This is a genomic window from bacterium, from assembly GCA_035505375.1.
GTDB lineage: Bacteria > Hydrothermota > Tepidihabitantia > Tepidihabitantales > Tepidihabitantaceae > UBA2258.
In genome coordinates this window covers 1-43,811 of record DATJQV010000046.1, presented here as the reverse complement: position 1 = coordinate 43,811, position 43,811 = coordinate 1, and the positions used below count along the sequence as shown (strand labels likewise).

Below are 43,811 nucleotides of genomic sequence, written 5' to 3'. Positions count from 1 at the left end.
GCCCGCAACGTGACAGATCCTGAGTACACGCGCCGTGAACGAATTCGTCCGTGATCTCCTCGACTGCTGCATCCCATGAAAGCGCCTGTGATATGGCGGCGCACTTCATCCTCAGCGCCCTAACTGAGAGCACAACCGTGAGTCTCATCGCAAATCTCCCGAGCAGCAGTTGCCATAGAGGCCCGAGAGGGAGCGAGGATGTCTTCACGACTATGTGTGCGGGATTACCACCTTTCTGCAGGGCAAGAGGCCAGCGGTTCTGCTCTGCGCCGAAGCCCAGTCCTAGGTCATCGATGACAAGCAGGTAGGGGTCGCGCCTGTCGCGTGGTATGGGTTCCGGTCTGGCTTCCCCTTTGGGTCGTTCGCACCCCAGGAAGTGCTTGATGCGCCAAGTGTCGTTGTCTGATGTGCCGCCGTCTCGGGGGAACCGGGCGCAGACCTGGTAAGCCGTGCACACTAGCTTCTCTTCGTGGTTGACGTCGTCGGCCCCCAGCGGGGCCGTCAGTTTCCAGTCGCTGCCGGGCGGGACGTCCTCGCATATCTTGCCAATCAAGTGTGATAGATACCAGGCGCCCCCCGGGGTGTTGGCCGCAATCGTGTTCGTAGGTTCCTCGTGGTGCGCGCTGGGAGGGACACCGCTCTGGATGAGGTATATGTCCCTCAAGAGGTCGCCGCATACGATGATTGTCCTGGGGTCGGATGTGTATCCTGAGTCGACTCCACTTGGCGTCATGGCTCCCTCCGAGCAATGCTGTATCCCAGTGCGATGATGGCCTTCAGGGTCTCCATCGCCGTGCTGCGGTCAAATTCCTTTTCCGATTCCGGCAGGTTGGCGTATGGCATAAGGTCAGGGTGGGTCTTGGTCTTGTCGTCGCGTTCCTCGCCCCAGGTCCAGCCTTGCGCGATGCGCTGAAGCGCCCAGACGTCGTGGGCGTTCTCGGCCAGCCGTTCGGTAAGCTCGACCAGGTCGGCGGACAGAGTTACATTCTCGGTGTCGATCGGTCGCGGGGTGTATTTCACGATGGTCCTTTCAATTGGGGTCAGGCTACGTTCTCGTCGAGCCAGAGTTCCGGCTTGCAGGTGTGGTCGAGCAGGCCGAAGACCTTCACGCAGTCCTGCGGGCACTCCGGGTCGTCAATGTGACGAAGCAGGACGGCAAGCCCACCATATTGTCTCGTCCGAAGCACGATGGCGATCCGACGGTTGTACATCCGGAGTTGACGTTCAATTCTGAGCGCCGCGCTGAGGGCCAGCGAGTCACTGTCGAGGCAGACGTATGCTCTCTGGATGTCGATGTCCTGCCGCGTGCCAGAGAGGAATCTTCCTGTCTGAAATTCCGGTGAGTCAACTTCAAGCTGGACCGGGCACAGTTCCCATGCGTCAGCGAGCTGCGGGTATTCCGACATCAGGAAGTCACGCTTGGCTTCGGCGTGACGGTCGACAAGGGTGATTCGCATTCGGCGTGCGTCCTCGCGGCGCACGACCTGCCATCTTCCTGCCAGTTCCACTGCCAGGCTCTCGCCCATGCGACCGACCCCGACAATGAGCGCGTGCGGCACGGGGCCGGAGGTCAGGTCCGGGAAGCGCGGGTCGTTCTTCAGCAGTTCGGTCGCGCCCTCGGCGTAAACATTGCGGAATTCCAACGAGAAGTTGCCTTTCACGGCCTCGGCCTGGTGTTCCTTCAGCAGCGTCCAGAGACGCGAATCGAAGATGTGGCAGACGCAGTGCAGGCTATTGCCGGACAGCTCCGCGAGTTCTCGGGTCCGGATCGCGATTTCGGCGTTGAGCCCGTCGTCACGGCAGACCGCCACGACGTGTCGGGCGCGACTGATGCCGGCCCGGCGGAGCATGTAGGGTTCGGTGGCGTCGCCCAGCAGCACACTGGAACCGGCGTCGCGGGCCGAGCGGATGAGGTCGTTCTCCGCGTCGTTCTCTATGACCACGACGGGTTCGCCACGTGCACGCAGCCCCCGCGCCAGCAGCAGGCCTTTCTGTCCGAGGCCGCAGATAATGGTGTGATTGCGAACGAAGAGTCGCACGCGCAGGGTCTGGAGTTGCTCGAAGTATAGTGCGGCGAGACCTTTGACCGCCGCGTACCCGGCAATCGCCGGCAGCAGGAGTCGGGCTACCTGCAGGGTCCAGTGCAGCGGGCGGTCGTATCCGCCGAACTGCACCGAAAGAAGCTGGGTGGTGGCATAGAGGATTTCCCATGGGTGACGCTGCCAGGCCGGCGCGTCAGCGTAGAAACGCAACAGGCCCAGATAGCCGAGTGCAAGTCCGATCAAGGCAAGCACTCCGACTGCCGGCCATTCCCAACTGCGCCACCAGCCGCGAACCACTCCGCGCACGTCGCGGCGATGGCGGGTACGGGGCTCGTTTGGTATGTTCACGACATGTGCCCTTCCTCGGTGCTGGATGTCGGAAGGCTAGCGAAACCGCGTTCACTGTCAATCCTTCGCGAACCCCTGCATCAGCCACGCGGAGCCTTCACCGGTTGTCCCAAATGACACAGAGACTCAAACATGCTTGGCGACACTACCTCCTCGGGCCATCGGCACAATCGCTTGAGCATGTTCAACTTGGATGTGAGAAACAGAAAGCCACCGGAATCCGGCAAGTTTCCGAACTCCGCGCGACGGAAACCTCCGACGGCAGTTCTCTCTTACCTGACCGCAAGCACGGCGCTATCGGATCGGACTTCGCAAACCACGAGAGATCGTCCTCAAAGCACGGACTAGTGACTCGAGCGATTGCCCCAGCCAGCGTCCGGCCCGTCTCTCGAACAGCTGGCTGAATGGAAACAGAACCAGAGGTTTCACCAGCAAACCGGCACAATGCCACATGCGAAAGCTCGGCGACCCTGAGTGCACCTGTGCCAAGCTTGTGCCAACGGAACTGGTTGAACGCCTAGCGGTGCCGTTGACACGGCGAATCCCGTCACCGGAGAAGGACAACCTACATTTCGAGAGACACAGCTCACTGTGAGTGGACTTCTGAGGACCAGAGGGCGGCCACGAAAGAGCTCCGAAAGGTGTTACGACAAAACCCTACCTAAGTAACTTAGCAGCGCGCCTGGAGGGATTCGAACCCCCGGCCATCGGATTAGAAATCCGATGCTCTATCCATCTGAGCTACAGGCGCAGCCGAAGAAGAGGGGTCGAGGAATCAAGGATTCGAGGACTCCAGTGACGGACGCAAGCTTGCCGTGTCCGGCCCTGTCCCCTGACCCCTAGTCCCTGACCCCTCTCCTAAATCGGGGAGACTGGATTTGAACCAGCGGCCCCCACGTCCCAAGCGTGGTGCGCTAACCGGGCTGCGCTACTCCCCGGAAAGAACCTGTGTTCGTCACTCTTCGTTAATATAGACGGGATTCGGACAGAAGTCAATTCGCTCTTGGGCAAAGCGGGGACAGTCCCTGGGAGTCGCACAGGGCCCTGCGAAGGTACAGTCCCCGTTTTGCCCAGTGACCAGTTTGCAGTTCGCAGTGAGGAACCCGGAGATTCTGGGGTCCAGGCTCGAAGGGAATCTGCGCCATCTGCATAACCTGCGGTTACTCAGGTCTCCGGCTCTCCTCCGTCTCGCGCAGAAACGCAATCACCTGCTGTAGAGCGCGGGCGCGGTGGCTGATTGTGCTCTTGACGCTCAGGCCGAGTTCGGCAAACGTCTGCTCGTACCCTTCAGGGATGAATATCGGGTCGTATCCGAACCCGGACGAGCCACGTGAGCAATGGGCAATCCGACCCTCGCAGCGACCCTCGAAGCATCTCTCATCACCGCATGGTTCGACGACGCACATCACACAGCGGAACCGGGCCATGCGTTGTTCGTCACGGACCGATACGAGCTGGGCCAGAACCTTCCGGATGCGGTCGGCATCGCTCGCGCCTTCGCCCGCGTAGCGGGCCGACCTTACTCCCGGCTCTCCCCCGAGCGCATCTATCTCCAGGCCGGAGTCCTCAGCCAGCGTCCACAGGTTGGCGAACCGGGCCGCGCTGCGCGCCTTCTTGAGCGCATTCTCTTCGAACGTGGCTCCGTCCTCTTCCACTTCCGGCGCACCTGGGACATCCGATAGCAGCATCACCTGCCATCCGGTGCCTTCAAGCGCACGCTGCATCTCGACGACTTTGTTGCGGTTGCGGGTGGCGAGGAGGAGTTTCATCAGGAAGGGGAGAATTCAGAAACCAGAATGCAGAATCCAGAGTCCAGAGTTGGCGCCAGAGGTGTCCGAATGCCCAGCCTCGCCCCTAGTCCCCAACCCCGAGCCCCTGATGGAAGGTCACAGGAAGCGGCGGCCATCTTGAAGGGCGGCGATGTCGGCGATGAGCTGCTTGATCTGCCCTAGTCGCTTCTTGTCCGCAACCAGCACCGCATCTCCGGCGCGCACGATGACAAGGTCCTTGACGCCCAGGGCTGCTACGATGCCAAAGTCCGAGTCAACTATGCAGCGGGATGAGTCCTTGGCGACGAGCCGGCCGTTGGCCACATTACCCGAATCGTCGGGCTTCGCGTGACGGGCCAGAGCCAGCCAGGACCCGACGTCGTCCCAATCGAACGAGCCGCGCACGCAGGCGACGTTGTCCGCCTTTTCCATCACCGCGTAGTCGATCGAAATGGACGGCGAATGTCGGTACAGACGTGCAAGCGCCGCTTTCTCTCGACGCGTGCCGATGGACTTGCCGAACTCCTCCAATTCGTCATGGAAGTCGGGCATGAACGTCCGGAATGCGGACAAGATTGCGTCCACGCGCCAGATGAACATGCCGCTGTTCCATACATACTCACCGGCCGCGAGATATGCGCGTGCTCTGGCCGGGCTGGGCTTCTCCTTGAAGGCCTGCACCTGGTGGGCAGTCAGTTGCCCTTCTCCCGCAATCCGGTTACCGAGTTGTATGTAGCCGTACCCTGTATCCGGCCGCTCCGGGCGGACTCCGAATGTAACGAGCAATCCCCGCTGCGCCAGTTTTGCCCCCGCCCGCACTGCCTTCAGGAAAGCGTTTCGGTCCTCGATCAAGTGGTCGGCCGGCAGGACCAGCATCGTTGCGTCCGGGGCCTTTACCGCGAGGTACTCGGCGGCAAGGCCGATGGCAGGCGCTGTATTACGCCCCATCGGCTCAAACACAAGGTTCGCGTCATGCCCAAGCTGGCGACGCAGCACCGGTTCGAACTCGGCCGGCGCCACAAAGAGCTGACTACCGTACGGACAGAGCGGCAGGACGCGCGCGCTGGTCTCCTGAGTCAGCGATTGCCGGCCGAACAACGTTATGAACTGCTTAGGCAGTCCACGGCGGCTCTTAGGCCAGAACCGTTCTCCCCTGCCGCCGCACAGGATAACCGCGTGCAGATTCAAGGCTCCTCCTCATTTGATATTGAGCGAAGCGACGCACTCACCACCAGACCTCCCACCCTCGTGCGAATGGAAACTGGTATGCGCTCTTCATCGTCCGTCAGGTACACCGTGCCCAGCGGACCACCCGCGTTCGGGACAACCGCTATGCAGTCAAAGACCCCGGCGGGCGTGGATACGGTCTTGGCCGCGCGGGCGACCGCAACCAGATGGTAGTTGTGCCGGTCTACATGAAGCGCTGTCCTCACCGTGTCACCGGGCACGAGCGGTAGTGTCCGGAAATAGTACCAGGTCGACAGCAGGTCGCGGGCTCCCGGCTCGATTGAGATGGTCTGGCCGCTCGAATAGGTGACGACCGAATCGCCGGGGCCATAGTCGGCAGTCCACTCAGCGCGGTAATGAGGCTCCCGGCTCCGTTTGTACGACCGTAGCGTCACCATGTCGGCCGCCCGGCACCACGTCTCCAGCCGGTAGCTGGCCCAGAACAACCAGGAGAACGACCGCGTTAATTCCAGGTCGGCCCGGAAGTGCCAGCAATTGTCGGTGCCGACCGTTTCCGGCTCAAGCGTCTCAAGGACGAGCGTACCGATGTTGACCGGACCGTAGCGCAGGCCGTAGTCGAACCGCTCACCCGGGACGGCCACGATGGCCAGCGCGGCAAGGACGGAGAGCATCGGGCAATCATAGAAACAGGCAAAGAATAGTCAACACGCGGCGCGACTGCGCCGCGAGTTGCCAGTGACCAGTTTGCAGTTCGCAGTGTCGGAACTCACTCCTCCGCCTTCGTCCGTGCGCTGCTCACTCGATCGCCTTGTCCCTCTGTCCCTTTCCCTGGACTGTTTCCGTTTCCGTTGACAGGCTTGAGCGTTCTGATAGAATCCCGTGATGGCTATCACACCCATGGACATCAGAAAGAAGACCTTCACGGCCGAGAAGCGCGGTCTGGCCAAGGCCGAGGTCGAGGAGTTCATCGGGGAACTCGCCGACGAGATTGAGAACCTGCGCAAAGAACGGGCCCAGCTCACTGAGAAGATAGCGGAACTCACGAGACACGTGGAGGCCTACGAGAAGACCGAGCAGTTGCTGAAGGACACATTGGTGACTGCACAGAAGGCGACCAACCAGCTTCACGAGGAAGCGAAGAAGGAAGCAGAGCTGGTCATCCAGAAGGCGAAACTCGAGGCCGAGCGTATCAAGCATGATGCGCAGGAGCAGATACGAAACGTCGGGGACGAACTGCGGGCGCTCAAGGCGAAGCGCGCGACCCTGAGCGACGAGGTTGCCGGCATTGCGCGGACCTACCTTGCGATGGCGGAACGAATGCGGGACAGGACACCCAATGCTGAAGCAGCAGATAGCACAAAGCGTCCAGGCGATAAGAACTAAGACCGGTTTTCGGCCCGAACTCGGCATCATCCTCGGCACCGGAATCGGCAAACTGGCTCAGGAAGTGAAGTCCGAGGCTGTGGTTCCGTATGAAGACATCCCATTCTTCCCTGTCCCTACGGTCGAGAGCCACCGCGGCCGTCTCATATTCGGCAGCCTGAACGGTCGGGCTGTAGTAGTCATGCAGGGCCGATTCCACTACTACGAAGGCTACGATGCACAGCAGATTACCCACCCGGTGCGGGTGATGAAGGAGCTGGGCATCAACACGCTGATCGTCTCCAACGCCTCCGGCGGGGTCAACCCGCAGTTACGAGCCGGCGAGGTCGCGGTCATCACCGACCACATCAACCTGACCGGGGTGAATCCGCTGCGCGGGCCGAATGACGACTCGCTCGGGCCCAGGTTCCCGCACATGACCGACTGCTACGATCCGACGCTCGTCAACCTGGCCGTGGATGTCGCGCTGACGCTCGGTATCCGGCTTCACCCCGCGGTCTATGCGTGGGTCACCGGCCCGAACCTCGAAACCGCGGCCGAGTACCGCTATATCCGTGCCGTCGGCGCCGACGTCGTCGGCATGTCCACCGTGCCTGAAGTCATCGTGGCCCGGCACGCCGGTCTGCGCGTGCTCGGGTTCTCGGTGATAACCGACATGGGACTACCCGACGCGATGCGGCCGGTTGAACTATCCCACGTGCTTGCCATGGCAGCCAAGGCCGAGCCCAACCTGACCGCGATTGTCAGGGAAGTTGTGAGGCTGGCATGATGCGGCTTCGGCGACTCATGTTCCTTTTGCTTGCGCTTGCCGCTACCGGTTGCCCCAAGCGCGCGCAACTACCCCCCATTCCCCAGGACGCCCAGCAAGCCATTGACCAGGCGGTCGGTGACATGGAGGCGAAGCGGTACAGCAAGGCCGAAGACCAGTTCACCTTCATCATCTTCAACTTCGCCGGCTCGCGCCAGGCGTCGGACGCGCAGTACTACCTTGCCGAAAGCTACTTTCGAAGCAAGGACTACGTCGACGCCCAGAACGAGTTTGACTTCTACCTGAAGAGCTTCCCCAACAGCCGCTTCCAGGAGGATGCCACCTACAAGCTGGCGGTATCCTATCTGCGTTCGGCACCCGGGCCGATCCGCGACCAGACTCGGACGCTGAAGGCCCGCGAGACCATAGACCAGTTCCTGGAGACCTTCCCCGACTCGCCTCTTCGGGGTCAGGTTGAACAGCTGCGCGGCGAGATCGGCGAGCGGCTTGCACTCCGCGAATTCGACGCCGCGCGCATCTACTACACCTCGGGTGAGTACAAATCGGCGCTGGTCTACTACAACCACGTCAACGATAGCTTCCCCGCACAGCGTTGGCCCGGCGTTGAGAAGTACCGTTTCGCGAACTGCCTGCTCGAAACCGGAGACACCACCAAGGCCCGTGCCATGCTGAGCGAGCTCGTCACGGGCGAATGTGAACCTGCGGTCAAGAAGCTCGCCCGCGCCATCCTCGGTCGCACGAGCTGAAGTCCCCAAAACCGGAATTGGACCAACCACGGGGTTCACTGTGAGCACGGAGTGGCTGAAGCCGGAGTCCGGCTCCCGCTCTCCGGATCTCTGTACGCTCTGTGGTTCGAGATCGGAATCGGCCTGAAGTGCGGCCCCGGCTCGGCGTGTTCGGTGGGTCTTTCAATCCGATTCACTTCGGACATCTGCTGGCGGTCGACGAAGTCGGTCGGCAACTGCGGCTGGACCGGGTGCTGTTCGTGCCGGCCGCCCGTCCGCCGCACAAGCGCGAACCACTTGCTGCCTATCGCCACCGGCTGGAAATGACGCGGCTTGCCGTCGAGGGCGAACGCGGGTTCGAGCTGTGCCGGATTGAAGAGCATCGGCCCGGCCCCTCCTACACTGCTGACACGCTGATCGAGCTCCGGTCGCTTCACCCTGACGCCGCGCTGTTCCTGATCGTCGGCTCCGACCAGTATCGGGAAGTGTCAACCTGGCACCGGCCCGACCTGCTCACCCGCCTCGCCCGGATCGTGGTAATGAGCCGGCCGGGCGTGGAACGCCCCCCCTTGTGTCCCGGGCACGACCCGAGACGGGTGCTGTTCCGCGCAATCATCCCGGTCGGAATCTCGGCCGCGGCAATCCGGGCAAGGCTTGCCAAAGGCCATTCTGTCCGGTATATGTTACCTGTGAGAGTGAACGCTTATGTGAAGCGGCACCGGCTGTACCGACGCCCGTCACGTGGTTGAGCCCGTGCCCGACCCGATTGAAGAAGAACCGCACAAGGGCAATTGCCCAAAGGAGAACTGATGTTCGGAATCGCCTTCGCCCAGACCCCGGCCCCGGCTGCGGCCGCACCTGCTGCCGGCGGCGGCATGAACTCGATGCTCGGCTTCCTGCCGATAATCCTGATATTCGCGGTGCTCTACTTCCTGATGATACTGCCTCAGCAGCGTCGCCAGAAGAAGCACTCGCAGATGCTGGAGCAGATCAAGCGCGGGGACCGCGTGGTGCTGGGAGCCGGCATCCACGGCATCGTGTCCAACGTGAAGGAACAGACCTTCCTGGTCAAGGTCGCTGAGAACACCGAGCTCGAAATCGACAAGAGCGCGGTAAGCTACAAGTTCGGAGCTGAGAAATAGCCAGATGGCCAGGCCGGCTGGGGTGAATCGCCGAGTCGTACTCTACGGCAACCCCGTACTGCGAACGAAGTCGCGTCTGATCGAAAAGCTGACGCCGGAGCTCATCCAGTTCCTTGAGGACCTGAAGGTCAGCATGTTCACGCAGGACGGCCTCGGCCTTGCCGCCAACCAGCTTGCGGAGCCGGTTGCGGTCTTCACCATCAACCCGCTTGCCGCCGACGTCGACCATGAAGCCTACTGTCTCATCAACCCCCGGGTCGTGGCGACCGAAGGACTGGTCGAGGCTGAAGAGGGCTGTCTCTCCCTGCCGGGTTTGTACGATTTCCTGCCCCGGCCCGAGTTCGTCCGGATGGCAGGACTGGACGAAGAACTGCGGCCGATTACCGTCGAAGGCACGAGGCTCCTCGCCCGCGCAATGCTGCACGAGCTCGAGCACCTCGACGGCGTCCTGTTCATCGACCACCTGAGCGATGCCCGACGCAAGCTCATCAGCACCAAGCTCAAGGAGCTGGAAAACCGAGAGAGAGAGCAATGCGGGTAGCCTTCTTCGGCACCTGCGATTTCGCGGTTCCGGCCCTTCAGGCGCTGGTCAAGTCTCGGCATGATGTCGCCCGGGTCGTTGCCGCCCCTCCCAAACCCAGCGGCCGCGGCCGGAAGCTGACGCCGAGCCCGGTTGAGCAGGAGGCCCGCGCGCTGGACCTGCAGGTGTCGACGCCGGCGAACCCGAACGACCCGGCCTTCGTCACCGAACTCGCGTCGCTGCGGCCCGACATCGCGGTCCTCGCCGCCTACGGCTACATCCTCAAGCCGCCCCTGCTGGCTGCGCCCAGGCTCGGATTTCTCAACATCCACCCGTCGCTGCTGCCTCGTTTCCGGGGCGCTGCGCCGATTCAGCGCGCGCTCATGTCCGGCGAACCGGAAACCGGCGTGACGGTCATCGCTCTGTCCGAGCAGATTGACGCCGGTGACATTCTTGAACAGGTCGTCGTTCCGGTCGACCCGGACGAGACCGCGGGAGAACTCTCTCGACGGCTGTCAACTCTCGGCGCCCGGCTGATACTGGATGCCATGGCTCGACTGCAGGAAGGCAGAGCAAACCGCACTCCCCAGGCCCCCGGGCTGGCAACCCGCGCCTCGAAAATCGCCAAGTCCGAGCGCCCTGTCGACTGGCGCGAACCGGCTTCGCATGTCCACAACCACATCCGCGCGCTGTCTCCCGAGCCCGGCGCAGTAACCGGGTTCCGCGGCCGGCGGGTCGTCCTGCTCCGCTCGCGTCTCCATGCAGCCACTGACGGCGGCGAGCCCGGCCGGCTGCTGGTGTTGCACGCCGGCCTGGTTGTCGCGACCGGCTCCGGCGCAGTCGAGATAACCGAACTGAAACCCGAAGGCAGCCGGGCTCAGACCGGCACGTCTTTCCGTAACGGCCATCGCCTGGTTGAAGGCGACAGATTCGCCGCAGCATGAAGCAGCCTCGCAAGCACCGAAGCCACAAGCTGCGCGGATTGCTCATCTTCGTGCTCGTTCTTGCCGCGCTGGTGGCGGCCCTGAACTGGTTCCTGATGCCGCTCTTCGTCCGCCGCGGCCGGGAGACAACCGTGCCCAGCGTCATCGGCATGGACCGGTTCGCGGCAACCGAATCTCTGCTCAAGGCAGGCCTGGTCATCGGCGAGGTGCGCAGCGTATCCAACGCAACCGTGCCCCCGGACCGCATCGTGGCCCAACACCCCGAGCCCGGACAGCGGGTCAAAACGGGACGGCAGGTACAGCTCGACATCAGCCACGGCGGGGCCAGAATGAAGGTCCCGCACGTCGAAGGTCTGACCCTGGCGCGGGCCAGCGCCCTGCTCACCGAATCCGGCCTCGTGCTGGCCGGCGTCGAGTCGCTCCGTTCTCCCACCCTGCCGCAAGGACAGGTCGTGTCGACACGGCCCGCGGCAGGTGAAGATGTGGAAGAAGGCGACCGCGTTTCGGTCCAGGTCGCCTCTCGGACCGGCAGCTTCCCCATGCCGACCCTTGTCGGCATGAGCCTGGCAAGCGCACAGGGCGTCATCACGTCGCAGGGCCTGTCTCTCGGCGAGGTCAAGCGCGCCCCGAGTGACGAACCGGCCGGCAACGTGCTGGTTCAGTACCCTGAGGAAGGCATGACGGTCCGCGACCTTGACACGGTGAACCTGATCGTGGCCGCGCCCGCCGGACGAAGGTAATGGTGAACCACGGATCAACACGGATGAACGCAGATGATTGAGATACTCACCACTCGACTCCTCCTTGTGCCTTTGTGTCTTGGTGGTGATACTCCGGAACCGGTCTCGTCATTCGGGCTTTGCCCGGACTTCAATCGTCATTCGGACTTTGTCATTCGGACTTGCCCTCCATGAAGGTCTCCGCCTCGATCCTCGACTGCGACTTCCTCCACCTTGCCGACGAGCTGGCGGCCGTGGTAGCGGCCGGAGCCGACGCCATACACCTTGACGTGATGGACGGGCACTTTGTCCCGAACCTCAGCTTCGGCGTGCCCCTGGCCCGGGCCGTGCGCAAGGCAGTCACGGTGCCGGTTCACGCCCATCTGATGGTCAACGAACCGGAATGGCTGATTGAGAAGTTCCTGCCATTCTCCGACCTGGTTACCTTCCACATCGAGCCCGCGGAGAACCCCGGCTTGTGTCTCGAGATAATCCACTCTGCCGGCAAGGCTGCAGGAGTATCGCTCAACCCCAACACTCCGGTCGAATCCCTGCGCCCGCTCATTGCCGATGTGCAGGACGTGCTCGTCATGAGTGTCTACCCGGGATTCGGAGGCCAGGAGTTCTCTCCCGAGGCCCCCGGCCGCATCCGTGAGGTCGCCCGCCTCATCGGTACAACGGGCTCAAAGGCGACGATATCGGTGGACGGCGGCATCAACCCGAACAACTGCGCGGCAGTAGCCGAAGCCGGCGCCCACTGGGTCATTTCCGGCAGCGCCATCTTCCACAGCGGCAACTACGCAGCAACCATCAAGGCCATAAGAGGAACCGAATAATGCAGAAATCAGATACAAGAAACCAGAATTCAGAATGTCCGGCAGTTCTGCACTCTGGTATCTGCATTCTGAATTCTGACTTGTCCCAGTCGGGCCAGCGTGTTTGACGCCCTGACCGACCGCTTCGGCCAGCTTCGCCGCAAGCTGCTCGGCTTCGGCCGGCTGACCAACACCGAGATTTCGCAGGCCCTGCGCGAAGTCCGGACCGTGCTGCTCGAGGCCGATGTCAACTACAAGGTCGTCGGCCACTTTATCCGGTCGGTCGAGGCCCGGCTCAAAGAGAAAGACGTCGCGGCCAGCCTCAAACCCGGTGAACTCATCAACGCCACTCTCTACCAGGAACTGGTGCAACTGCTGGGCGGGACTACCCCCAAACTGGACCTGAGCGCCAACCCCTCGGTCATCAGCCTGGTCGGGCTCCAGGGCACGGGCAAGACCACGTTCGCCGGGAAGCTCGCGTACAAACTCCGCAACCGCCGGCCTCTGCTTGTCGCCTGCGACCCCAAGCGCCCGGCCGCGTCCGAACAGCTCCGTTCGGTCGCCGAGCGCGCCAAGTGCGACTTCTACCCGGTAGCGGACGACGTGGTGGCAACCTGCCTGAGCGCACTCAAACAGGCCAGTGACCGGGGCAACGGCATTGTGGTATTCGATACCGCCGGCCGGCTCCACATCGAGGACGAACTGATGGACGTGCTGGCCTCGATTCAAGACCGGGCGAAGCCCACTGCCAGCCTGCTCGTGCTCGACGGCATGGTCGGACAGGACGCGGTCAGCCAGGCCGAACAATTCAACGCCCGGCTCAAACTGACCGGTTGCTGCTTCACCAAACTCGACGGCGACGCCCGCGGCGGCGCCGTGATGTCGGTCCGGCAAGTGACCGGGCTGCCGGTCCTGTTCGTCGGCACCGGCGAACACCTCGAAGACCTGGAAGAGTTCCACCCGGACCGGATTGCCTCCCGCATCCTCGGCATGGGCGACTTGAAGAGCCTTGCCGACAAAGTCCAGGCCGCGACCGAAGGACAGGACCAGCGTGCCATTGCCGAGAAGTTCCTCAAAGGCAAGTTCGACCTCGACGACTTCCTGAGCCAGCTCAAGAGCGTCAAGAAAATGGGGAACGTCTCCAAACTCCTGGCCATGATACCCGGAGCCGGCAACGTCGAGATTGACGACCATGAATTCGTGCAGGTCGAGGCCATAATCCAATCCATGACCTGGTCCGAACGCCACAACCCCGACATTGTTGACGGCTCAAGGCGGCGCCGCATTGCCGCGGGCAGCGGCACCACGGTCACCGACGTCAACCGCCTGCTGAAGGAATTCGACCAGGCCCGGGTGCTGGCCAAGCAGATGTCCGGTGGTCGCGGTCAACGCCTGCGCTTGCGCTAGCTCGCAGCCCGCAGAACTCGACCCGGCTGCAGTTGTCGTGCTTCCCTGAGCCCGGACTAGGATTTCACCACAAAGACACCAAGACACAAAGAGGATTCAAGGTATCAACCGCAGATTACGCAGATTCGACAGATTGAGTTCCGGGCGCGGAACCGGAAAAGGTGAACCGCCGATGAACGCAGATGGACCTAGCGCGGCCTCGGGGGCCGCAACCAAACCCGGAGTAACCGCAGATGTCGCAGATGGCTCGGGGAGGACATCCACAGATGGTTCGGGCTCAGACAATGCAGAAGTCAGCGACCAGAAACAAGAAGGCAGAACTGCGGATCCGGAGTGGTCATCCACAGATTACGCAGATTGCGCAGATTGAGTCCCGAAAGAGACCCGATTCGTGGCCGCCGAAGGTGGCACTTGACGGCGGTCTTCAATACCTCGATGGACTCCGGACAGAGGCGGTAGCGAGCAACATCTTAGCGAAAACAACGATCCTGCAGGTTTGTAGTACAGACTTGGTTCCGAACCAAGAACGGCCATTGGCGTTGGTCGGCGTGCATCGGCGGTTGCTTCGCTCTGACCCGTTCTGTCCTCTTGGCGTTCTTGGCGTTCTTGGCGTTCTTGGCGATTCAATATCGGACTCGGGCTTTTGTCTGGCTGCCCGGGCGCGCTCCGTTCGGCGGTTTTGACTCTTGGCTTCTGCCTTTTGACTTGCGCGTCCGACGCGCTGTGTGCTCTGTGGTTGAACGGCGGGTTCGGGACTCTAGATCGGCACGGTCAACTTCATGTAGCCGACGACCTTCTGCTCCTTGAACGACGCAACCAGCTCGCCCCCCTTGAAGAACCGTAAGTAACCATCCAGTTCCTCAACCCGGTCTGCGTCAACGATAACCTGCGGCCGCTTTTCCGACTCGATGAAAACATCGTAAGGCAAAGCATCTCCTTTCAGGGACCAGTCCCGGCTTGAGCCGAACCCGAGCTGCTCGCGCCGGCGTTGGTGTAAGGGATTATCCCGCACAGAAACCGGCTGTCAAGGTAAGTCAATTCGGATTCAGGGCGTGTCCCCGAGACTAGTCTGGACGTCCTGAGAACCAGTGCGGGCGGGGACCCGGCGGCGGAACCGCGCCCGCTCTGCAGACCGAGCCACTACGGCGTAATCGGTGCTGAGACGTTGAAGACGTCGCTGCGGATGGCCTGTAGCACGGCCTCGGTCAGGCCGCGTTGAGCCTGCGCTCACGCAGCCGCTTGCCGGGTTCATCATCGCAGTTGTGCCGGTCCTTAGGTCTCTTCAAGTACCGACGCCACCATGCGCATGATAAGGGTTCTTATCACGCGCGATGTCTCACCTGTTCATGTAAGTTCAGCGCCCAGCGCTCATTATTCATAACTGGGCCGCAATGACACCCTCCCTGGGGGGATAGCCGCTCCTGTCACAGCACCCGTCACGAGTCCCGTTGCGACTCCCGTCATGACTCCTGCTCTGACGCCAGTTTCGGCTCCTGTGATGACATCCGCAACGACGCTCTCTGCGACTCCTGTTACGACCACTGACATGACAGCCGTTACGGCATCCGCTACAACTCCTGCAACGACGTCTGTCATTGCTTCCGGCGCGACGCCCGTTGCGACACTCGTAACAACACTCGTCATGACACCCGCCAAGACGCCTGTTACGACTCCTGTCACAGCCGCCGCAACGACTCCTGTCATGACACCCGTCACGGCTTCCGCAACGAGACCGGCCACGACACCAACAACCGCTCAGGTTCCGGCTCCGGTCACGATGCAGGCCACGACACTGGTCACGACAGAAGCAACGACATCCGCTACGGCTGCTGCTACGACATCAGCCATGGCTCCGGCCACGGCTCCCGCCCAAACGCCCATGACAGCAACCGTTTTCTCACCCGCCCGGACTTCTCAAGCGACCATCGGCTGGACAGAAGGAGAGACCTATCCCGCCCAGGACTGAAAGCCCTCCCACGCAAGGCCAGCGTGTCGCGGTTCAGACCTTTCCGGATAGACTTCACAGCCATACAAAGCTCCTTTCTTGCTGTCCTCATGCGTACATATGCCGAAGTCGCCAAAACGGACATATTCCGAGTGATTTCCACCCCGGGGGGTCGTCCGGGGGTGGGTATGTGAGTTCGTATTTCGAGAGGTTCGTCGGCAGGTTTGTCGCCGAGTAAACCATTGAGTTTGTTGGCAGGTATGTCGGCAAGTTTGTCGAAAAGTAGGTCGCTAGGTCTGTTCTCAGGTTTGTCATTGAGCACGTCGCTACGTAGGTCGCTGAGTTTGTTCCTGAGTAGGTCGACGGGTGTGTCGGCGAGTACGTCGCTGAGTACGTCAGCACGTAGGTCGATAGGTCTGTCACTGAGTTTGCCGTTGAGTTCCTCGACAGGTTCGTCGTTGAGTTCGTCGATAGGTAAGTCGCGCCGCAGTTTGATATCTGGCACTAGCCGTGACCGCCGCCTTGACATCCCGAGTCGCCGTTCTAGAATCGGGCGATGTCCCAGAATAACCGCAGGCATCCAGTCATGCTGCCTGATGACCACATCCGCAAGATGAAGCAGGACCTGGCCGAAGCAGAGGCCATGGTCGAGTCCAAGACGCGCCGCGAAACCGTCATGGACGACCGAACGCCCTTTGTCTACGACCAAACCCCGCCCGACGACGACCAGTCGGCTTGACTTGCAGCCCCGCGGGCGTAATATTCGACTCGTTGTGGAACCCAAATCCCGCCCGTCCTTGACGGAAGTGGAAATAGGGAAGTGTCCCCCCCAGCTCCCCCCCTTTCCTCGTCAGAGCGCGCGGAGTTCGCCTTGGGCTGAAAGGACATAAATGGCAGTAATTCCGCTCTCGTTCATAGACAGCGTAGTTGCAATAGGCTCGCATCCGTCGGGTGGCAATGCGACGTGGGGTGCTTCCGGATTTCTGTATGCGACCCTAAGGGGCACGACCGCCGGCCGCAATGAGTACGGGACGTATCTTGTCACTAACCGGCACGTCCTAGACGGACTCACAGATCCCAGTGCTTGCGTGCGAATAAACCCCAAAGGCTCGGGTCCGGCAAGGGAATTCCCGATTTCACTGAAGCGGGCAAACGGCCTTCCTTGGCATTTCGGACATCCAGACCCAAACGTCGATGTGGCGGTCATGCCGGTGAATATGCAGGTTGCAAGCCAAGCAGGCGTCTCTGCCGAGCTGATCAAAAGCGACAGTGATGTGTCGACCGTCTCTGCGCTGGCTAGTGATGGAGTGGCGGAGGGGAGCCTGGTCTACGTCTTGGGATTTCCAATGAGTCTTGTCGGGGTCGCGCGGAACACAGTGATCGTGAGAGCGGGGTGCATCGCGTCCATGCAGGAAACGCTTACTAACCCCCGCGTACCTATGCTCGTCGATGCGCCGATATTCCCTGGGAACAGCGGGGGCCCGGTAGTACTGAGGGGCGAACTACTCGCGATCAAGGGTACCAAGCCACAGATGCGGGCGTCCGTGATAGGAGTAGCGGCAAGCTACCTCACATACGAAGACGTGGCCTGTAGCCTTCAGACTGGGAAGCCACGAGTGAGCTTCACGGAGAATTCCGGTCTATCTCTTGTGTTTCCTATGGACTGCGTGATAGAGGCCATCAGCCTAGCGGAATCGGTGGTCCACAAGGGGGCGACTCAACCCGTTCTAGGTACTGCGCCAACTACACCGACACAGAATCCTGCGCCGTAGACCGGCCGGCAAAAGCGGGACGCTTCCGCATTTTCCCGCCCACGTCAGGAGTAGTAATCTCCGGGGGGAATCAGGGGAAGGTACCCCATCTCGGTAAGCTTCGGGACATCGCGCTGCCGGAGGCAGCGAGCAATACCATTTTAGATTGTGGATTTCGGATTTTGGATTAGCCGAGTCTGACCGATCTTAGATTGTTGATTGTCGATTGGCGGTTGGACGCGGCTTCGCCGCGAGGCTGAGGTCAAGGTTGAGGTCGAGATTAGGGCAGAGTCCGGGAACCGGCTAGTCGCGGCCGTAGACGTTGTCGCGGATGAAGCGCTCGTCTTTACGCCAGGCCTCGGCGACTTTGACCCGGATTTCGAGGTAGACCGGACGGCCGGTAAGGGCCTCAATCTCGCGCCGCGCCTGTGACCCGACCCGCTTCAAGGCCCTGCCGCCGCTGCCGATCATGATTGCCTTCTGCGATTTCCGTTCGACATAGATAGTGGCAAGGATGTAGTCTTTGCGGTCGGGCCGCTCTTTGAACTCTTCCACGACGACCGCGGTCGAGTACGGTATCTCTTCGCCGTAGAGGTTGAACACCGCCTCGCGGATGAATTCTGCCGCGAAGAATTTCTCCGGCCGGTCGGCAACCGCGTCCGGCGGGTAGAAGGGCTGCCCTTCAGGCAGCTTCGCCGCTATCGCCGTTTTGAGGTCATCGACCCCGCCGCCTTTGAGCGCCGATACCATGAAGACGTCCGGGAACCCGGCCTTGACCAGCCGCTCCACCGCCGGGAGCAGGTCTTTCTTGTCCCTGACGAGGTCCACCTTGTTCAGTACGGCCAGCACCTTCCGGCCGGTCAGCCGTCGCACGAGGGAATCGGTTTCCTCGCCGGTCCGGGTCGCGTCGACCACAAGCATCACGACGTCGGCGTCTCTAAGGGCAAGGTCAATCTCGCGTTTCATCTGCTGCTGGAGCGCGTACTTCGGGTCGAGCAGGCCGGGGGTGTCCAGGAACACCGCCTGGTGTCCGTGCCCGTTCAGAATCCCCAGAATCCGATGCCGGGTAGTCTGTGGCCGGGGCGCGACCGCCGCGAGGTGCGCGCCGGTCAGCCGGTTCAGCAGCGTGGACTTGCCGGCGTTGGGCAGGCCGATGATGGCGACGTAGCCGGAGCGGAATGGGACGCCGTTGTCCTCAGTAGTGCTCATGTGTGAGTGCTGCGAGCAGGAGAAGTACAAAGGACAAAGTGCAGAGGACAAAGCAAGTAGTAAGTAGTAGGCGCAAAGTGCACGTCGGGCTCGGCCTCAGTACTTTGTCCTTTCATCGTTGTTTTGTCCTTTGTCCTTACGACTTTGTCCTTCTGCAAGTGTCTGTGCGTTTGGTGGTGAAGCCCCGTCCGCGACGCGAGCGGAGCCAGTTCAAGCCGGCTCTGAAGCGTAGGCGCCGATGGCGTCGAACCGGGCCACACGCTCCGCAACCAGCTCCGACCCGGTCTGACCCGCGAGCGCCTGATAGTTAGTCATGACCGCTTCTTTCAATAGACGCGCAGCCTCGTCCCAGTCATGATGCGCGCCTCCAAGCGGCTCCGCCACGACGTCGTCGATTATGCCGAAGTCCTTGAGTTCGCGGGCGGTCATGCGCATGGCCTTGGCCGCTTCCTCACCGCGAGACCCATCATGCCACAGAATGGAAGCACAACCTTCCGGAGTGATTACCGAATAGACCGAGTTCTCCTGCATCAGCACCCGGTTGCCGACGGCGACGGCGAGCGCACCTCCCGAGCCACCCTCGCCCGTTACCACGACCACCGTCGGCACTTCCAACATGGCCATCTCCCGGAGGTTGCGCGCAATGGCCTCGCCCTGCCCGCGTTCCTCCGCGCCAACGCCCGGATAGGCCCCGGGTGTGTCGACCAGCGACAGTACCGGCAGGCCGAACCGCGCGGCAATTTCCATCACCCGCAGAGCTTTCCGATATCCTTCGGGATGCGGCATCCCGAAATTGCGGCGCAGCTTCTCCCTGGTGTCGCGCCCCTTCTGATGCCCGACCACCGCGAACCCGATGCCGTCGATCCGGCCAATGCCGGCGACGACGGCAGGGTCATCGGCAAATGCCCGGTCGCCGTGCAGCTCGGTGAAGTCGGTCATGATCCGTTCGATGTAGTCCAGGGGATATGGACGTCGCGGATGGCGCGCGAGCAGGACCCGCTGCCATGGTGTCAGGTCGGAGTAGAGGTTCGCCTTCTGCTTCTCGATCTGCTCCTGCAGTCGCTTGACCTCGTCCTTTGCGCCGATTGCCGTAAGCTCCTCCAGCCGCGTGACCAGGTCGGCCAGCGGTTGCTCGAAGTCGAGCCAGCCTTCAGCCATCAGGCGCTCCGGCGCAACCCATGGGGGTGGTCAGTGACCACTTGGTGGTCAGCTGCCGAATCCGATTGAGACACGGTGGGCGCCGCCGAGGTCGAACTGCATCGGCGCAAAGGCGTAGTCGAAGCGAAACCTGCCGGCGCGGAGCCCGAGACCGAAGTCCAGGTGATTCGCCTGGGAGAGGAAGTCGTATCCGGCGCGAAGCGCCACCTGGTCGTGCCAGGCAAACTCGAGACCGGCGGCAGCTCCCTTCTCACCGCTGTAGAAGAAGTAGGAACCATCCGCCGACAGTGTCAGGCGGGTGCGCGCGAACGGGAGGAAGTCGTAGCTGACTCCCAGCCGGCCGCGAGTCGGCAACCAGAATTCCTCGCTGACATAATAGAGTGTCTGGCCGAAATCGACCACCGACGCGCCGACGGTCAGGCGCTGAATCGGCGTCACCCTGACGCCTCCGTCCACACCGAACCCGGCAGCGTCGTAGTCATAGATGCGCGTGTAGAAGTAGCGGCCGGTGAGGCCGACCTGTACCTTGCTGCCGATGGAACGGGCGAGGTTTACGTAGCCGGTGAAATCGGTCGGTGTGAACGTCCCGATCGGTGAATCGGTCGGTTCGGTCCGGTACTCAACCTGGCCGTCCGAATGACTCACCAGACCCAGGCTGATGCTCAGCGCCGGGAAACCGCGGGCAACGAACACTGACTGGTGGTGCATGTCGAGCAACCACTTCGAGTAGGAAGCGACCCCGTCGAACCCGGAAATACCGGCCCCCGCAGCCGGATTGATGGCAATCGCCTGCGGTCCGAAAGCCGAGGCGACGCCGGTCCCGCCCATTCCGGCTTCGCGCACACCATTCACAATCTTGAGGGAGGAAAACCCGGCCCCGGTCGGCTCGGCCCAAGCCATCGCAACCGCCAGGGCCGCGGCCAGTATGACACGCAAACGCTAGCTCTCGATTATCTCGACGTTGGCACGAGGCATCAGGACTCGTTTGCCGTCTTCCAGTTCCACTTCGAGCACGCGTGCCTTCGCCTCGGTCTCAATCGTCTGAAGTTCGACCGGCAGGCTCGTCACCTTGCCGATCTTGCCGAAGTTCGGTTGCCTGATAATCCGCACCGGCATCCCCAGTGCCAGCCCGCCCTCGGCCGAGCTCTGCGGGAGTTCACCGAGCTTGGTATCGGCCGGCACAATCACCTCGGGCCGGATTACGCCCGCCCGTATCTGGGTCGCGCCGTTGACCGACGCCATCTTGCCCACGAGCGACTTCAAGAGCTCGAACGTCCGCTGCGCCATCCGCATCTCGCCGAACCCCTCGGTCGCCACCACGGTCAGACCCTTCTTCTCTGAGCCCGTTATCGCCACGCCGATGTCGTACCCGAGGAACGAACGCAGGGTCGCGTCCTCGATGCCGCCGACAACGATCGCCTTGGCTCCGAGCTTCACCGCCTTCTCAATCGCATCGTACTTGACCAGGGAACCGCCGATCAGCACCTGGCCTTTGCAGTCGTCCGGAATCAGGGCTGCGGTCACCACCACGTCGGGTTTGTCGACAATCATCCGGATGACGCCCCGCACCTCGCCGCCCACCCCGAAGATGCCCTGCACGAAGCTCGCCTCGGTCTCGACCACGACACCCTCACGTGGAATCACGTCGCTTACAGTACCCTCGATGTACGCGTCAACCTGGACCGGCTCCGGCGGCTCGCGCAGAATGACCTGCCCGGTGATGGAGGAAACGTTCTCGACCGTACCGGAAACCGGCGCCTTCACCTCGGACTTGAACAGGCCAAAGAAGCCCTTGGACAAGGCCATCACCTCATCCTTGGTCACGGCGTCGCCTGACTTCCTTGTCATCAAGCTCGGCACGTCCTCGGGCGGGACCCCGAGCAGTCCGGCCACATTCACCGTTTGGACGTTTCCGGGCAATGCGGTACGGGCAACAACGTCGTCGCCCTTCACTTTGTGGCCTTTGTCGACCAGGGTCTCGCCGGGCAACGGCAGCCGCCGCTGCTTCTTGACCAGCGTCCGTGCCGTCACTTTCAAACCAGGTGTATATGCATGTGCCATAGGCTAAGCAAGGATATTGAAACCTCAGGCGAAGTCAAGCCGACGGGACGGGGGCTGACAGCTCACAGCCTACGGCCTCCGACCAGCGGAGGCCAGGTCGCGGGCCAGCGCGCAGATACGCGCCATCGCGCCTTGGGGTCCCAGCTCCGCTGCGACCCTGGCAAGTCCGGCAACCTGCTCTCTCCGCTCCTCCGAATCGCGCAGCAGTGGCGTAAGCAGCAGCGCCAGCGACTCCGGCTCAGGCTCCAGCGTCTCAGGCACGAGCAACGTCCCGGCCAGGATGTTCGGCAAGGCGAAGTAAGGCAGACGCACGAGAGCCTGCGCCAATACCCGAGACAACCACGGTAGATGGTAGCAGACGACCATCGGCACGCCGAGGAGCGCCAACTCTGCGGTCACCGTACCGGAAACCGCGCAGGCGCAGTCAGCATGGCGCATCACATCGTACCGGTCGTGGCTCACGGAAGGCAGCGCGCCAACCGCCTCCTGCCCCCGCATCCTGTATCTTCCACCTTGCATCTTGCAGCTTGAATCTTCTGCTGTCACCATGGCTCCCTTGATGTCGGGCACGAGCTTCCGCAGCCTCTTGTACACGGACTCGAACAGCGGAACATGGTAGGCACGCTCTGCCGGTCTCGACCCCGGCAGGAACACCACGTACCGGTCATTCGCCCAGAATCCAAGCATCTTGAGAGTTTCCGCCCGGCTGAGAGTGGAGACTACTCCATCCGACAGCGGGTATCCGCAGTAGACGGCGTTTACCCCTGCCCGGCGCAGCATCTCCTCCTCGAACCGAAACAGACACACAACCGCGTCAGCCGCCTGCCTGAGCCGCCGCTTCCGCCACCCGCCCCATGCCCAGACTTGCGGCGGGCCGAGATACAGCACCGGCACGCCCCGCCTCCGCAACCGTCTGCCTAAGGGCAGGTGGAGGCCCGAAAAAGAAACAAGAACGGCCAGATCCGGTGCTAGCCTTGCGGCCGAGGCCTCTGCCCGTTCAAGCACGCCGCGCAGCCTCTGCCCGGCCCGCATGCCCTCCGTGAACCCGAAAACCCCATCAAGCGCCGCCGCGACGCCCATGTCGATGACCTCGCAAGCAGGGTCCAGTCTTGCCATCTCCGACCTGAAGCGATCAAGCATCACCCGGCCCGACGCTTCCCCGGCCGATACTACTATTCTCACCGACGCAAGCCTACTCGCCTCGCCACACCAGTCAAACCTCTCGACGGATTCTGCCTCACTTCGCCGGCTTGACTTCGAGGCCGGGGCTGGTAAGCTGGCTTGAGCGCATGGCGTTCTACTACGCAACGGCGGGCGCTTCTGACGCTAATGTCGTGATCGTCGGAATGCCGCTTGACCGAACGAGCTCTTTTGTCCCCGGCGCGCGGTTCGGCCCGGACGCAATCCGCGTGGCGGCGGACAACATCGAGTCATTCAGCCCCTACCAGAGGCGTGACATCACCGGCATCGCTGTCCACGACTCCGGTAATCTGGGATTCACGTTTCCGACCGCGGCCGCACCGCTGGAACTCATCGCCGACACTACCAGCCGGCATCTCTCGCAGAACAAACGCCAGCTTGCCATCGGCGGCGAGCACACCGTCAGCCCGCCGATCGTCGCGGCGCTGGCAAGGCGGCATCCGGACCTGTGCGTGGTGCAGTACGACGCCCACTCCGACCTGCGCCAGGACTTCCTCGGCGAGCGGACCTGCCACGCGACGGCCATGGCCCGTGTTCTCGACTCTATTTCCCGCCAGCGTCTGTTCCAGCTCGGCATCCGTTCCTTCTCACAGGCCTCGGAGATGTCAGAGTCGAACGTCTTCCCATTCGAGGTGCTCGCTCCTGTCGCACGCGTGCGCGAAGCAATCGGGACCCGTCCGGTCTACGTAACACTGGACATTGACGTTCTCGACCCGGGCGTAATGCCGGACGTGCAGACGCCGGAGCCGGGCGGATGTTCCTACCGGGACCTCGCGCTCTCGCTCGCCGGGCTCAGCGGCCTCAAGGTCGTCGGCTGCGACCTCGTTGAATTCTGCCCGAGGACGATGCAGCCGTCGGCCGGCGCTGCCGCCGCGGCGGAACTGGTGCGCGAGCTCGGCCTGCTGCTGACCAGCGCCGCATAAACCAACTCAGAATGTATCAGGAGCGCCCGCGTCGGAACTCCGTGAGACGCGTCCGCTCATTCTCCGCACAGCAATCCGCAAAGGAGGTAACCGACCATGTGTTGTCGTGCTTGCTCTGGCTACGAGCTTTGCCGGGCCAAGAGCAAACTGTCCGAAGACTGCTGCTCCCAGTGCCGCTATTTCGACTCGTGCATGGAGGAACCTGCACAGGAGAAAACCAAGCATAAGGCCGCGACCTATCACCGGGCAGCCCGGCCATAGCCCAGTCAATAACGAAAAGTGCCAATGACCAAGTGCCAATATCCAATCAAACGCGAATGCCGAACCCCATTCGATCTCGAGGCTCGGTCATTTTCCGTTTGAGTGGTTACTGGTGCCTGGGACTTGGTCATTCCCCGCTAGGGGCTGACCAAAGCGACGCGATCGACGCGCGCGCCACGTGGGGTAGTCACGACCAGAAGGTAGAGCCCGCTCGCCAGATTGTGCGGACGCCAAACTGCGGCGTGACGAGACTGCTCCACCTGCAGGTCAGCAACCAGCCTGCCCGCGAGCGTCCGCACTCCGACGTTGGTCGCATCATACGGCAGACCATCAATCACTACGCCGCTGTTCACGCCGAGAATGCAGGGATTAGGATACACCCGCACATGCTCAGCCGTGCTCTCCGGCTTGACAGAGTAGTTGTAGATCGAAAGTCCACGCCGTGTCCCGATCAGCCCCAGCCCCAGTGAGTCGCTCAGCGCCAGTGACGAATAGAAGCCGACGATCCCCTCCGTGTTGGCAATCAGGCCGCTGTTCTGAGGTGTGAAGTTGGTCCAGGTTCGGGCAACCTGGTCGTAGATGGACAGCCCGACGTCACTCAGCAGCCAAACCCGGTCGGACGCGTCCACCCGCACCCGGTAGATGTTGTTGGCTCCGCTGCTGCCTGAAGGATTGGTGACGACCTGAAAAGACGAGCCATTCCACATCGCCGCGCCCTGCGCCGTTGCGACCCACACATGGTCCTCACCGTCTACCGCTACCGACCTGACTTCGGCCGACGGCAGCCCTCCGACCAGGACTGTATCCTTGTCATCGAACTGGTCGTGCAGGGTCCCGCCATAGTCAATCATGACCAGCCCTTCGTTAAGGCCCAGCCAAACGCGGCCGCGCGAGTCGAACGCGAACTCGTACAACCCGCCCGGTGGCGGTGACAGACCCGGGACCTGAAACACCGTCTGCTGAAGCGTGGAGTCAATCGCGATGACCGTGGCTCCGCCATTGAAGACCCACTTCGTGTCGAACCGGTCGAGTCCGAAGGCGTCAATGATATTCCAGCTGGATGAAGCGCCCCATTGGACTTTCTGCCATGTTCCGGTAGAGGGGTCGAGTTCGGCCAGTCCGCCGTTCCCGGAGAAGTGCGCGACCCAGATTCGACCCTTCGAGTCAACCCTGACCTGAATCGCAACCGGCAGCGGACTCCAGACATAGGAAACGCCGCCGGTCGAGTCAATCGCGGTTATCGGCCCGCCCTGATGGCAGAGATAGATGTCACCCACCGATCCCATCGCACAGTCGGAGATCGATGCCGACCAGATGCAGTGGCTGTAGTACGAATCCCAGGATTGCCCGGAAAAAGCGTAACGGAGTCCAGCCCCGTAGAGCTCGTTGCCTCCACACCCCACCCAGAGCGCCTTGGCAAAGTGGAGAGCCCGCGCGTCCTCGTGTAGGATCACGGAAAAACGGGTTGAGTCGGCCTCGTCGGCCTCGTACAGACCGCCCTGGGTTGCCAGGTAGATCCCCGACCCGGATACGACCAGTTGGTGCACCACGGTCGAGTCGGCGCCGAAGACGAAGACCGGCCTGAATTGCGTGCTCTCCTTAATCGCCAGGCCCTTCTCCGTGGCCAGAAGCAGGCTGTCATGCCACACCGCGACGGCTCTGACTGAATCACCGAACGGTGCGCGGTACGATGTCCAGTTCTGGAAGTTCCGGTCCACGGCCACGACCCCACGGTTGGTACCGATCCAATACTGGTCCAGGGACGCGACGCAGAGTATCTGGTCGCTCAGCAGCCCGGGTATGCGCATCGTCGTGAACCGCACGATGCTGTCATCGTCGAAGTCCAGCGGAGTCCCGCGCGTCTCGACCAGATACACGCCCTGGTCTGACCCGCACAGCAACCGCGTGCCGTCCCAGGTCAGGGTCCGGATGTGCAGCGCAATGTCGTCGGGCCGGTACAGGTGGACCTGCCCGCGGCCGGGCTGAATCACGACCAGGCCGCCGCCGTCTGTCCCCACCCAGAGGTCACCGGCCGTGTCGCGGGTAATGCAGAGGCAGCGATTTGTCGGCAGGCCGTCCGTATTGACGAACGTCCGGAGCAGCCTGGGCTCGCCTCGGATGTCAAGTGCTACGACCCCACCGTTCGTGGCAAGGTAAAGCACCGAGTCGGATCCCGCCATGTCGTTGATGAAGTTCGTGTTGGTGTAGGCCTGCCAGCTGCCGGAGACACCGACAGCTATCAGAGCAGTGAGTAGTCCGATCATATGCCGCTAGACGATACTAGCGCACGGCGCCAAAGCGTCAACCATTGTCAGTAAGCGCCGCGCGCACTGAGCACCGCCCGCAAGGTGCGAAGCACGATCGAGAAGTCCATCCACAGCGACCAGTTACGGATGTAGAATTCATCCAGTGTCAGCCGCTCCTTGAACGGCAGCGACGTCCGGCCCGATACCTGCCAGAGTCCGGTCATGCCCGGCCGCACCCGCACGATGGTGTCCAGCGACTCGCCGATCCGGTCCGACTCAACCGGCAGGTACGGTCGCGGTCCGACCAGCGCCATCTCGCCCCGCAGCACATTCCAGAGCTGCGGCCACTCATCCAGGCTGAACCGCCGCAGGAACCGGCCGGCCCGCGTAACCCGCGGGTCGTTGGGAACACGGGCGTACTTCAGCCACTCCTCGCGTAACGCCGAGTCGGCGGCGAGCATCTCATCGAGCCGCTGCTCCGCGTCGCAGTACATAGTTCGGAACTTCAGGCAGTCGAACACCCGGCGGCCACGACCGATGCGCCGCTGCCGGAAGAGAACCGGGCCACGGGACGACGCCTTGACCACCAGCGAAAGCACCAGGAGCACCGGCGAAATCGCGACGAGCAGCATCACCGTCAGCACCAGTTCCACCGCCAGCTTGGTGTAGAGATTGATCGGGCGGAGCAGATTGTACCGGTACTTCATCACCAGCGTACTGCCAACCTGCTCGACCTCGGCCGCCGTGCTTTGCAGGAGCGCCGCGGTGGGAACCACGAGCAACTCGGCAAACTGCCGTTCCGCCAGGCGGAAGACCAAACGCAGTTCGTCCGGAGTGAATGAATCCGACACGACCGCGAGCACGCTATCCGGCCCGCCGGCCTGCGCCAGCGCTTCCTCGACCTTTCCGGCGCCGGGGCTGTGAGGAATACGGCGTGCCACAACGTAGCCCATGGCGCGATGGCGGACCAACTCTGCGGAGAACTGCTCCGCCGCCGGCCCACCCCCCAGAATGGACAGTGGCTGGCGCCCGAGACCCACACCAGTCAGGAATCGTTTGAGCAAGTCACGGACGACCGGCGTGAGGATCATGCTGAACACCAGCGCGAGCAGGACAGCGACCCGCGACACGATCCACATCCGCCAGAGGAAAAGCAGTATCATGACTGCTGCAGTGGCGATAGCGACCCCGCGCACATACCGGCGCACCTCTTCCCACGCTGCGAGCCTCTTGGTGTACAGCCCCTCGTAGGCGAAGACAAACGGGTAGACGGCCAGCACGAACGCCTTCTCGGCAAGCGTGTGAAAATGCAGCCCGGGCGGGAATGCGTTCGGGATACCGGTCTGGAACCAGCTACGAACCAAGTACCCCAGGGCGTAGCTTGCGAACACGGCCACGCCGTCGCCGATGACGAGCAAGGCCGTGACGACCAGACGTTGCAGCCGACTCATGCTCGACGCACAGCCGACTGCCAGGAGTACTCGAACTCCCTCAGGCCGACGAACCAGCCTGCCTCGGAAATGACGAGGTAGGCGGCAAAGGCGAACCGCAGTGCCAGCCTGCCAGGCCAGGCCCGGCCATTGGTGAAGTAGCGCATCAGGGCCTTCAGTCGCTGATAGTCGCCGAACTGCTGGAACCGGCGCCTCACGCCGCCGTAGAAGTGCTCAACCGTCACGCGAGGGTCTAGATACACGCCCCATCCCGACTGGCCGAGTCGGCGGCAGATGTCCATGTCCTCAGCGTACATGAAGAACCTCTCATCGAAGCCCGACACCTGGTCCAGGGCCGCACGCCGGAACGTAACCAGTGTGCCAATGACCGCCTCTACCGGAACCGGCTCCTTGGCCAGGTGGGCGTCCGCGTATAGAAAGTCGCGCGCCGGGGCGTAGCGCGGCAGGATTCGCGCGAGTGGTGAGCGCCGGCCCGCGAGCAGGTAGCGCAATCTCGGTAGCCGCCGGGCTGACGGCTGGGGAGTACCGTCCGGGTACTCAAGCTGCGGCGACACGGCGCCCGCGTCCGGGTGCTCATCCATGAACGCCACCAGGCCGGTCATTGCCGGCGTCGAGAAAGCCACGTCGGGATTGGCCACTGCCACATACCGGCCGGTGGCATGTCTGTATCCTCGATTGAACGCCGCGCCATACCCGGCGTTTCGCCCCAGCAGGAGAAGCCTCGCTCCGTGCCGGCGACAGACCTCGACCAGGTCACCACGGTCGCGAGAACCATTATCGACGACCAGCGTCTCGACCCGCAGTCGCGGCTCGGCGTCACGGAGCGTGGCCAGCGCTCGGACCAGAAGTCGGGCTGAGTTGTAGTTGATGAAGACAATGGTCAGGTCCGGGGACATCAAGGACAGTCTATGGCTGCTGCCCTCCTTATCAAGGTCTAGCCGGCCAGTTGCCGGACCAGCTCACCGTCGTGGCTCAGGACGTCGATTACGACCGTGGGTCTGCCCAGCACGTGAGAGGCACACCCGAAGCATGGGTCGTAGGCTCGGAAGAACATCTCGACCGTGTTCAGCAGCCCGTCATCGACCTTGCCTTTGTGGATCAGCTCTTTGGCCGCCTCCCGCACGGACATGCAGATGGGGCCCTTGTTGTTCGTGGTCGCGACAATCAGGTTCACCTTCTCAATCATCCGGTCCTCGGTCAGACGGTAGTGATGGTAGAGCGTACCACGAGCCGCCTCGACAACGCCGACGCCCTCCGGCTTCATGTCGAACTTCATGTTCCGGATATCGGTCCCGGTGATCCCCGGGTCGGTCGCCAGTTGCAGTGCCCGCTCCGAGGCGTAGAGCAGCTCAACCAACCTTGCCCAGTGATAGGCAAGCGTGGAGTTGACTGGCTTCGCGCCGAACGTAGCGAATAGCTTCTGGTACGCCGCATCGGCCAACGGGGTCGACATTCCGTCGGCGGCATTGAGCCTGCCGAGCGGCCCGACCCGGTAAAGACCAGAGTCGGGACCGTCAACCAGACCCTTGTAGCCGATTGCCTTGAGGTAGGTTGCCTTGACGTAGCTCCAGTCGAGCACGTGCTCGGCAATGTGCTGCAGGTAGTCGTGGCCCTCGAACTTGACGAACTCCTTGCCCTGCTGGTCCGTGACCCGGACCTTGCCGTCATAGAAACTCACCCGGTTCTTCTCGTCCACCATGCCCATGTTGTACACCGCATGGCCCAGCTTCGGATTGGTTATCAGCGCCATGTAGGCCGGGTTCTTCAGCACGACGTCCTCGAACAACTGCAGGGTGAACTTGGCGAATTCCACGCAGGACTTCGCCATCGTCTCAATCTCTTTGCGGCCCTCTTCACTCAGCGCCTTGGTCTGGCCGCCGGGTACGCCGCTCACCGGGTGCGTCGGCTTGCCGCCAAGGATCTCGGTAATCCGCTGACCATAGGCCCGATGCTTGATGACCTCCTTGGCCGTATCCACGCCCACTTTCTCGATGACACCGAGGATGTTCCGCTTCGCCTTGGGCGCGTCCGGCCCGACCACGAAGTCCGGCCCACCGAGAAAGTAGAAGTGCAGGATGTGGTCATAGATGTAGTAGCCGTGGTAGATCAGCTCGCGTAGCTTCAGCGCGGTCTCGGTCGGCTTGACCCCGAAAGCCTCATCGAGCGCCTTGACCCCGGCGTAGTGGTGCGCAACCGGGCAGACGCCGCAGATGCGGCTCGTAAGCTGGGGCATGTCCTCGGCCTTGCGGCCCACGCAGAACTGCTCGAACCCGCGGAGCTCCGGCACCTGCAGGTAGGCATTCTCGACCTCGCCCTGCGCGTCAAGGAAGATCTCGACCTTGCCGTGTCCCTCAAGCCTGGTAATCGGGTCAATCGTAATCCGCGTGCTCACTTATGCCTCCGGTCGCTGATGGTCGCGTCGGCCAGCCCATACATATAGAACGTGCCGACCGGGTCCTTGACCTTTGCCAGTAGCTTCTCGGTCTCCGGCCCCGTGATGTCCTTCTCGTCGTCAATCCTCAGGACCGAACTGAGCGCGGAAATCATCTTGCCGCCCTGGTCCCCTACTTCCGGCGTCGGGCCCATGCAGCCGGTGCACGGCCAGTTGCCATTGATGCAGCGCTGACCGCACCCGCCGCGGGTCGCCGGCCCCATGCACACGATGCCCTGCTCAAGGAAACAGACGCCCGGGTCGGCCTGAACTTCCCACATCCGCTTCACGTCCGGCATCTTCTTGGCCACGTGCTTGTTCCGGTCGCACTCATCACACAGAGCCTTAGCCGGCCCGAGAATGCTGCCCTTGGCCGGAAGGTTGCCTTCGAAAATCGCGGTAACTGCGTTCAGAATGCCCGACACTGCGGGCGGGCATCCCGGCAGGTAGTAGTCGACATCGACCACTCGGTTCAGCGGCGACACGCGGTCGTAGAATTCCGGCAGGGTTACGTCACCCTCTGGCACGTGGCCCTTCACCAGCGGCTTCGTTCCATCCGGATTGACGACCGACGGTTCCTCAGTGTACACATGTTTGAGAATCTGCTCGCGGCCCGACAGGTTGGCGAGTCCCGGGATGCAGCCATGGTGGGCGCACGAACCGAACGCGACCAGCACCTTGGACTTCTTCCGCAGCAGGTGGGCAAGCTCCTCCTGCTCCGAGTTCCGGATTGACCCGTTGAAGAAACAGACGTCCATGTGACGGTCCGGCATGGCTTTCACGTCCGCGTACTTCGTGTCCATGGCCACTGGCCAAAGCAGGATGTCGGCGCCGGCAATCACATCCAGGATCTTCTCGTTAGTGTCCAGAACGGCGATCTCGCAGCCTCCGCACGAGGCTGCCCAATAGAAACCGAACTTCAGTTTATCCGGCAATTGGTTCCTCCGGGGTAAGCAAGGGCGAAGAGAATAGACGATTCGCCCTCAAAGTCAAGCACCCTCGCCAGCCCCAGGCCCGATATTGAACCGCCAAAGATGAAGGGGAAAGTGGAAATGGCAAAGGGCGAACCCGGAGAGACATCAGCAGATTACGCAGACGATGCAGATAGGCCAAGGGCGAGGACGTGACCGCGAAAACGGAAACTGCCCCGCGCCGTTCGTTCCTCCGATGCCGGGGCACGTTCCACGCAGCCGCTCAGTTGGACTGTGCCCTGTTTTCCCACACACAACTCGCTCCGCAACTCGCCGTCGAACTCGCCCTGCAAACCACTCTGCAAACGCAATCGCGAGTCGCCCTACGAATCGCGGCAGGAGAGGCCCTGAGACTCAGCAGGCAGGTGCCGGCCAGAATCGGTCAGACAATCACGTCGCCCGTGCCTTCTCGATTCGACCCCAAAGTCGCCGTCCTTCTCGCGCCGTAAATCAGGGCCGAAATCACAGGGAAAGTCGGTTTCCGACTGCCTCCGGGAACCACCCCCCGAACCGTTCCGGGAACGGTTCCCAGGGCGATTCCCGAAGCGTGGTTTTCGGCCGCTCTTACAGCCTAACGCCAGCTATTTCAGTACATTAGGCGCAGACAAACTGTAAATGGGTAGCGTCCCTATTTAGGTGGAAACCGGCAGCAGGGACAGGACTACTTCAGCTTGATGACCTTGCGGATGGCTTGGGCTTGGGCTTGCACTTGTGCTTCCCTCACAAAGTAGACCCCCGGTGCCAGCGCCCGCACATCATTCGCGCCGGAATGCAGGTTCATCACCTTCCGCCCGCTGACGTCCAGCAGTTCGGCCCTGTATGCTGTATGCTGTCTACTGCCTACTTCCAGATTCAGCACTCTCCTGACCACGCTCGCCCCCTTCCGCGCCTGCTCTCCTGCGAGCTGCTTAGGTTCGGCGACGCCGACCTGCGTCGACTCAAAGATGCATGTTCCGGCCTCACCGCACGCAGCATAGAGATACGGTGATGCGTAGCTCAACCTTCCTGCCGCGTCTGGAGCCGTCGCGTAGCCACGGACCCGCATGTTGTGAACATCGCTGGCGTCCACGACCCTTACACCGTCATCGTTGCCAGCGTATAACAGTGAGCCGACTGGCTCTACGCAATACAACGAGTTCGTTCCTACATCGACGGAATCTATCAGCCGAGGCTGAGTCGGGTCGGCAACGCTGTAGACCAGGAGCGTAGGATCTCCTGTCGCCAAGAATGCAAACGTGTCTCTGACGGAGATATTGCAGCCGAGCCCGAAGTGCCCGACGACCTGCGGGCTCGTCGGACTTCGGACGTTGACAACATCGCCGACGTAGTTGCCGACGAACGCCAGCGTTTCCTGAACACAGAGACTCGCGAAGGTCGCGTCCCCGGTTACGCAGCTCCCGACTAGCACCGGCTGTCTCGGCCGAGCGACGTTGACAATCTGGAAGCGGTGGGCCTCCGCCACGCATGCGAAGCTGTCGCGTAGGACCATGTCCTCCGGTGGGTTGAACAAGCCAAGCTGGCCGGCAGCGGTAGCGTGCGTTGGGTCGCTGACGTCCACCACTCTAAACCAGAACCAGTCCACGAACGCGAACGAGTCCCTAGCGATAGCCGAGGCCATGGACGGCGGCTGACCCGCCGTGTCGTAAGACCCGAGCGTGCTCGGTCGAGTTGGGTCGTGGACATCGAGAATCTTGAGTCCGGACATCAAGTCTGCCACATAGGCCCTGCCATTGTCAATGCTGATGTCTATGGCTGCATCGGCATCAAGCAGGAACGTGTCGCGGACAGGATTCGATGTGTTCCGCGTGTCGAAGACGTACAGTCCTCCCCAGTGGAATGCGCCGAACGCCGCCTGCGCCAGCCCGCTGGCCCACATGCCCATGCCCCAGCCGCCCTCGTCTATTGTGCTCAGAGCACGCGGTCGGGTCGAGTCTGCCACCGACACAATGGAGAATCGAATCAAGTCGGCATCGCCGGAGCAGTAGGCGAGAGTGTCAACGAGGTACACGCCGTAGCCGCCGACAGAATCAAGCGACCCAATCTGATACGGCAGTGACGGGTTAGCAACGTCGAGAATGTGGAACGTAATCTCACCCGGCACGTTCGGATTGAATGTCGTGGCGTAGCAGAGGTGTCCTCTCGCCAGCACCTGCTCAACCGCGCTGCCCCAGGAGCCGATGCGGTGCGGGCTTGATGGATTGGTGACGTCCAGCACATACAGCCCCCAGCGCCCGCCGAGGAAAGCGGTATGGCCTGCCACCGAAACCACGTCACCCGAATCCAGGCAGGCTCCACGGAAGACAGGGGCGGCAGGGTTTGAGACGTTGTAGATGCGGAATGAGTCGCCTATGGCATAGACCAGCGAGTCCTGCAGGGCGAAGTCATTCAAGGGTATCGGCGTCCAGGAGAGCCGAACCGGGTTCTGCTCGTCAGAAATGTCGTAGATCTCGAGCCCCCTGCCCGAACTGAGGTAGAGCAGAGTATCGACCACCTTCACATGGCCCGTCAGGCCCTCAGCATTGATATCGGAGAGCAGTTGGATTGAGAGGGAATCTTGCCTGCTGAACCTGAGCAGGCTCACGCCTGAACCGCGAGCCAGCGCCACCAACGTCTCGCTTGGGGTCGTCCTGCCGTCCACGTCATAGGATGGCCCGTATGACCAACGTCCCACCTCACGTAGCCCCTGGCCGCTGTCCGAGCTCCTCATAGCCGTGTAGTACGGGTCCTCAATCCCGTGCTGCCGTAGCCAACTGGCCCGCATCCTCGGATGCACGCGGCTCAGCGACTCCTGCACGGCGGCCCGCTCCTGAAACGACAGCCTGCCGCCAAAGGCCGCAGTTGCTGCGCCCAGCAGGAGAAGAACGCTCCACCGCCACAGTCTCATGTCGCGAAGATTCTAGTCACGTCCGTCACCGTGTCAAACGGCTGGCAGTTACCCTGACTCCGAAATAGAAACTCACCAGAGAGGCACACATCCAGAGCCAAACGAAGTCAGATGTCAGATACCAGATGTCAGATGTCAGAAGTCGCCGGCGTCCGGGTTTCTGCATTCTGCACTCACTTTTCTGACTTCTTTCTTCGGCTGAGAGTCCCTGCCTTCATGTCTTGGTAGTTCAATGTCGGGTTTGGCTCCCAATTCCAGTCTTGACGAACCGCACTTGAGTATCTATGCTTAGCCTTCAACCTAGACAGGACTGGTTGCAGACCCTCAACTGAGGGTGATTGAATCTAAGGCCGCTATTACCTTTAAGGAGGAATGCATGTCCGTCAAACTCGCAGTCAATGGTTTCGGCAGGATCGGTCGGCTGGTCACGAGAATCGCGTCCCGCAATCCGCAAGTCGAGGTCGTCGGAATCAACGACGTCACTGATGCCGCGACTCTTGCGCACCTGTTGAAGTACGACTCGGTCCACGGCCAGTTTCCCGACGTGAAGGTTGACGGCGAGTCCATCGTCATCGCCGGACGCAAGGTGCTCGTCAACAATGCGAAGAAGAACCCGGACCTGCCTTGGGAGAAACTCGGCGTCGAATACGTCATCGAGTCCACGGGCCTGTTCACGGAGTACGACAAGGCGGCCATGCACCTGAAGTTCGGTGCGAAAAAGGTCATCATTTCTGCCCCGCCCAAGGGCGACAAGCCCATCAAGTCGCTGGTGATGGGCGTGAATCACACGACTTACGACCCCAAGGTCGACCACATCGTCTCCAACGCCTCCTGCACGACCAACTGCGTCGTTCCCGCGGCCAAGGTTATTCACGAGAACTTCAAGATTCAGCGCGCCTACATGACAACAATTCACGCCTACACCAACGACCAGGCGTTGCTCGACCAGCCGCACAAGGACCTGCGGCGCGCCCGGGCCGGTGCCGTGTCGATGATTCCGACCTCTACGGGTGCGGCCAAGCTCATCGCCGTGATTTTCCCGGAGCTGAAGGGCAAGATTGACGGTGTCGCCATCCGCGTGCCCACGCCCGACGTTTCGATAGTCGACCTCGCCTGCACCGTGGAGAAGAGCACCACTAAGGATGAGGTCAACGCCGCGTTCAAGGCCGCTTCCGAGGGACCGCTCAAGGGCATCCTGCAGTACATCGATGAGCCAATCGTTTCCATCGACCTCGTGGGCAACCCGCACTCGTGCATGATTGACTCGAAGCTGTCCGCGGTCGTCGACGGCACGCTGGTCAAGGTATTCGCGTGGTACGACAACGAGTTCGGCTACGCCAACCGGCTCGTCGACCTTGTCGGCTACATGGCCTCGCGGGCATAGGCGATGAAGAAGCTGACGGTCCGGGATATCGACGTGCGGGACAAGCGGGTGTTCCTGCGCGTCGACTTCAACGTGCCGATGACCGAGGACATGCGGATTCGTGACCTCGCTCGAATCGTGGCCGCCCTGCCGACCCTGCAGTACCTGCTCGACCACGGCGCGGGCGTGATTCTCGCCTCGCATCTGGGCAAGGCGAAGGGCAAGCCCGACCCGCTCTTTTCGCTCCACCCGGTCCTGCCGGTCGTATCTCAGCTCGTCGGCAGCCCGGTGACCTACGCGCCGGTCTACACCGGCGACAATGCCGCCAAGGTTCGGAAACGAGCGGTGCCGGGCACGGTCACGCTGCTTGAGAACCTCCGGTTCCATCCGGGCGAGACCGCGAACGACCCATCGTTCGCGCGCGAGCTTGCCTCGCTGGCCGACGTCTACGTCAACGACGCTTTCGGCGCGGCCCACCGCGCCCACGCTTCCACGGTCGGAGCCGCTTCGTTCTTCAAGCAGCCGGCCGCCGGACTGCTGATGGAGACCGAGGTCGACTTCCTCACCCGGATTCTCGAACACCCGGCCCGGCCGTACGTAGCCGTCATCGGCGGCTCCAAGGTATCGGACAAGGCCGGTGTCATCAAGAACCTGCTGCCGCGGATTGACCACGTGATACTCGGCGGAGGCGCGGCTTTCAACTTCATCAAGGCGCGTGGCGTGGCAATCGGGAAGTCGCTCTGGGAGCCTGACCTGGCCGAGCAGGTGCGGCCGCTCGCCGGGGACCCGAAGCTCGTGCTGCCGACCGATGTCGTCGCGGCCTCAACCATCGATGCCGGCGCCGAGGCCAGGACCGTGGCCGTCGACAAGATTCCCGCCGACCAGATGGGACTGGACATAGGACCGGAATCGAGCCGGCGGTTCGCCGACGTGCTCAATGCTGCCAAGACCGTTGTCTGGGCCGGTCCGATGGGTGTGTTTGAACGCGACGCGTTCGCCGAAGGTACGCGGGCCGTGGCGCAGGCTGTCGCCGAGGCCACCGACCGTGGAGCGTGCACGGTGGCTGGCGGCGGCGATACCGGCGCGGCTCTGACGAAGTTCGGTTACGCTTTGAAGATGAGCCACGTCTCGACCGGGGGCGGCGCGTCCCTGGAGTTCCTCGAAGGCAAGGCGCTGCCCGGCGTCGCGGCATTGGCGGACCGGTAATCATGGCTCGCATCCCGCTGGTTGCCGGCAATTGGAAAATGTACAAGGGCCCGGCTGCGGCCCGGGCTTTTGTGCAGGAGCTGCTCAAGTCGGTCATGGCTGGACCTGCCCAGCAGGGGCCGACCCCGGAAGTCGCAGTCTTTCCGCCGTCTGCGTCCCTGCCCGCAGTTGCGGAAGTCCTCAAGGGGACGCCCATCTCCTATGGTGGCCAGAACTCCCACTGGGAAACAAGTGGAGCATTCACGGGCGAGACCTCGCCTGCCTTCCTCGCCGAGCTGGGCTGCCGCTACGTGCTGGTCGGGCACTCTGAACGGCGCGCCTTGTTCGGCGAGACCGACGACAACTGCCGCAAGAAGCTGATTGCCGCCATCGCGGCGGGCGTCGAGCCGGTACTCTGTTGCGGTGAGACTCTGGCCGAGCGGGAGTCCGGTCGCACCCTCGAGGTCATCGAGCGCCAGCTGCGCGTCCCCCTTGCCGATCGGCAACCGGCGGAACGGTTCACCATTGCCTATGAGCCGGTCTGGGCCATCGGCACCGGCCGCACCGCGACTCCGGCTCAGGCCGAGGAGGCCCACCGCTTCATCCGCGACTGGCTCACGCGCAACCTCTCGGCCGAGGTCGGCGAACAGACCCGGCTGCTCTATGGCGGCAGCGTCAAGCCTGACAACTTCGGAGAACTGCTCAAACAGCCCGACGTTGACGGTGCGCTGGTGGGCGGTGCAAGCCTCGAAATCGCCTCATTCATCAAGTTGGTCGGTTCCGCAATGTCTTACTTGACCGGCCTGATTTGATGTGTAACATCACGTCTTGACTACGTTTCCCGTTCCGCTAATCTAGCCCGACTAAGGAGAACGCTTAATGTACGGTATTCTGATATTCTTCCACCTGCTGGTCTCGGTCGTCATGGTGCTGGTCGTACTCGTCCAGCAGCCCCAGAAAGGCGGGATGGCGTCGATCATGGGTGGAAGCGGCGACAGCATGTTCGGCGGCGGCGGCGCCGCGCCGTTCATGGCCAAACTGACGACGGGCCTGGCGATTGCCTTCATGCTTACGTCGCTCGGCCTGGTCCTGGTCGGGGCGAGGCTTGGTCGCGTGCCGCCGGCCACGCGATCGACGTCGGCGCAGCAACCGATGCCGTCGCAACCGATCCCGTCGCAGCAATTGCCGACGCAACCGCTGCCGACGCAGCCTTCTCCAGTTCAACCCAGCCCGACAGGAGGCAGGTGATGTACGCAATCGTAAGAGTCTCAGGCTTCCAGTACCTGGTCAAAGAGGGGGACATTGTGACCGTCCCCCACATGGAGTCCGAACCTGGAGCCGCAATTCCGCTTGAAGTTCTATTTCTGCGAACCAACGACAAGGCAATCCTTGGCAATCCGACGGTCCCCGACGCCAAGGTCGACGCCGAAGTAGTCGGCCATATTCGCGCCCGCAAGATCACCAACTTCAAGTTCACCAGGCGCAGCAACTACCGGCGCAAGCAGGGGCATCGTCAGCAACTGACCCGGGTCAAGATCACCGGAATCAGTGCCGGCTAGCGGCGGACCGTAGGAGCTTTGAACCCGAGGGAATGACAATCAGCGCAACTCGAAAGGAAGGTTAGATGGAACTGACAGCATCACAGAAGATCGCGAAGCTGGGCAAGGCCGTGTCAGGCATGACCCAGGCAGAACTGTCTCGGGCGGTCGGCGTCTCACGCGAGCGTATCCGTCAACTCATGCCACGTTTGAAGACTAAGCCGAGCCGCCGCATCCGTGCCTGGCATCGAACCGTGTCGCGCCGGACCTGCATCGCAATGGCGGACCTCCACGACCGCGGTGAGTCACTGTCCGCAATCGGCCGGCACTATGGAGTCAGCGATTACCACGTTCGCGAAGCCATCCGGCAGGTAAGGCGCGAGATCGAGCCCGCCGGCAGAATCCAGCGTTTGTGCCGCCAAGAAGCGATCCGCAAGCTGCTCGCGCGCGGATTGACGTTTGAGCAGGCCTGTGACAAGCTCGGATTCAGCGGCCTCCAGCGCCGCCGCTACCGTCGTCAGATGGGATTCCGCTGGGAGGGCGTGAAGACTGTCCCGGCCCGGAAGCGCGGGCGGAAGTAAGAAGAACTCGGTAGTCAGTAGATAGCAGTTAGCAGTTGGAAGCCGTGCGGGCATTCCAGCAGCTGGCTGCTAACTCTTATATGAGGGATTGTCTCTCAGAAGGCTAAAGTGTGGCGGTACGCCCGTTCCAGCAGCCGCTGACTCCTGACTGCCGGCTTGGAACACTGGAACTGGGCGATACAAGAGTTGAACTTGTGACCTCTGGTATGTGAGACCAGCGCTCTAACCAACTGAGCTAATCGCCCTAAACTGCCCGCCCGAATTCTATCAGCGGTGCCCCGGGTGTCAACCCAGTGCACTGCCCGCGTCATTGCCCGATGATCTGGACGCCGGCACCCGACCCGGGCAGACTCGACAGCGCACGGCTCGCCTCGGCCGCCCGCTCCCGGTCATCGAGCTTGACGTACAGTCGCGCCGCCTGGTCCAGCCGAGACCGTGCGGCTTCATGCTCCCCGGTCTCGGCCAGCAAACGTCCTAGCCCCAGGAGGCTTTCGGCCTGACCGCGCAGGTCGCCGTCGGCCTCCCGCAACTGCAGCGAACGCTGCAGGTTGTCGCGAGCAAGACTGCTGTTGCCCAGTGCGAGATTCACCGCTGCCGCCTCAAACAGTGACCGGGCCTCGACCTCGGTATTGCCACTCTCGCGTGCCAGCCGAAGCGCGTCGTCGAGCCTGGCCTTGGCCTCGTCCAGCCGTGACAGGTGTCTGAGAGCCACGCCAACTTCCACCTGGTCTCGCGCCTGAGCGAGCTTGTCATCGAGCTTCTGGTGCAAATCGGCCGCGGACTCAGCCGCAGCCACCGCGCTGCTCCAGTCTTGCTGTCCGGCATGAACCTGTGCGGCCTCGGCAACGGCTGCCGCCAGGACGTCGTGCTGCCCTATCTTACGAGCCAGAACCTGTGTCTGCTCCAGGCTCCCAAGTGCTTCGACCGGCTGCCCGGCCGCGCCCTGGGACTTGCCAAGGTAGAGCGACACCCACATCTCTGCCTTCTGGTCGGCCAGTTCGCGGCTCAGGGCCAGCGCCTCAAGCAGCGGCTTGTTGGCTTCCATTGCGCGCCCCAGGCGGATAAGCGCCCGCCCCACTCCGGTCAGGTCATGGCACAGGTCGCGCTTCCTCGAACCCTCGCGGTCGATTCTCTCCGCGTCCTCGAACAGGGCCAGCCCCTGCTCAAACGCCCCATGGGACAGGCAATGCTCGGCCAGCTGTTCCAGATTGCGCGCCTGCAGCGAACGCTCCCCTACCTCGCGCGCAACCGCGAGCGAGCGCTCATAGTACTCCTGAGCCGCGTCCGGCTCGGCAAGTTGCTCGTGGATAAGCGCCAACTCATGGAGCAGTCGCGCCGTCGGCTTCAACTGATGCAGCTCCTCGTAGATACGCATGGCCCGCTCCATCACGTCGAGTGCGTGAGCCCCGTCGCCCTGGACCCGATTGATGACGCCGATGGCCGCGAGCCGTTCGGCCTCACCGATGCGGTCGTGCGACTGCCGTGCGAGCAGCAAACCGTCTTCGTGCGCGGCCCGTGCCTTGTCCAGCTCGCCCTGCTTGTACAGCGCTTCGCCGGCCGCACCGTACTCACGGACCGCACCGACTCGGTCACCGGCAGCTTGCATGGCATGCAACGCCTGACGGTGAAACACCAATGCCCGATCATGCTGCTTCTGCGCCTCGGCCAGCTCAGCCAATCTCGCTGCCGCCAACGCTTCCAGCTCGCCGAGCCCCAGCTTCTGGCTCATGTGCAAACAGTCGTCGAGATAGCCGTCGGCCTTCTGCGTCGCGCCTTGTTCGACCACCGCCAGACCAAGCGCCAGCAAGCTGGCCGCAGTGCCGGCTTTGTCACCAGCCTTCCGGCTTTCAGCCAGCGCCGTCTCGAACTCAACCGTGGCCTTGTCGGGCTGATTCAAGAGCAGCCGGCAGATACCACAGAGATGGTGCAGCGCCACGACCTCAGCCGGCGCGGCCTTGGCCAGAGCCTTGGTCCAGCGCTCTCCGGCTTTGTCCCACTCAGCCTGCCCGGCATACCTCGCTCCGGCCTCGAACAAGTCCGAGACCTCCGGATCGGTTGCCGCAGGTAACCCGTTCAAATAGACGAAACCCAGCCGGCGTCGCATCGACGCCAGCCGTTCGCGGTACTTGCGTCCTGCCTCGTCTTCAAGCAGGACCAGCCTCCGCTCCAACCCGTTCGCGCGTGATTCAGCCGTACGCTTGCCCAACAGCCATCCGACCGCGAAGGCTGCTGCGGCCACAACCAGCCCGGCCAGCACGGCAATCACAGACGATTCCTATCACGGTCCAATTGCCGCATAGAGGATCTTCTCCTTTACCGAAAGTGAATCCTGGGAATGGCCTCCAATCCGACCCCGTAAGGTTAGGCCAAACCACACGAAAATCAAGCCGATGCCGCAGCTTCACGGCTCAGACAAAGCGTGATCCAGAAGACAGAATGCACAATTGACGAGTAACGAAGACGCGATTGTCCGCAGATTGCGCTATCGCCGCAGACTCGCGCAGCGCGCGACATGGCCGATCCCATTGCACTCTCCGACAGGGACATCACCATCCGGCTATCGGGTGGTGTTCCAATCCGATCCGAAGAACTGCGAGCATCTGGCAATTGAGATATCCGTCGGAGGTTGATTGCTCACAACAGGACTCGCCAGACAGCTCCTCAGCAAGCTTGTCCGTAAGCTCCCCGGAAGGACACGGCTAGAGCTCTCCTGGAGCTCCGCGGGAAGCTGCTCATCGAGCAACGTTCGGAGCTTGTCGCCCGGCTCCTGACGCCGCTCCGACCGAGGCTTGTTCCCCCGCTCACGGCCGGGCTCGCCGGAAAGCTCGCAGCGAAGTTCCTTCCATGCAAGCGACCGAGGCTCTCTCGGTAACTCCTTCAGAGGCTGGCCAGCAGGCAAGCTCACGGGCTGAATATGGGGCCAACCAGCGCCGACCCCCACATGCGAATTCTCGCGTTCGCGACCGAGACCAAACTGGCCATGATTTGACGGTCATCCCTGATAGTCGCCTCGCCCTAGTCTCTCAGGTCTCTTAGGCCCTGCCGCCATATGCCCCGTTGGACTGACCGCAGAAACTCGCGACGTCCTGCAGTGAATCCGAGCCAAGGTGCTCGATGCGACCGGGTCATGCGGCGTTGATGGTCTGAAAGGCACTGGCCGCGGCTCTCAAGCCTACGGTCTGAGACGCTAGCCCCGTGCCGGGCCAGTCACGCCAGCTTGTAGCAAAAGCACCGAAGCGTGCCCTGATGTCTGTACTTGGCGCGCTCGAGCTCCTTGTAGAACGGCAGATTCTCCGAGTCAGTTTCGGCCACGACCGTCTTGAAGCCCTTCGCCCGCAGAATAGCTGTACCCTTCATGAGCAGGTCGAACCCATAGCCTGAGCCCCGCAGCTCCGGCGCCACTCCGATGTAGTTAATCGTCCCCTCGTTGTCGTCGAGCCGCCTGGGCACCACGAGGCCGCAGAGTCTCCCATCGTCAAGATAGCCGAGCAGCCAGTCATTCGGCTCGAAGCTTCCTTCCTTGAGAACTTGCATGTACCAGCGGGCTGTCTCGGCCGCGCCGTACTTCTTGAGTCGTGCCCGGTCCGCTCGGTCGAGGGTACCGACCGTGACCTGCCCGATTGCCTGCTCAAACGAGTACTCGCCAGCTTCGGGCATCGTCCGGAACCGAAGCCTCACCTGAACCCGCATCGGAGCCCCGGAGTCCTGCCATACGTAGCGCCTCTTCTCCTGAAACTGTCTGAAGCCGACCGCCTCGACGAGCGCCTGATACAGCGCCGGGTCCGGGTCGTAGATGTCGTAGATGGCGTAGTCGATCCCGATCACGCCCTTGTCCTTGAGCTGAGCCAGAGCCGTGCCCAGCAGGGCTCTGCCCGTCGCGAAGAAGTCAACCGCGGCGCTTATGTGCGTTCCGAACATCGCCAGTTCAGCCGGCGACGAGCGGCGATGAAAGAACACGCGGCCGACCGGCATCTTGTCTTGCTCGGCCACGAAAGCGAGTTCCGGTGAGCTCGCGCCCTCTTTCCATGAGCGCCTCACGACGCCGGTCAGCCAGCCGGTGCCGCCCAGAGCGCAGCAAGCCTCCAGTTCCTCAGGACGCATCGGCCGTACTATCATAGCCGCTCAGCAGTCAGTGTCTACCGGACAGAGGAAAGACCCGCATTGTCCGTTAGGCGTGGTTGATGCACATGAGGAACGCGAAGCCTGGTTGAAACCCTGACTGCTAAACTGGTTGGTTTCAGGTCGAGCCTGAGTCAGCCCTCCCATGTCGAGCCATGCATTCGCAGTCCGTTTCTGAAAAGACGGGGCGGGCACTGCTGCCCGCCCCGCGATAGCCATTAGTCGTCAGCGAGTGAGTGTCAGTTTCCGGGTTAGCGAAGCATTCCCGTTGGTCAGCGTGTAAAAGTACACGCCGGCAGCAACGCTCTTCGCATCCCACGTGGTCGCATAGTGCCCGGCCTGTCGATGTCCCGATGCCAGAGTCTGGACCGGACGCCCGGTGACGTCGTAAACAACGAGCGACACATCACCGGCCCGCGGCAGCGAATAGGATATCCGCGTCTGCCCATTGAACGGGTTCGGGCTGGCCGCTGCACCGAGTCTCACCGGCGCGACACTCGGTTGCTCGGCAATTCCCGGGTGGAGCAAGTCATACACAGGCACCTTCTGCACCACTGCTGGGTTGTACGACGCCGCTCCCTCTGGCGACCCGCTCGTCGACACGTAGAAGCCTGCGACAGAATCTTCCTCATACACAACGGCCATCGTATCCGAAGTCGAGTCCCCTTTGATCGCGTAGTCGATGACCGACGGGAATCGCATCGAATAGGTCTCGGCATCAGTCAGCTTGGTCGCAGCTGCCCAGGTAACGCCGTTGTCGCTC

The 43,811-nt window shown here is 62.3% G+C and carries 41 protein-coding genes and 3 tRNA genes; 19 read left to right on the top strand and 25 right to left on the bottom strand.

Annotated elements, in window-relative coordinates; genetic code table 11:
* The 8 genes from VMH22_07795 to VMH22_07760 all read right to left on the bottom strand — a co-directional run.
* Window positions 1-733: hypothetical protein (locus VMH22_07795; protein HTW91596.1), on the bottom strand; the 733-nt coding region annotated here is incomplete at its 3' end.
* Complete coding sequence (locus VMH22_07790; GenBank protein ID HTW91595.1) at window positions 730-1,020, bottom strand: RyR domain-containing protein; 291 nt, start codon at window positions 1,018-1,020, stop codon at window positions 730-732. The genes VMH22_07795 and VMH22_07790, both read right to left, overlap by 4 nt.
* Before the next feature lie 20 nt (window positions 1,021-1,040).
* Window positions 1,041-2,390 (bottom strand): NAD(P)-binding protein, encoded by a 1,350-nt coding sequence (locus VMH22_07785; protein ID HTW91594.1) that lies wholly within the window; start codon window positions 2,388-2,390, stop codon window positions 1,041-1,043.
* A gap of 677 nt (window positions 2,391-3,067) precedes the next feature.
* A tRNA-Arg gene (locus tag VMH22_07780) sits at window positions 3,068-3,141 on the bottom strand.
* Window positions 3,142-3,253: 112 nt separating this feature from the next.
* Window positions 3,254-3,328: transfer RNA gene (locus VMH22_07775), tRNA-Pro, on the bottom strand.
* Window positions 3,329-3,550: 222 nt separating this feature from the next.
* Entirely contained in the window at window positions 3,551-4,159 is a 609-nt protein-coding gene (locus tag VMH22_07770) for an XTP/dITP diphosphatase (GenBank protein HTW91593.1), read from the bottom strand.
* A 117-nt stretch (window positions 4,160-4,276) separates the two neighbouring features.
* The gene (locus VMH22_07765) at window positions 4,277-5,347 is read right to left on the bottom strand and encodes a mannose-1-phosphate guanylyltransferase (GenBank protein HTW91592.1); all 1,071 of its coding nucleotides are present in this window, start codon (window positions 5,345-5,347) and stop codon (window positions 4,277-4,279) included.
* Entirely contained in the window at window positions 5,344-6,018 is a 675-nt protein-coding gene (locus tag VMH22_07760; protein ID HTW91591.1) for a DUF3108 domain-containing protein, read from the bottom strand. The genes VMH22_07765 and VMH22_07760 overlap by 4 nt, the downstream gene beginning before the upstream one ends.
* Window positions 6,019-6,229: 211 nt before the next feature.
* Between VMH22_07760 and VMH22_07755 the strand changes: the two genes are divergently transcribed.
* From VMH22_07755 to ffh, 10 genes are all read left to right on the top strand, one after another.
* Window positions 6,230-6,730: a DivIVA domain-containing protein gene (locus tag VMH22_07755; GenBank protein HTW91590.1), complete on the top strand. Its 501-nt coding sequence runs from the start codon at window positions 6,230-6,232 to the stop codon at window positions 6,728-6,730.
* Window positions 6,684-7,499 carry a purine-nucleoside phosphorylase gene (locus VMH22_07750; GenBank protein HTW91589.1) on the top strand — a complete coding sequence of 272 codons (816 nt, stop codon included), beginning with the start codon at window positions 6,684-6,686 and terminating at the stop codon, window positions 7,497-7,499. The genes VMH22_07755 and VMH22_07750 overlap by 47 nt, the downstream gene beginning before the upstream one ends.
* A complete protein-coding gene (gene bamD, locus VMH22_07745; GenBank protein HTW91588.1) occupies window positions 7,496-8,245 on the top strand; it encodes an outer membrane protein assembly factor BamD in 750 nt (249 codons plus the stop codon). The genes VMH22_07750 and bamD overlap by 4 nt, the downstream gene beginning before the upstream one ends.
* A 128-nt stretch (window positions 8,246-8,373) precedes the next feature.
* A complete protein-coding gene (gene nadD, locus VMH22_07740; GenBank protein ID HTW91587.1) occupies window positions 8,374-8,973 on the top strand; it encodes a nicotinate-nucleotide adenylyltransferase in 600 nt (199 codons plus the stop codon).
* Window positions 8,974-9,033: 60 nt separating this feature from the next.
* Window positions 9,034-9,366, top strand: a complete 333-nt coding sequence (gene yajC / locus VMH22_07735) for a preprotein translocase subunit YajC (GenBank protein HTW91586.1) — start codon at window positions 9,034-9,036, stop codon at window positions 9,364-9,366.
* Between the two features lie 4 nt (window positions 9,367-9,370).
* Window positions 9,371-9,907: a peptide deformylase gene (gene def / locus VMH22_07730; protein ID HTW91585.1), complete on the top strand. Its 537-nt coding sequence runs from the start codon at window positions 9,371-9,373 to the stop codon at window positions 9,905-9,907.
* Window positions 9,898-10,830, top strand: a complete 933-nt coding sequence (fmt, locus tag VMH22_07725) for a methionyl-tRNA formyltransferase (GenBank protein HTW91584.1) — start codon at window positions 9,898-9,900, stop codon at window positions 10,828-10,830. Before def ends, fmt begins: the two co-directional genes overlap by 10 nt.
* Entirely contained in the window at window positions 10,827-11,570 is a 744-nt protein-coding gene (locus tag VMH22_07720; protein HTW91583.1) for a PASTA domain-containing protein, read from the top strand. Before fmt ends, VMH22_07720 begins: the two co-directional genes overlap by 4 nt.
* 170 nt (window positions 11,571-11,740) lie before the next feature.
* Window positions 11,741-12,385 (top strand): ribulose-phosphate 3-epimerase, encoded by a 645-nt coding sequence (gene rpe / locus VMH22_07715; protein HTW91582.1) that lies wholly within the window; start codon window positions 11,741-11,743, stop codon window positions 12,383-12,385.
* A gap of 99 nt (window positions 12,386-12,484) precedes the next feature.
* Entirely contained in the window at window positions 12,485-13,771 is a 1,287-nt protein-coding gene (ffh, locus tag VMH22_07710; protein ID HTW91581.1) for a signal recognition particle protein, read from the top strand.
* Between the two features lie 757 nt (window positions 13,772-14,528).
* On the opposite strand, the gene VMH22_07705 is transcribed toward ffh, so the two are convergent.
* Together VMH22_07705 and VMH22_07700 are read right to left on the bottom strand one after the other, a co-directional pair.
* Complete coding sequence (locus VMH22_07705; GenBank protein ID HTW91580.1) at window positions 14,529-14,783, bottom strand: hypothetical protein; 255 nt, start codon at window positions 14,781-14,783, stop codon at window positions 14,529-14,531.
* Between the two features lie 820 nt (window positions 14,784-15,603).
* Window positions 15,604-16,221 carry a hypothetical protein gene (locus tag VMH22_07700; GenBank protein ID HTW91579.1) on the bottom strand — a complete coding sequence of 206 codons (618 nt, stop codon included), beginning with the start codon at window positions 16,219-16,221 and terminating at the stop codon, window positions 15,604-15,606.
* A gap of 51 nt (window positions 16,222-16,272) precedes the next feature.
* On the opposite strand from VMH22_07700, the gene VMH22_07695 reads away from it, so the two are divergent.
* Together VMH22_07695 and VMH22_07690 are read left to right on the top strand one after the other, a co-directional pair.
* Window positions 16,273-16,455, top strand: a complete 183-nt coding sequence (locus tag VMH22_07695) for a hypothetical protein (protein ID HTW91578.1) — start codon at window positions 16,273-16,275, stop codon at window positions 16,453-16,455.
* 151 nt (window positions 16,456-16,606) lie between these two features.
* Entirely contained in the window at window positions 16,607-17,488 is an 882-nt protein-coding gene (locus VMH22_07690) for a serine protease (protein HTW91577.1), read from the top strand.
* Between the two features lie 282 nt (window positions 17,489-17,770).
* Here VMH22_07690 and era read toward each other — a convergent pair whose 3' ends face one another.
* The 5 genes from era to VMH22_07665 form a co-directional block, all read right to left on the bottom strand.
* Complete coding sequence (gene era / locus VMH22_07685) at window positions 17,771-18,676, bottom strand: GTPase Era (GenBank protein ID HTW91576.1); 906 nt, start codon at window positions 18,674-18,676, stop codon at window positions 17,771-17,773.
* A 210-nt stretch (window positions 18,677-18,886) separates the two neighbouring features.
* Window positions 18,887-19,834 (bottom strand): acetyl-CoA carboxylase carboxyltransferase subunit alpha, encoded by a 948-nt coding sequence (locus VMH22_07680; protein ID HTW91575.1) that lies wholly within the window; start codon window positions 19,832-19,834, stop codon window positions 18,887-18,889.
* Between the two features lie 48 nt (window positions 19,835-19,882).
* Window positions 19,883-20,770 (bottom strand): PorV/PorQ family protein, encoded by an 888-nt coding sequence (locus VMH22_07675; GenBank protein ID HTW91574.1) that lies wholly within the window; start codon window positions 20,768-20,770, stop codon window positions 19,883-19,885.
* Between the two features lie 3 nt (window positions 20,771-20,773).
* On the bottom strand, window positions 20,774-21,895 hold the full coding sequence (locus VMH22_07670; GenBank protein HTW91573.1) for a hypothetical protein: 1,122 nt from the start codon (window positions 21,893-21,895) through the stop codon (window positions 20,774-20,776).
* 69 nt (window positions 21,896-21,964) lie between these two features.
* A complete protein-coding gene (locus VMH22_07665; GenBank protein ID HTW91572.1) occupies window positions 21,965-23,077 on the bottom strand; it encodes a hypothetical protein in 1,113 nt (370 codons plus the stop codon).
* 107 nt (window positions 23,078-23,184) lie between these two features.
* Here VMH22_07665 and speB point away from each other — a divergent pair, with 107 nt between their 5' ends.
* A complete protein-coding gene (speB, locus tag VMH22_07660) occupies window positions 23,185-24,018 on the top strand; it encodes an agmatinase (GenBank protein ID HTW91571.1) in 834 nt (277 codons plus the stop codon).
* 398 nt (window positions 24,019-24,416) lie between these two features.
* Here the strand turns inward: speB and VMH22_07655 are convergent, their stop codons facing one another.
* From VMH22_07655 to VMH22_07630, 6 genes are all read right to left on the bottom strand, one after another.
* Window positions 24,417-26,543, bottom strand: coding sequence for a two-component regulator propeller domain-containing protein (locus tag VMH22_07655; GenBank protein HTW91570.1), 2,127 nt, complete (start codon window positions 26,541-26,543; stop codon window positions 24,417-24,419).
* Between the two features lie 47 nt (window positions 26,544-26,590).
* Window positions 26,591-27,976, bottom strand: coding sequence for an exopolysaccharide biosynthesis polyprenyl glycosylphosphotransferase (locus VMH22_07650; protein HTW91569.1), 1,386 nt, complete (start codon window positions 27,974-27,976; stop codon window positions 26,591-26,593).
* Window positions 27,973-28,872, bottom strand: coding sequence for a glycosyltransferase family 2 protein (locus tag VMH22_07645; GenBank protein HTW91568.1), 900 nt, complete (start codon window positions 28,870-28,872; stop codon window positions 27,973-27,975). Before VMH22_07645 ends, VMH22_07650 begins: the two co-directional genes overlap by 4 nt.
* Before the next feature lie 38 nt (window positions 28,873-28,910).
* The gene (locus tag VMH22_07640; GenBank protein HTW91567.1) at window positions 28,911-30,368 is read right to left on the bottom strand and encodes a Ni/Fe hydrogenase subunit alpha; all 1,458 of its coding nucleotides are present in this window, start codon (window positions 30,366-30,368) and stop codon (window positions 28,911-28,913) included.
* A complete protein-coding gene (locus VMH22_07635; GenBank protein HTW91566.1) occupies window positions 30,365-31,342 on the bottom strand; it encodes an oxidoreductase in 978 nt (325 codons plus the stop codon). Before VMH22_07635 ends, VMH22_07640 begins: the two co-directional genes overlap by 4 nt.
* A gap of 697 nt (window positions 31,343-32,039) precedes the next feature.
* A complete protein-coding gene (locus VMH22_07630) occupies window positions 32,040-34,262 on the bottom strand; it encodes a hypothetical protein (GenBank protein HTW91565.1) in 2,223 nt (740 codons plus the stop codon).
* A 376-nt stretch (window positions 34,263-34,638) separates the two neighbouring features.
* On the opposite strand from VMH22_07630, the gene gap reads away from it, so the two are divergent.
* The 6 genes from gap to VMH22_07600 all read left to right on the top strand — a co-directional run bounded on the left by gap (window position 34,639) and on the right by VMH22_07600 (window position 38,929).
* Window positions 34,639-35,646, top strand: coding sequence for a type I glyceraldehyde-3-phosphate dehydrogenase (gap, locus tag VMH22_07625; GenBank protein ID HTW91564.1), 1,008 nt, complete (start codon window positions 34,639-34,641; stop codon window positions 35,644-35,646).
* A gap of 3 nt (window positions 35,647-35,649) precedes the next feature.
* Window positions 35,650-36,831, top strand: a complete 1,182-nt coding sequence (locus VMH22_07620) for a phosphoglycerate kinase (protein ID HTW91563.1) — start codon at window positions 35,650-35,652, stop codon at window positions 36,829-36,831.
* A 2-nt stretch (window positions 36,832-36,833) separates the two neighbouring features.
* Window positions 36,834-37,622: a triose-phosphate isomerase gene (gene tpiA, locus VMH22_07615; protein ID HTW91562.1), complete on the top strand. Its 789-nt coding sequence runs from the start codon at window positions 36,834-36,836 to the stop codon at window positions 37,620-37,622.
* Window positions 37,623-37,689: 67 nt separating this feature from the next.
* Window positions 37,690-38,058 carry a preprotein translocase subunit SecG gene (gene secG, locus VMH22_07610; GenBank protein ID HTW91561.1) on the top strand — a complete coding sequence of 123 codons (369 nt, stop codon included), beginning with the start codon at window positions 37,690-37,692 and terminating at the stop codon, window positions 38,056-38,058.
* On the top strand, window positions 38,058-38,369 hold the full coding sequence (gene rplU, locus VMH22_07605) for a 50S ribosomal protein L21 (protein HTW91560.1): 312 nt from the start codon (window positions 38,058-38,060) through the stop codon (window positions 38,367-38,369). The genes secG and rplU overlap by 1 nt, the downstream gene beginning before the upstream one ends.
* Window positions 38,370-38,434: 65 nt before the next feature.
* On the top strand, window positions 38,435-38,929 hold the full coding sequence (locus VMH22_07600; GenBank protein HTW91559.1) for a hypothetical protein: 495 nt from the start codon (window positions 38,435-38,437) through the stop codon (window positions 38,927-38,929).
* Window positions 38,930-39,100: 171 nt separating this feature from the next.
* Here VMH22_07600 and VMH22_07595 read toward each other — a convergent pair.
* The 4 genes from VMH22_07595 to VMH22_07580 all read right to left on the bottom strand — a co-directional run.
* A tRNA-Val gene (locus VMH22_07595) sits at window positions 39,101-39,174 on the bottom strand.
* 62 nt (window positions 39,175-39,236) lie between these two features.
* Window positions 39,237-41,195, bottom strand: a complete 1,959-nt coding sequence (locus VMH22_07590; protein ID HTW91558.1) for a tetratricopeptide repeat protein — start codon at window positions 41,193-41,195, stop codon at window positions 39,237-39,239.
* Between the two features lie 941 nt (window positions 41,196-42,136).
* Complete coding sequence (locus VMH22_07585; protein ID HTW91557.1) at window positions 42,137-43,030, bottom strand: GNAT family N-acetyltransferase; 894 nt, start codon at window positions 43,028-43,030, stop codon at window positions 42,137-42,139.
* Between the two features lie 243 nt (window positions 43,031-43,273).
* Window positions 43,274-43,811, bottom strand: a 538-nt coding sequence (locus tag VMH22_07580) for a T9SS type A sorting domain-containing protein (protein HTW91556.1), incomplete at its 5' end; no start/stop codon positions are given.

Bases quoted from the DNA above. Each gene is read 5' to 3' on its own strand.
- VMH22_07645 (HTW91568.1), bottom strand. From the start codon at position 28,872: ATGTCCCCGGACCTGACCATTGTCTTCATCAACTACAACTCAGCCCGA.
- VMH22_07600 (HTW91559.1), top strand. From the start codon at position 38,435: ATGGAACTGACAGCATCACAGAAGATCGCGAAGCTGGGCAAGGCCGTG.
- VMH22_07695 (HTW91578.1), top strand. From the start codon at position 16,273: ATGTCCCAGAATAACCGCAGGCATCCAGTCATGCTGCCTGATGACCAC.
- VMH22_07750 (HTW91589.1), top strand. From the start codon at position 6,684: ATGCTGAAGCAGCAGATAGCACAAAGCGTCCAGGCGATAAGAACTAAG.
- VMH22_07770 (HTW91593.1), bottom strand. From the start codon at position 4,159: ATGAAACTCCTCCTCGCCACCCGCAACCGCAACAAAGTCGTCGAGATG.
- era (HTW91576.1), bottom strand. From the start codon at position 18,676: ATGAGCACTACTGAGGACAACGGCGTCCCATTCCGCTCCGGCTACGTC.
- VMH22_07655 (HTW91570.1), bottom strand. From the start codon at position 26,543: ATGATCGGACTACTCACTGCTCTGATAGCTGTCGGTGTCTCCGGCAGC.
- VMH22_07650 (HTW91569.1), bottom strand. From the start codon at position 27,976: ATGAGTCGGCTGCAACGTCTGGTCGTCACGGCCTTGCTCGTCATCGGC.
- yajC (HTW91586.1), top strand. From the start codon at position 9,034: ATGTTCGGAATCGCCTTCGCCCAGACCCCGGCCCCGGCTGCGGCCGCA.
- VMH22_07585 (HTW91557.1), bottom strand. From the start codon at position 43,030: ATGCGTCCTGAGGAACTGGAGGCTTGCTGCGCTCTGGGCGGCACCGGC.
- VMH22_07690 (HTW91577.1), top strand. From the start codon at position 16,607: ATGGCAGTAATTCCGCTCTCGTTCATAGACAGCGTAGTTGCAATAGGC.
- VMH22_07630 (HTW91565.1), bottom strand. From the start codon at position 34,262: ATGAGACTGTGGCGGTGGAGCGTTCTTCTCCTGCTGGGCGCAGCAACT.
- fmt (HTW91584.1), top strand. From the start codon at position 9,898: ATGCGGGTAGCCTTCTTCGGCACCTGCGATTTCGCGGTTCCGGCCCTT.
- rplU (HTW91560.1), top strand. From the start codon at position 38,058: ATGTACGCAATCGTAAGAGTCTCAGGCTTCCAGTACCTGGTCAAAGAG.
- speB (HTW91571.1), top strand. From the start codon at position 23,185: ATGGCGTTCTACTACGCAACGGCGGGCGCTTCTGACGCTAATGTCGTG.
- secG (HTW91561.1), top strand. From the start codon at position 37,690: ATGTACGGTATTCTGATATTCTTCCACCTGCTGGTCTCGGTCGTCATG.
- bamD (HTW91588.1), top strand. From the start codon at position 7,496: ATGATGCGGCTTCGGCGACTCATGTTCCTTTTGCTTGCGCTTGCCGCT.
- VMH22_07755 (HTW91590.1), top strand. From the start codon at position 6,230: ATGGCTATCACACCCATGGACATCAGAAAGAAGACCTTCACGGCCGAG.
- gap (HTW91564.1), top strand. From the start codon at position 34,639: ATGTCCGTCAAACTCGCAGTCAATGGTTTCGGCAGGATCGGTCGGCTG.
- tpiA (HTW91562.1), top strand. From the start codon at position 36,834: ATGGCTCGCATCCCGCTGGTTGCCGGCAATTGGAAAATGTACAAGGGC.
- def (HTW91585.1), top strand. From the start codon at position 9,371: ATGGCCAGGCCGGCTGGGGTGAATCGCCGAGTCGTACTCTACGGCAAC.
- rpe (HTW91582.1), top strand. From the start codon at position 11,741: ATGAAGGTCTCCGCCTCGATCCTCGACTGCGACTTCCTCCACCTTGCC.
- VMH22_07760 (HTW91591.1), bottom strand. From the start codon at position 6,018: ATGCTCTCCGTCCTTGCCGCGCTGGCCATCGTGGCCGTCCCGGGTGAG.
- VMH22_07720 (HTW91583.1), top strand. From the start codon at position 10,827: ATGAAGCAGCCTCGCAAGCACCGAAGCCACAAGCTGCGCGGATTGCTC.
- VMH22_07670 (HTW91573.1), bottom strand. From the start codon at position 21,895: ATGGCACATGCATATACACCTGGTTTGAAAGTGACGGCACGGACGCTG.
- VMH22_07680 (HTW91575.1), bottom strand. From the start codon at position 19,834: ATGGCTGAAGGCTGGCTCGACTTCGAGCAACCGCTGGCCGACCTGGTC.
- VMH22_07620 (HTW91563.1), top strand. From the start codon at position 35,650: ATGAAGAAGCTGACGGTCCGGGATATCGACGTGCGGGACAAGCGGGTG.